At 63.8% G+C, this 55921-nt stretch carries 54 protein-coding genes and 3 pseudogenes (2 of these 57 only partly in view); 22 read left to right on the top strand and 35 right to left on the bottom strand.

Annotated elements, in window-relative coordinates:
• Nucleotides 1–331, bottom strand: partial view of a sensor domain-containing diguanylate cyclase gene (locus ACYQR9_RS01715; RefSeq protein WP_461229708.1) — the start only. Its footprint begins 1190 nt before the window's first position; the window shows 331 of its 1521 coding nt (coding positions 1–331); the start codon lies at nucleotides 329–331; its stop codon lies off the left edge, out of view.
• 295 nt (nucleotides 332–626) lie between these two features.
• On the opposite strand from ACYQR9_RS01715, the gene ACYQR9_RS01710 reads away from it, so the two are divergent.
• Nucleotides 627–785: a DUF4113 domain-containing protein gene (locus tag ACYQR9_RS01710; protein WP_461228483.1), complete on the top strand. Its 159-nt coding sequence runs from the start codon at nucleotides 627–629 to the stop codon at nucleotides 783–785.
• A 222-nt stretch (nucleotides 786–1007) separates the two neighbouring features.
• Here ACYQR9_RS01710 and ACYQR9_RS01705 read toward each other — a convergent pair whose 3' ends face one another.
• From ACYQR9_RS01705 to ACYQR9_RS01695, 3 genes are all read right to left on the bottom strand, one after another.
• Entirely contained in the window at nucleotides 1008–1604 is a 597-nt protein-coding gene (locus ACYQR9_RS01705; RefSeq protein ID WP_461228482.1) for a hypothetical protein, read from the bottom strand.
• A 374-nt stretch (nucleotides 1605–1978) separates the two neighbouring features.
• Nucleotides 1979–3091 carry an FAD-binding domain-containing protein gene (locus ACYQR9_RS01700; protein WP_461228481.1) on the bottom strand — a complete coding sequence of 371 codons (1113 nt, stop codon included), beginning with the start codon at nucleotides 3089–3091 and terminating at the stop codon, nucleotides 1979–1981.
• Between the two features lie 243 nt (nucleotides 3092–3334).
• On the bottom strand, nucleotides 3335–3559 hold the full coding sequence (locus ACYQR9_RS01695; protein ID WP_207412344.1) for a hypothetical protein: 225 nt from the start codon (nucleotides 3557–3559) through the stop codon (nucleotides 3335–3337).
• Nucleotides 3560–3782: 223 nt separating this feature from the next.
• Between ACYQR9_RS01695 and ACYQR9_RS01690 the strand changes: the two are divergent.
• The 3 genes and pseudogenes from ACYQR9_RS01690 to ACYQR9_RS01680 form a co-directional block, all read left to right on the top strand.
• Nucleotides 3783–3872 (top strand): annotated as a pseudogene (locus ACYQR9_RS01690) (thermonuclease family protein); the annotation flags it as partial.
• Nucleotides 3873–4424: 552 nt separating this feature from the next.
• Nucleotides 4425–4946, top strand: coding sequence for a phospholipase A2 family protein (locus ACYQR9_RS01685; protein ID WP_461225264.1), 522 nt, complete (start codon nucleotides 4425–4427; stop codon nucleotides 4944–4946).
• 1031 nt (nucleotides 4947–5977) lie between these two features.
• Entirely contained in the window at nucleotides 5978–6478 is a 501-nt protein-coding gene (locus tag ACYQR9_RS01680; RefSeq protein ID WP_207412345.1) for a hypothetical protein, read from the top strand.
• 184 nt (nucleotides 6479–6662) lie between these two features.
• On the opposite strand, the gene ACYQR9_RS01675 is transcribed toward ACYQR9_RS01680, so the two are convergent.
• Entirely contained in the window at nucleotides 6663–6836 is a 174-nt protein-coding gene (locus tag ACYQR9_RS01675; protein ID WP_200930133.1) for a hypothetical protein, read from the bottom strand.
• Nucleotides 6837–7390: 554 nt separating this feature from the next.
• Here ACYQR9_RS01675 and ACYQR9_RS01670 point away from each other — a divergent pair.
• Nucleotides 7391–7924: a Ros/MucR family transcriptional regulator gene (locus ACYQR9_RS01670; RefSeq protein ID WP_056434705.1), complete on the top strand. Its 534-nt coding sequence runs from the start codon at nucleotides 7391–7393 to the stop codon at nucleotides 7922–7924.
• A 259-nt stretch (nucleotides 7925–8183) separates the two neighbouring features.
• Here the strand turns inward: ACYQR9_RS01670 and ACYQR9_RS01665 are convergent, their stop codons facing one another.
• From ACYQR9_RS01665 to ACYQR9_RS01650, 4 genes are all read right to left on the bottom strand, one after another.
• Nucleotides 8184–8387 carry a hypothetical protein gene (locus ACYQR9_RS01665; RefSeq protein ID WP_461228480.1) on the bottom strand — a complete coding sequence of 68 codons (204 nt, stop codon included), beginning with the start codon at nucleotides 8385–8387 and terminating at the stop codon, nucleotides 8184–8186.
• Nucleotides 8388–8566: 179 nt separating this feature from the next.
• Nucleotides 8567–8887 (bottom strand): hypothetical protein, encoded by a 321-nt coding sequence (locus ACYQR9_RS01660; protein ID WP_461222219.1) that lies wholly within the window; start codon nucleotides 8885–8887, stop codon nucleotides 8567–8569.
• A 74-nt stretch (nucleotides 8888–8961) separates the two neighbouring features.
• A complete protein-coding gene (locus tag ACYQR9_RS01655; protein ID WP_461228479.1) occupies nucleotides 8962–9195 on the bottom strand; it encodes a hypothetical protein in 234 nt (77 codons plus the stop codon).
• A gap of 370 nt (nucleotides 9196–9565) precedes the next feature.
• Nucleotides 9566–9808, bottom strand: a complete 243-nt coding sequence (locus ACYQR9_RS01650; RefSeq protein WP_461228478.1) for a DUF6894 family protein — start codon at nucleotides 9806–9808, stop codon at nucleotides 9566–9568.
• 239 nt (nucleotides 9809–10047) lie between these two features.
• Between ACYQR9_RS01650 and ACYQR9_RS01645 the strand changes: the two genes are divergently transcribed.
• Entirely contained in the window at nucleotides 10048–10272 is a 225-nt protein-coding gene (locus tag ACYQR9_RS01645) for a hypothetical protein (RefSeq protein ID WP_461228477.1), read from the top strand.
• 409 nt (nucleotides 10273–10681) lie between these two features.
• Here the strand turns inward: ACYQR9_RS01645 and ACYQR9_RS01640 are convergent, their stop codons facing one another.
• Nucleotides 10682–10930 (bottom strand): DUF6894 family protein, encoded by a 249-nt coding sequence (locus tag ACYQR9_RS01640; protein ID WP_056434693.1) that lies wholly within the window; start codon nucleotides 10928–10930, stop codon nucleotides 10682–10684.
• A gap of 97 nt (nucleotides 10931–11027) precedes the next feature.
• Between ACYQR9_RS01640 and ACYQR9_RS01635 the strand changes: the two genes are divergently transcribed.
• Nucleotides 11028–11483, top strand: a complete 456-nt coding sequence (locus ACYQR9_RS01635; protein WP_461228476.1) for a LexA family protein — start codon at nucleotides 11028–11030, stop codon at nucleotides 11481–11483.
• On the top strand, nucleotides 11480–12772 hold the full coding sequence (locus ACYQR9_RS01630) for a Y-family DNA polymerase (RefSeq protein WP_461228475.1): 1293 nt from the start codon (nucleotides 11480–11482) through the stop codon (nucleotides 12770–12772). The genes ACYQR9_RS01635 and ACYQR9_RS01630 overlap by 4 nt, the downstream gene beginning before the upstream one ends.
• A gap of 157 nt (nucleotides 12773–12929) precedes the next feature.
• On the opposite strand, the gene ACYQR9_RS01625 is transcribed toward ACYQR9_RS01630, so the two are convergent.
• From ACYQR9_RS01625 to ACYQR9_RS01575, 11 genes are all read right to left on the bottom strand, one after another.
• Complete coding sequence (locus ACYQR9_RS01625; protein WP_461228474.1) at nucleotides 12930–13703, bottom strand: GGDEF domain-containing protein; 774 nt, start codon at nucleotides 13701–13703, stop codon at nucleotides 12930–12932.
• Nucleotides 13704–14028: 325 nt separating this feature from the next.
• Nucleotides 14029–14238: a hypothetical protein gene (locus ACYQR9_RS01620; RefSeq protein ID WP_461228473.1), complete on the bottom strand. Its 210-nt coding sequence runs from the start codon at nucleotides 14236–14238 to the stop codon at nucleotides 14029–14031.
• A gap of 1458 nt (nucleotides 14239–15696) precedes the next feature.
• Entirely contained in the window at nucleotides 15697–16251 is a 555-nt protein-coding gene (locus ACYQR9_RS01615; protein ID WP_244478073.1) for a DUF2059 domain-containing protein, read from the bottom strand.
• A gap of 434 nt (nucleotides 16252–16685) precedes the next feature.
• Nucleotides 16686–16871 (bottom strand): hypothetical protein, encoded by a 186-nt coding sequence (locus ACYQR9_RS01610; RefSeq protein WP_461228472.1) that lies wholly within the window; start codon nucleotides 16869–16871, stop codon nucleotides 16686–16688.
• Between the two features lie 973 nt (nucleotides 16872–17844).
• Entirely contained in the window at nucleotides 17845–18975 is a 1131-nt protein-coding gene (locus ACYQR9_RS01605; RefSeq protein WP_461228471.1) for a M20 family metallopeptidase, read from the bottom strand.
• 216 nt (nucleotides 18976–19191) lie between these two features.
• On the bottom strand, nucleotides 19192–19944 hold the full coding sequence (locus tag ACYQR9_RS01600; RefSeq protein ID WP_461228470.1) for an amino acid ABC transporter ATP-binding protein: 753 nt from the start codon (nucleotides 19942–19944) through the stop codon (nucleotides 19192–19194).
• Nucleotides 19945–19986: 42 nt separating this feature from the next.
• Complete coding sequence (locus ACYQR9_RS01595; protein ID WP_461228469.1) at nucleotides 19987–20838, bottom strand: amino acid ABC transporter permease; 852 nt, start codon at nucleotides 20836–20838, stop codon at nucleotides 19987–19989.
• Nucleotides 20835–21581 carry an amino acid ABC transporter permease gene (locus tag ACYQR9_RS01590; RefSeq protein ID WP_461228468.1) on the bottom strand — a complete coding sequence of 249 codons (747 nt, stop codon included), beginning with the start codon at nucleotides 21579–21581 and terminating at the stop codon, nucleotides 20835–20837. Before ACYQR9_RS01590 ends, ACYQR9_RS01595 begins: the two co-directional genes overlap by 4 nt.
• Before the next feature lie 40 nt (nucleotides 21582–21621).
• Nucleotides 21622–22452, bottom strand: a complete 831-nt coding sequence (locus tag ACYQR9_RS01585) for a transporter substrate-binding domain-containing protein (protein WP_461228467.1) — start codon at nucleotides 22450–22452, stop codon at nucleotides 21622–21624.
• A gap of 131 nt (nucleotides 22453–22583) precedes the next feature.
• On the bottom strand, nucleotides 22584–23753 hold the full coding sequence (gene solA, locus ACYQR9_RS01580; RefSeq protein WP_461228466.1) for an N-methyl-L-tryptophan oxidase: 1170 nt from the start codon (nucleotides 23751–23753) through the stop codon (nucleotides 22584–22586).
• 78 nt (nucleotides 23754–23831) lie between these two features.
• A complete protein-coding gene (locus ACYQR9_RS01575; protein WP_461228465.1) occupies nucleotides 23832–24440 on the bottom strand; it encodes a helix-turn-helix domain-containing protein in 609 nt (202 codons plus the stop codon).
• 265 nt (nucleotides 24441–24705) lie between these two features.
• On the opposite strand from ACYQR9_RS01575, the gene ACYQR9_RS01570 reads away from it, so the two are divergent.
• The 5 genes from ACYQR9_RS01570 to ACYQR9_RS01550 all read left to right on the top strand — a co-directional run bounded on the left by ACYQR9_RS01570 (nucleotide 24706) and on the right by ACYQR9_RS01550 (nucleotide 29301).
• Nucleotides 24706–26013, top strand: a complete 1308-nt coding sequence (locus ACYQR9_RS01570; protein ID WP_461229707.1) for an MFS transporter — start codon at nucleotides 24706–24708, stop codon at nucleotides 26011–26013.
• A 123-nt stretch (nucleotides 26014–26136) separates the two neighbouring features.
• Complete coding sequence (locus ACYQR9_RS01565; protein ID WP_461228464.1) at nucleotides 26137–26535, top strand: Rid family detoxifying hydrolase; 399 nt, start codon at nucleotides 26137–26139, stop codon at nucleotides 26533–26535.
• Nucleotides 26532–27101, top strand: coding sequence for an MOSC domain-containing protein (locus ACYQR9_RS01560; RefSeq protein WP_461228463.1), 570 nt, complete (start codon nucleotides 26532–26534; stop codon nucleotides 27099–27101). Before ACYQR9_RS01565 ends, ACYQR9_RS01560 begins: the two co-directional genes overlap by 4 nt.
• Nucleotides 27102–27257: 156 nt before the next feature.
• Nucleotides 27258–28052: a PDR/VanB family oxidoreductase gene (locus ACYQR9_RS01555; RefSeq protein WP_461228462.1), complete on the top strand. Its 795-nt coding sequence runs from the start codon at nucleotides 27258–27260 to the stop codon at nucleotides 28050–28052.
• A gap of 49 nt (nucleotides 28053–28101) precedes the next feature.
• Nucleotides 28102–29301 carry a hydantoinase/carbamoylase family amidase gene (locus ACYQR9_RS01550; RefSeq protein WP_461228461.1) on the top strand — a complete coding sequence of 400 codons (1200 nt, stop codon included), beginning with the start codon at nucleotides 28102–28104 and terminating at the stop codon, nucleotides 29299–29301.
• A gap of 622 nt (nucleotides 29302–29923) precedes the next feature.
• Here the strand turns inward: ACYQR9_RS01550 and ACYQR9_RS01545 are convergent.
• Nucleotides 29924–30122 (bottom strand): annotated as a pseudogene (locus tag ACYQR9_RS01545) (TetR/AcrR family transcriptional regulator); the annotation flags it as partial.
• Between ACYQR9_RS01545 and ACYQR9_RS01540 the strand changes: the two are divergent.
• Together ACYQR9_RS01540 and ACYQR9_RS01535 are read left to right on the top strand one after the other, a co-directional pair.
• Nucleotides 30116–30280: pseudogene (locus tag ACYQR9_RS01540) on the top strand (integrase); the annotation flags it as partial. The pseudogenes ACYQR9_RS01545 and ACYQR9_RS01540 overlap by 7 nt on opposite strands.
• 204 nt (nucleotides 30281–30484) lie before the next feature.
• Nucleotides 30485–31960, top strand: coding sequence for a protein adenylyltransferase SelO (locus tag ACYQR9_RS01535; protein ID WP_461228460.1), 1476 nt, complete (start codon nucleotides 30485–30487; stop codon nucleotides 31958–31960).
• Nucleotides 31961–32262: 302 nt separating this feature from the next.
• Here the strand turns inward: ACYQR9_RS01535 and ACYQR9_RS01530 are convergent, their stop codons facing one another.
• The 7 genes from ACYQR9_RS01530 to ACYQR9_RS01500 all read right to left on the bottom strand — a co-directional run bounded on the left by ACYQR9_RS01530 (nucleotide 32263) and on the right by ACYQR9_RS01500 (nucleotide 42495).
• A complete protein-coding gene (locus tag ACYQR9_RS01530) occupies nucleotides 32263–33894 on the bottom strand; it encodes a dipeptide ABC transporter ATP-binding protein (RefSeq protein ID WP_461228459.1) in 1632 nt (543 codons plus the stop codon).
• The gene (locus ACYQR9_RS01525; RefSeq protein WP_461222244.1) at nucleotides 33891–34769 is read right to left on the bottom strand and encodes an ABC transporter permease; all 879 of its coding nucleotides are present in this window, start codon (nucleotides 34767–34769) and stop codon (nucleotides 33891–33893) included. The genes ACYQR9_RS01530 and ACYQR9_RS01525 overlap by 4 nt, the downstream gene beginning before the upstream one ends.
• A gap of 17 nt (nucleotides 34770–34786) precedes the next feature.
• Nucleotides 34787–35728 (bottom strand): ABC transporter permease, encoded by a 942-nt coding sequence (locus ACYQR9_RS01520; RefSeq protein WP_461228458.1) that lies wholly within the window; start codon nucleotides 35726–35728, stop codon nucleotides 34787–34789.
• A 70-nt stretch (nucleotides 35729–35798) separates the two neighbouring features.
• Nucleotides 35799–37388: an ABC transporter substrate-binding protein gene (locus tag ACYQR9_RS01515; RefSeq protein ID WP_461228457.1), complete on the bottom strand. Its 1590-nt coding sequence runs from the start codon at nucleotides 37386–37388 to the stop codon at nucleotides 35799–35801.
• Between the two features lie 62 nt (nucleotides 37389–37450).
• Nucleotides 37451–38602, bottom strand: a complete 1152-nt coding sequence (locus ACYQR9_RS01510; RefSeq protein ID WP_461228456.1) for a M20/M25/M40 family metallo-hydrolase — start codon at nucleotides 38600–38602, stop codon at nucleotides 37451–37453.
• Between the two features lie 3 nt (nucleotides 38603–38605).
• Entirely contained in the window at nucleotides 38606–40069 is a 1464-nt protein-coding gene (locus ACYQR9_RS01505; protein WP_056453853.1) for a M81 family metallopeptidase, read from the bottom strand.
• Nucleotides 40066–42495 (bottom strand): penicillin acylase family protein, encoded by a 2430-nt coding sequence (locus ACYQR9_RS01500; RefSeq protein WP_461228455.1) that lies wholly within the window; start codon nucleotides 42493–42495, stop codon nucleotides 40066–40068. The genes ACYQR9_RS01505 and ACYQR9_RS01500 overlap by 4 nt, the downstream gene beginning before the upstream one ends.
• A 106-nt stretch (nucleotides 42496–42601) precedes the next feature.
• On the opposite strand from ACYQR9_RS01500, the gene ACYQR9_RS01495 reads away from it, so the two are divergent.
• A complete protein-coding gene (locus tag ACYQR9_RS01495) occupies nucleotides 42602–44059 on the top strand; it encodes an amidase (protein WP_461228454.1) in 1458 nt (485 codons plus the stop codon).
• Nucleotides 44056–44217 carry a hypothetical protein gene (locus ACYQR9_RS01490; protein ID WP_461222250.1) on the top strand — a complete coding sequence of 54 codons (162 nt, stop codon included), beginning with the start codon at nucleotides 44056–44058 and terminating at the stop codon, nucleotides 44215–44217. Before ACYQR9_RS01495 ends, ACYQR9_RS01490 begins: the two co-directional genes overlap by 4 nt.
• 484 nt (nucleotides 44218–44701) lie before the next feature.
• Here the strand turns inward: ACYQR9_RS01490 and ACYQR9_RS01485 are convergent, their stop codons facing one another.
• Nucleotides 44702–45601, bottom strand: coding sequence for a LysR substrate-binding domain-containing protein (locus ACYQR9_RS01485; protein WP_461228453.1), 900 nt, complete (start codon nucleotides 45599–45601; stop codon nucleotides 44702–44704).
• A gap of 127 nt (nucleotides 45602–45728) precedes the next feature.
• On the opposite strand from ACYQR9_RS01485, the gene ACYQR9_RS01480 reads away from it, so the two are divergent.
• On the top strand, nucleotides 45729–46961 hold the full coding sequence (locus ACYQR9_RS01480; protein ID WP_461228452.1) for an MFS transporter: 1233 nt from the start codon (nucleotides 45729–45731) through the stop codon (nucleotides 46959–46961).
• A gap of 83 nt (nucleotides 46962–47044) precedes the next feature.
• Nucleotides 47045–47779, top strand: coding sequence for an SDR family oxidoreductase (locus ACYQR9_RS01475; RefSeq protein ID WP_461229706.1), 735 nt, complete (start codon nucleotides 47045–47047; stop codon nucleotides 47777–47779).
• A 292-nt stretch (nucleotides 47780–48071) separates the two neighbouring features.
• On the opposite strand, the gene ACYQR9_RS01470 is transcribed toward ACYQR9_RS01475, so the two are convergent.
• Nucleotides 48072–48527 carry a hypothetical protein gene (locus tag ACYQR9_RS01470; RefSeq protein WP_461229895.1) on the bottom strand — a complete coding sequence of 152 codons (456 nt, stop codon included), beginning with the start codon at nucleotides 48525–48527 and terminating at the stop codon, nucleotides 48072–48074.
• Here ACYQR9_RS01470 and ACYQR9_RS01465 point away from each other — a divergent pair.
• Nucleotides 48432–48644, top strand: a complete 213-nt coding sequence (locus ACYQR9_RS01465) for a hypothetical protein (protein ID WP_461228451.1) — start codon at nucleotides 48432–48434, stop codon at nucleotides 48642–48644. The two genes, ACYQR9_RS01470 and ACYQR9_RS01465, sit on opposite strands and share 96 nt — an antisense overlap.
• Before the next feature lie 157 nt (nucleotides 48645–48801).
• Here the strand turns inward: ACYQR9_RS01465 and fdhF are convergent, their stop codons facing one another.
• Genes fdhF through ACYQR9_RS01450 form a run of 3 tightly spaced genes read right to left on the bottom strand, consistent with a single transcriptional unit; the run spans nucleotide 48802 to nucleotide 53909 of the window.
• Entirely contained in the window at nucleotides 48802–51774 is a 2973-nt protein-coding gene (fdhF, locus tag ACYQR9_RS01460) for a formate dehydrogenase subunit alpha (RefSeq protein WP_461222254.1), read from the bottom strand.
• A gap of 43 nt (nucleotides 51775–51817) precedes the next feature.
• Entirely contained in the window at nucleotides 51818–53536 is a 1719-nt protein-coding gene (locus ACYQR9_RS01455; RefSeq protein ID WP_461228450.1) for an NAD(P)H-dependent oxidoreductase subunit E, read from the bottom strand.
• Nucleotides 53537–53585: 49 nt separating this feature from the next.
• Entirely contained in the window at nucleotides 53586–53909 is a 324-nt protein-coding gene (locus tag ACYQR9_RS01450; protein WP_461228449.1) for a hypothetical protein, read from the bottom strand.
• A gap of 701 nt (nucleotides 53910–54610) precedes the next feature.
• Between ACYQR9_RS01450 and ACYQR9_RS01445 the strand changes: the two genes are divergently transcribed.
• The gene (locus ACYQR9_RS01445; RefSeq protein ID WP_461228448.1) at nucleotides 54611–54958 is read left to right on the top strand and encodes an avidin/streptavidin family protein; all 348 of its coding nucleotides are present in this window, start codon (nucleotides 54611–54613) and stop codon (nucleotides 54956–54958) included.
• A gap of 192 nt (nucleotides 54959–55150) precedes the next feature.
• Here the strand turns inward: ACYQR9_RS01445 and ACYQR9_RS01440 are convergent, their stop codons facing one another.
• The gene (locus tag ACYQR9_RS01440) at nucleotides 55151–55495 is read right to left on the bottom strand and encodes a helix-turn-helix domain-containing protein (protein WP_461222258.1); all 345 of its coding nucleotides are present in this window, start codon (nucleotides 55493–55495) and stop codon (nucleotides 55151–55153) included.
• A gap of 185 nt (nucleotides 55496–55680) precedes the next feature.
• Between ACYQR9_RS01440 and paoA the strand changes: the two genes are divergently transcribed.
• Nucleotides 55681–55921 carry the 5' end (the start) of an aldehyde dehydrogenase iron-sulfur subunit PaoA gene (gene paoA / locus ACYQR9_RS01435; RefSeq protein ID WP_461228447.1) on the top strand. The gene runs 353 nt beyond the window's last position, so the window shows 241 of its 594 coding nt (coding positions 1–241); its start codon is at nucleotides 55681–55683; its stop codon lies beyond the right edge, outside the window.

The raw sequence follows: 55921 nt of genomic DNA, 5'->3' as shown, positions 1-55921 counted from the left end.
CAAGCATCACGCCCATGTCGCGGGCCATCGACGCTCGATCAAACAGGATGAGTTGGCGCATCGCGGGGCTGACTGCGTCGATGCCCGGCGCGTGGAGGTTCTCGACAACTGCGCTGATCGAAAGGTCAAAGATCTCGACGTTACGGGCAATGTCGCGTTCGATGACCTGAAGCAGGTTGTGCGACGTCTGCTCAGCCTTGTCCCAGGCGTCGCGGCGTAGGTCGATCAGCATCAAACTCGAGACGACGAGCATACCGACTGGCGCCAGGACACTCAGTGCGGTCCAAGTCCGAGCGGACCGGAATACCATCGATAGCTTTTGAAGCCCCATCGTCGTCAAGCTATTCCAAGCGTGGGTTTTGTGCTCTGGTATCTAGGGCATCAAACCTGATCGGAGACTTACCGCAGGTCCCTTCCGCCATCATTCATCACATCGTACCTAACGCCGCGTTCAGGCGTGGGAATGCCCGGGTGCTGATCAAGGCAGCGACAGCGGGCGTGCGGCGGATCTGGAAGGCGGGCTATCGATATTCGAAGCAGGGGTCATCACCGTCGATCTTGTGCCCCTAGCAGCCTCACAGCGGGCACTGTTCGACGGTCTCGACCGCGAGCGAGGTGGGGCACTGATGGATGCTCTCGACGCCTGCAACCGCCGCTGGGGGCGCGGGGCGGCTGTGCCCGGCACGGCGGGCTTTGGGGCACAGCGAACGTGGTCTACGCGTTTCGACATGCGCTCGCCGCGCTACACCACCCAGATTGCCGACATCCCGCTCGTGGGGGCGTAGATGCCGGACCAGACGCATGAAGTGTTGTCAAAGAGGCGGTAGTACCGTGTGGATTATGCCGGTGCACTCTCAGTCTTTAGATCTAAAAATAAAGGCGGCTCGTGGGCCGCCTTATCGATCAAATGGCTCCATGACTTATTGAGCAGTACCTGTCCATTGAGGGTCAAAGACCGCGCCATATCTCTAACATTTTTAAGGCGAAATCAACTCTCAATAAAGCAACTACGCTTTACCAAACCGAGCAAAGACGAGTTCAAACGTATCACGCTCGTCAAACCCCGATACGATATCCTGATAGGAAAAGCAGGAGGGCTTCCCCAAGACCCGGCGACCGGAGGCATTAGTTATCAATGAAAACTTATCCTCCAGAAATCCGGGTTTAAACAGTTCCTCGCCTTTGGCGAAATCGTTCATCAGATACAGGGCCCACTTGGCTGAGATCGAATTACGCTTGGCGATGCGAATCGCATCGCTTAAATGGCAGAAGAACTTTAGCAGGGCCAAGTTGCAGCGGCCGGTTGCTCGAATGTCCTTTTTCCACGCTACTCCTTGCATGAGCAGACTGTTCCAGTTGATGTCGTATTCGTTGATGGCATCGCCCTTGATGATCGCGACTAACTGATTGGTCATCGCGTTCATTGCGCCTGGGTATATTTTCACTTGCCTACCAGCAGGCTTGAGATGGTGAAAAAGTGCCACCAGAGCGATAGCTGCCGGCGTATCCGTATCATCGTCGAGAACGCAGAACTCGCCTGTGGCCAGATAACTCAATGCCTTTTCTTCACTGGTAACAATAGTCAGCGGTCTAATGGTTTTCATTTTGTAGCCTCGGGTTTTGATGCTCTGCCCGTTTTTAACAAGCATCATGAGCAAGTGCGCGATTGCGAACCTGCTGTTGTTTACCTGAGGTCTTGGGGGCGAATTCGAAAGCAAAAGAGAGGCAGCATGGCGGGTCGGGGGGCGCTATTGGAATTTGCAGCCTAACTTCTCTTCAGCTGGTCGTCGGAGTAGTGCTGTTCAGCCTACTTCGAGGCATGCGACTTACATGAAGCGTGGCGCACAAGAGGTTTGTGGTCTCCGCCAGCGTTGAAGGTCAGCGGCAACGCCGTCACCATGTCGAATGGATTTGTGAGACGCCCCTTTCCCCAGCCAGAAAGGCGAGCGCCGCGGGATCTCGCCAAACGTTCTGCAAATCAGCTCGGTATGAGCTGAGGGATCGCCTTCCTCAGCCGGGAGTAGCCGCGGGTGGCCAACGGCCACGCCTTCTCATCCCAAGCCCGCCGCACGCGTAGGCAACCCTCTGGCAGCACCATCGCCGATGGTCCGACCGGGGCCCAAGCGGTCACAACCGGCAGGCTGGCGGCCCAGTCCTTTTCGATCAGGGATGCCGGGCATCCGAAATGGACCTCGGCTCGCGCCAGGGCATCCGCCATCGCGGCTTCATCCGCGGCCTTGACCCGGTCTGAGGCGCTCTCGGCATGGGCAACGAGCCCACCGATACGGACGACCCGCGCGGTGCCAAGGCAGAGGCTCTCCGGGTGCAGGTCGTCGAGGTGCAGGAGGAGCGCGACCTCGCTGTTGGGCATGGCATCGACCAGCGGCAACGGCATTTCTCGGGGCGGCATCGGCTCGTCGAGGGCGTCGGGGTACTCATCGAGGCCGACCGGGTCGAAGCGTCCATCAGTATAGCGACGGATATTCTCGGCGCGGGCAACGTAGTGCTTGCCCCGGGTGTGTAGGCCGGCGACCCAGCGCCAGGAGAGCGTATTGCTCGCCGGATCGCCATCGACGAGGTGGCGCATGAAGAATTCGGCACCGAGGGCCCAGGGCAGGCGCAGGGTGAAGATCCAGTTCGAGGCGAACCACATGCGCGCATGGTTGTGGAGCCACCCTGTCTCTACGAGTTCGAGGGCCCAGGCATCAAAGCAGTCGATGCTGCTCCGCCCCTCAATCGCAGCCTCATAGGTCCGCCGCAGGCCAGGCTCGACGGCGAGACGCTCATGACCCTCGGCGGCCAGCGCAAGGTACCCCGTCCAGGCGGCAAAATGGGTTTCCAAATGCCCCTTGAAGTAGGTCCGCCAGAATACCTCGCTGACGAACTTCTCGGCGCCCTCATCGCCGAAAGCAGCGACGGCCGCACCCACAACCTCGGCCTCGGTGATCAGGCGTCGGCGGAGATAGGGCGAAAGCGTCGAGGTGGTTGGCCGTGCTTCGGGACCCAGGTCGAAATTGCGAGCCCCGGCATACTCGGCTCCCTCATGTTCGAGAAAGGCAGCGAGACGGTCGAGCCCGGCGGCGCGGGTCATAGGGAAAATGCGATCCATGACCATGAGCTAGCGCGTGGCGAGGGAAAGCCGATGCGACCGATTTTTCGAGGGTTTGGGGGCACCCGTATCACCGCAGCGCCCCTGATAGCTTCACAGGCGGCTAAGGCCACCCCCGGGACGCCAAGATGAGGATAGTCGCGACCGGGGCGCGGAAGGACCCTGCAGAATCAGGATCGCATCGCGGCCGGCCTGGTGCTGGGACAGGCCGCCCGGGAAGCCGTCCTAACGGGCCGTGGCTTCAGCGTCGGCAACGAGGCGCCGGGTCGTGGGGGCACGCGGGGTCAGGGACGGCGTGGTCGTCAGCTCGGAAGCCGGACGAACCGATGCTGTGACGCGAGCCTGTTCACGGTAGAGGGTCGGCGTGAGGTTAACGCGATCCTCAGCCATTGCCGTACCGGTCAGGGTGATGGCGGCGAAAGCGGCAAGAACGATTTTATGGACGGTCATGGTACTAATCCCTCTGGTGTTTCGGGGCCTGCGCCCCGTCTGATGAGAGGGATATGCGCTGCAGTGCACCATCATTCAAACAGATTGGATCGATAGTCGATATTGATGAAATCGATGTACCTTCATGCCCTCTTCCTTGCCTTGTCACTGGCTCCCGCATTCGCAGCCGAGCCCATCGCCGGCCGGGCCTCGGTGATCGACGGCGACACCCTCGATATCGGCAGACCGGACCCGGATCAGCGAGAAGGACGGCGAGCGCATGTTCTGCTCTGAAGACGAAGCGAAAGCGGCTGGGTGGCGGGCGCCGCGGTAATACCAAAAGCACTGATTGAGGCCGGCATAGATCCGGAGAAGATTTCAGCCATAATGGATGAGATACGCCAGAAAATGTTTGCGGCGACTAATCGCCGTTTCTGAGAAGTTTTATGACTGAGTAGGTTACCGCCTCCCTTGGCCTCATCTCCGAAGGCCCGCTGTTTCCGATCCCCTGCTCCTGCTCGTCCTGGCGTCCGAGAGCGCCGAGGTCGTGCTGGGTATTCGTGTGCGCCTCCTGCAAAATACCTTCGCCCTACGAAGTTACGGGGAACGGTTTTACGGTCTCCACCGTACCTAGGCGGCTGAAGGTCAGGCCCAGACAACGAGACCTTCGCGTACTTCGAATGCCCCCACACTGAGGTGTGAGTGCGTCGTGGGTAACCCATGGCCGACGCGCGAGCGGCTTCGCCGATCATACGTGGGAAAGCGGTTGCAAGGGCTCGGTGAACGGGGGGGCGTCTCACCCTCCCGCGTCACCTCCTAGGAGGCATATTTGAGAACCATAGGCGCGATCATCCTGTCCCTCACCTTGCTCCTGGCACAAGACGCCATGGCGCAAACCCTGTCGCAGGATCAGGCCGTGGAGAGTATCGATGACGTAAGGCCGGGGCCGCCTCCGCCGCTCCCGGACCTGTCGGATCCGAACTCTCGCACCGGAGAGGCACTCGCCGAGCCAGATGCGCGCTCCGGCATCCCGAAGGTCCTGCGAGGATCGGCCAGCAAAGCCGGTGGACCCGCCAACGAACTCAACCCGAGCGGGACTCACGAGGATGAGACTCCCGCGAAGGGCGATCTTGCTAACGTCATCGCGGGTAAGGATCTGTTCCATGGCAATTATTGCGGCTCGGGCCAGCGTGGCGCGGATCTTCCGCCGACTGACGCCCTAGATGCCGCCTGTCAGCGCCATGACGCATGCTACGATATGGCCGGACATCGCTCGTGCGCTTGTGACAAGAAGCTGAGGCGCGAGGCGACTGCGGTTTCGGAAAGACCAGACGTCACGCTAGAAATACGTCGCCGAGCCTTGAGCGTTGTCGGGGCTGCGGATGCCATGAGCTGCCAGGCTCCCTGAGGGTAAGCTCCATTAGGGGAGGTCCAGCTGTCACATCCTGGTCTGGCATATCGACGTGATCGTCTGTTGCCGGAACACGGCACCCCGCATCACCAAGCTGAGGGTCGTGCGGCAAGCCTCGATCATCCCGCCGGTACGGGCGACCAGGTTAAGCCGGTTCGGCTGGGCTGCGCATCAGACCCCGGAGGGCTCTGAACGGAAGCATCAACATCGTCACACAGGCGCCCAGCGCCAGGACAACGAAGACCGACAGGATTGCCGTCAGGATTTTGATCATAGGCGTGCTCACTCCGGCGTACAGCGGCATAGGCTCCGCAGTGCGTTGTAGATACGATCGACCCAAAGGTCGGCGAGAGTGTGTGCAGTTCTACGTTCCCGTTAGGATTGATCGCTGCTCGCCATACCGTTTTCTCGGATGTCGCTACTAAATGACTTCAGCCGCCTCTACGGTCCGCTCTGCATCTCAAAACCTGACATCACAGGGCACACAGGCCATATGTTCGAGATGGTTAATTCAACGCTAACCCGCGTCGGCGACGCCCACGGCCTGCTCAATCCCTGGGAGGCCCGCCATTTCCGACGCTCTTCTTTTGCTCACCCTAGCGACCGAGAACGCCGAGCTACGCGCCCAGCTCGCGGAGGTTCAGGAGCAGTGCGTCGAGCTGGCAGTGGATGCGGGCGAGCTTCACGCCGAGGTGGAACGGCTACAGTGGCGGCTTGCCGTAGCCGAGCGCGACCGCGACAGGTGGCAGGCGCGGGCCGCGCCCTGCTGAGCCGTTTGGGAAAGGCCGGCTGTCCGACCTACGCTACTTGGGTTGAGCGGCACACGTGATCTGCGCAAGCAGCAGGATGGGGAAGTCGCGCATCTGATGCTGAGAGATATATGAGCAACACCGAGCAGTTGGTTCTTCCAAAGTATAATTAGACAATTTTATCGCGCTTGACGGTTATAAAAAATTTAGGGAGTGCTCCCGGCTCGGCATGCGAGAGGCCGAAACGATGTGCTTAGGTTGATTGTAAGGAATCATAAGGTGGATCAGATCGAAAAGATCATGCGTGATCTCACCAGGGATTTCGAAGTCGAGCGGCAGGCATCCGATACGAAGCAGATTTCTGCGCCTTCACTGGCCGGCATTCTGCGGGTCATTGGCTCGACGGACAGGCAAACCACTGACTCCCCCCCTAATCATCACGCCACCCCACAGGATTGGTCGGACCTGATTGATAGGGTCAGGGACGCTGCGCATCGGGTAAGGGAGGCTGAAGCCGAAACTCAGGAGCAGGAGATCCGCGTTCGTGAGCTTCTAGACCGGGTTCGTGAGGATATGACGGCCGCGCATGAGCGCATCAGAGCAGCCGAGAGCCATGCCAAGGATATTCAAACCCGGTCCGATGCGTTGCTGAAAGCCGCCGATGCGCGCGTTAGAGAAGCGGAAGAGCGGGCTCGCACAGCAGAAGCGTGGCTGTCGAAGATCTCAATGACGATCGCCGAGGAATTCTCTTCCAAAGACGAAAAGCGCCTCACGGCCTAAATTTTATTCGCGTGAGGAACGGATGGCTTTCCTCAGAAGCTGCCAATCAGCATATCCGGTGCATCGGTTCCAGCTTCAGGAACTGTCCGATTGGGACGCAGTAAGTCGGTGACCATGATCCGGAGGTTCGAAAGTTCGAGCCTCCCATGCTCATTGTCGCGGGTTCGTTCGTTGGTATCGGGACCTAGTTCCCATCTTCCTCCGCCATCACTGCCTCGACGGCAGCAATCGCATTCTCCAACTCGGCGACGCGCTTCAGCACACTATCGGCTGGCATAGTGTCGTGATCCGCAGCGGCGACGATCAGAACGTGCTGATGGGCCTTCAGACGGTCAAGGAGAGCGACAAGCTTGGACATGACGCTGGCCGTATCCTGCCCCGGCAATCACGGCAACAATTTCCACCAGATCGTTGAATTATTGCTCCTCCTCAAGGGGGCGGTCGCGTCTCCGTCTGATTCACACGCTCGCGTCGGCCATCGGCCCGCTTGATCCAAACCTCAGTAGCGTCGAGGGCGAGCTCTGGCCCATGGGCGTAATCCCACCTCCAGCTCGGGTCTGCGGTTGGCCCCATCTCAGATCGACACCCTCTCGAAGGACCAGGCGCAGGCGGAATTCCCCCTCATGCTTGCGAACCAATAGGACCCTGAGGGTTTCCGAAGAAGCGATCCAAGCTTCCGAAGCCCCCAGATCCGTGAAAAGGCAGGGTGCATAGTCATCCGTCATGATCTCGCGCCAGGGCGGGAGTTCGTGCGTCATCGATGGCCTATTGCTTCTCATTCCAGGTCGGCGCGGCTGGCTTCGAAGAGCGTTTATATCACCTATCTATTTCTCTATCCGATAATAATGCTATTGAGAACGCCTCGAAACATTGCTCTATGGGGGTTCCACGGCTCCTCTTGAGAACAGCGATATGACAGATCAGACTCCCGAACTGCCGACCAGCCATATCGAGCTTACGGCTGACATCGTCGCCGCCTACGTCTCCAACAACTCGGTTCCGGTAGGATCATTGGCCGACTTGCTGAGCAGCGTGCACGCCGCCATCAGCGGCCTTACCAGCGGTGGATCTAGCGCGCCGGAGGTGGACAAGATCGAGAAGGCGACGCCGGCACAGATCAAGAAGTCGATCACGCCAGACCACCTCATCAGCTTCGAGGATGGCAAGCCCTACAAGACGCTGCGCCGGCATCTAACGCTCCGCGGGCTGAGCCCTGAGGCTTACCGTGCGAAGCATGGCCTACACGCCGACTATCCCATGACCTCCGCAAGCTACTCGGCGCAGCGCTCGGAGCTTGCTCGGTCCCTTGGCCTTGGGCAGCAGCGCAAGGGTGCAGCCAACGCGAAGATAGCCGCTCCAGAAAAGGCCGTCGTTGAAGAGGCCGCTCCGGCCCCTGAGAAGCCCAAGAAGGCCGGGCGGCCACGCAAGGCTGCTGTCGCTGCCTGACGAGCCTTGAAGGGCGCCGGGCGCATGCTAGGCCCTACCCGCGGTTGGACAGAGGAAAGCGGGAGAAGGTCGAACTGCATCGAGAATAGCAGCTACCCGAAAAGCTAACGGCCACGGACACCGAGCCAAGGTGCGCGTACATCCGGCGTCACCCTGTCCCGGCATCGTGGCCGTCTCCGATCAAGCGACGTGGGTCGCGATCGGCCTAGCCCTCATGTGGGGATCATATGGTTAACGATCAATGAGCATGCCTAATCCGCTACTCCTTAGCTTCGGCCTTTGCGTCGCCCTCGGCAAGGATGCTTTGTAGATCGCCTTTGAGCGCGTCGAACTGCTCGGCGGTCGCCACGATCTTGAAGTTGGTCCCGTTCTCGGCTTCCACCGCGAGCTTGATGTGGTCGCCAACCTTCGCCGCGAAAGCGGGTTTCAGGGTGTAGCTAGTGGCATTGTCATTCGCTGCCACGAGGGTCGCCTTGTTCGGCAGCAGCCAACGCCGAGAACGGCGCGAGGGGGATGCGACAGAACCTCTCGCTAGCATCCATGAGAGGGCCTGCTGTTGGTGTGCTCGAGGCTACGCCCCTATTTGGGTCGCCGAGTATCCGAATTGGCTGCGGCAATGGGCCGGACAACGAATGCGATGCTCTACGTCAACGATTTGAGGGGCATCTGAACGGTCGCTGCCATGGTGCCTTCGGCTCCCTCGACATCCCGCAACCCGGCCCAGACCTTCCAATCCTCCCAAGCCTCACGCATCTTGAGTGCCGCCTCGTCGGCAGAGCCAGCGTTTCCGCCTCGCCGGAACGGTGCCACACCAATATCGAGGTGCATCGCCCATGCCCACTGCTGGTCCGCCACAGGTTCGGCTTGAATACAATCGATCCTTCCGACGATCAGGGCCGCGCTGGTGACAATGTATGTCTCACGCGGCTCCTCCAGCATCAAATTGAAAGCTAGCTTTGCCATGGACTGTCACTGTGCGAGAGTTCGATCTGATCCGTGAGGCAACTCGGCGGAGGCTCGCCGGGTGGTCGGGCTCGTCAATCGCCGCCTTTGCCACCCGCTTGTGCTGGATCAATACGCCGGGGCTTCACTGCCCGAGCCTTGCGTGGCTCCTTCTTCGCAGCGCGCCCAGACGGATCGAACGGCACGACGCCACCGCCGCATCCGATACAAACGGACTTCGATAGACGGTCGGTGCGGGCGTCGCGGTCCTTGTCCTTCTTTGCCTGGCTGGCCGAATTCTCCACTTGCTGTTGGTGCATGGCCTCCATCCGCTTCTCCCGATCAGCGTCTGACACGCTTGATGACGGTTGGGACGAAGCGGTGCCAGTGGGCAGCCACAAGCATCCCACGGCAAAGGCCAGGATCGCAGAGCGCTTTAGCAGGGTCGTTCCGCACGGCATGGAGTCTTCCTTCCTCGCCTACCCCTACACCTCAATTAGAAATGCACCGAATGATGCGTTGGCAGCGAGCCGCCTTTCCCCAGGTCGGCCAAGATTGCTGAGGAAAAGGCATGTAACAACGTGTCGACCGGAATCTCAAACTTCGAAAATTTGTCATTTGATTAGTTTTTTTGATCGGTGGTTCGTACGTCCTGTTGTAAAATCAGTCTTATTGAGCAAATGCACCAAGGGGAGCGTGCTACCTCAGCAGCGAAAACCCCGAATAACTTAACGTAGCGGAGTAGACAGGACGACTATCCATATCTGTCACAAAGACGACAATCGACATGCGATCTCCATCTGCGGGGATTTCCTCGTATCCGATCGCGGGCAGGAGCTTCTGTGCTGCCCTACGCACCTCCGCCATCGTCTCCAAAATCACCCCCGTATCATCACGCTGGGCTTTGCCGTCGATGTGGAGATCAAAGAAGTAGCGGGGCATAGGCTCTCCCTGTTCGGTTTGCTAGGCCAACCGCGCATCTCCAGCTAGGGTTTCTGTCTGGGTTCATACAGAACTGCTTAGACCAGAAAGGGCCAAATTATGAGAAGTTCCTAATCTTGCCACAATTTGACATATGTGGCTGCGACCGTATTGGGTCGTCGATATCGTTTCTAATCAGCTAGCGAATCAGGCGGCGACTGCTGAGATTAGAATGCTCCCGCCATAGAAGGAGCAAAGCCGTGTCGGGCTCAGCTCAACTCCATCTTAGCGGTTTAGGTGATCGGCAATCGGCGGTTTACCGTGCCATCGTGGTAGCCAAGAGCGGGACAGTCGTGAACGCGATGCGGCTCGCAGCCGACAAGGAGGAGCGCGCCGTTCAGCAAGCTAAAGCGATGGTGGGTGATGAGACCGTCGAGCTTTGGGACGGCTTGCGCTTTATCGAGAGATTTTCGCCGGTTGATTGAGGCTGGCGCTAGTCGAAGTTCGGCCTTAGATCCGGCATTTTGCGGAGGATTTCCTTCGTTTCGCTCAGAAGGGCACGGCTTCGGGCGATCTCGGCTTTCATCTCCTACACCAGTCGAACCGAATGGCGGACGCGCTCGGGATCTGACAGAGGGATATACCTACTGCTCAGGTTAATAATTTGCGCCATTAACTTCCCATAACAGATTAAGAGCGAGGGCATATCGTGCCGATCGCTGGATTGCTGGGGGAAAAGCTCAAGGCTGAATTGCTGCATTGGCCTTTGATGCCCTGCATTTACTTGTGTTGGGTCTGCAAAGATTATCCGTGGCCCAAACAGAAACAGCAGCACCTGAGATGCCGGCGAGCCTTCAGTTTTTAAACTGACCCACTACCCCATCTCGCCTATTCTCACGCCGCCATCGGGACGTTGAGCACGTCCATAAATCCAAGGGTCATCACGTGCCGGCCGGCGCCATCGTGAACGTCGACGACCCAATCCGACCAGTCGAGATTGCGCCCGGTCAGCTCCATCACCCGCCAAGCCGCGCGCTCCGCGTGGTGCCAGAGCAGGCCGGTGTTCGGCAGCTTCACACCCGTCTCGTCGATGATCGCGGTGTGTCCGTCGGTGCAGTGAAATCGATATGTCTGGCGCGCCATCCACAGCTCTCCACAGGCTCGAATAGGCCGCATACGGCTAAGATTGACCTGGAACCGCCAGCCTGTTTGTTCTCTTTTCGTTCTAACGGAGAGGGCCATGGGCGTCTATCGAATCGACGAGCTGACGCCGGGCGGTACCGACGTTGTCCACATCCCCATCATGGGGCTGACACTCTGCGCTGGCTTTCCCTCGCCTGCTGACGATTTCCTCGAGGGCTCGCTCGAACTGCCGCGGTGGCTCGCACCGAACCCGCCGGCTACGTTCGCCTGGAACATCCCCGGAGATTCCATGCGCGGCGCCGGCATCTTCGACCGCGATCTTGCCGTCGTGGATCGGAGCCTCAAAGCTGTGCACGATAGCGTCGTGGTCGCTGCCATCGATGGCCAGATGTCGATCAAGCGTTTCCTCGTGGACGGGAACGTGGCGCGGCTCTCGTTCGAGAACCCGGACCTGCCGGCCTTCGCGGTTGAGGAGAGCGGCGAGGCCGAGATCTGGGGCGTCGTACGGTTTTCGATTCGCTGGCACATCGCCCGGGCCGGCCTGGTTCGATGAGCCGTGCCATCGCGCTGATCGACGGCAATAGCTTCTATTGCTCCTGCGAGCGGGTGTTCGACCCGAAGCTCGCCCGCGTCCCGGTGATCGTGCTGTCCAACAACGATGGCTGCGCGGTGGCCCGCACCGCCGAGGCCAAAGCGCTCGGGATCAAGATGGGCGAGCCCTGGTTCAAGATCCGCGACCTGTGCAAGCGCGAGGGCGTGCGGGCGTTCTCGTCGAACTACACGCTCTATGGCGACATGAGCGCCAGGGCGAACGCGGTCTATCGCGACTTCTCGCCGGCTGTGGAGATCTATTCCATCGATGAGAGCTTCCTCGATCTGTCGGACGTGCGCGAGGATCGGCGCGTCGAGCTCGCGCGTGACCTGCGTGCGACGGTGCGCGCCTGGACCGGCATTCCGACATGCGTGGGGATTGGGTCAACGAAGACGCTGGCCAAGCTCGCCAACCACATCGCCAAGACGATTCCGGATCTCGGCGGGGTGTGTGACCTCTCGGACGAGGACGAGCGGGCGGCTTGGCTCTGTCGCATCCACGTCGGCGAGGTCTGGGGGATCGGCCGGGCCTCGCTGGCGAAGCTAGAAGCCATGGGCGTCGATTCCATCGCCGATCTGCGCGACCTCGACCCGCGTCCGGTCCGTAAGGCGATGACGGTGGTTGGCGAGCGCATCATCCATGAGCTGCGCGGCGTGTGCTGCCTGCCGCTCGAACTGATGCCGGCCCAACGGAAGGGGTGTGCCGTGACGCGCTCGTTCTCCAGCCGGATCGAGGACCGAGCCACGATGGAGCAGGCGGTGTCCGCTCACGCGACCCGATTGGGTGAGAAACTGCGCCGGGGTGGGCTCGGCACGAACCACGTCTCGGTTTTCTACCACACCTCCGAGCACGACCGCGGCGACCCGATGCGCTCGGTCTCGACGACTGTCACGTTACCGGAGGCGACGAACGACACATTGGCGCTGATCAAAGCGGCGCTCGAGGGTGTGACCCGCACTTGGCGCGAGGCACCAGGCGACCGGCCGTGGCGCTACAGCAAGGCTGGCGTCATCACCACCGACCTCAAGCTGTTGGAGGAATCCCAGCGCGCCCTGATCGGCCAGCTCGACCGTGAGCGCAGCGCTCCGTTGATGGCCGCGATGGACGAGTGCAATCGGCGCTTTGGGCGCGGTGCCGTCGTGCCGGCCCGGGCGGGCCTGGAAACGAAGCGGACCTGGTCGACGAAGTTCGAGATGCGGAGCCCGCGCTACACGACACAGATATCAGAGCTGCCAACGGCGCATGCGTGAGAAGAGGCGACAATACCGATGATGCACACGGCATTTGGCCCATGCCCTTCCGCCTGCAGAGCACCAAGCGCTGTTCATCGGTACCACGTAATCTTGGAGCGGAGGCGCGCAAAACGCGATCAGATTTGATCGGAAGATTTCCAATCTTCACTACCGGTCAGCGGATTGACGCCAACTGCTTTTGATGCCCGTCGTCACTTGTAAAGTTTCTAGTGGGCGCGACCACGATGCGGTTACGGCCCGCCGCCTTGGCACGATAGAGTGCCTGATCTGCTTCAATGAATAGCGCCTGAAAGGGCTGATCTGGCGTGCGGGTTGCAACACCTGCTGAGATGGTAACCGATACGACGGCCGAGCCAGCATGGACGAGTGTTCGAGCTATGGTTTCCCGGAATTCGTCAAGTCGCTGAAGCAGGCTTCGTTCGTAGCAACCGTCGGTGATCAGCGCGAACTCTTCGCCTCCAAGTCGCCCAATTCGTCCAATGGCGCCGAGCTCGCGCTGCATAATTTCGGCTACGACACGAAGAACTTGATCGCCAACCAAATGGCCGTGATTATCGTTCACTGATTTAAAATGATCTATATCGACGATCATAAGTGCCATCAGCGTCGAGCGCTCCTCAACATCTTCGAGAAGGGCCCGCCGATTCAGCAGCCCAGTTAACGGGTCAGTCTGGCTTGCCCTGAAAAGTGCTAAGTGCGCTTTGCCGATAGCTCTAGTGACGGGAGCGGCAACGACGATTACAACTAAAACGGTGATGACCCAAGACCGAACTGCGGATGTCCAGCTCTGAAAAAATACAAGCTGCTGAACCACATCGAAGAGAAGCGCGACGCCAATGCAGAAGGCTGTCGTTCGGATCATATAAAATTGAAGATCACGCTTCGACGCAATGCGTAGCTTTTTAAGAGGGTTGCGGATAAGCGGCATGACATACATACACTTTGAAGCGGTACGGCGCTTACGCCTAAGGCGACAGGCTGAATCAATACCTCAGATTTAGCGTCAACGTTCAATTAATGTCCTCCCCGCTTGTCTGGTTTCTGGCGCCTCTCTAAAGGCGGTTCAGAAGCTCGATGACTGGCCTCACGTGGGATGGGGGTAGACTTACCGTGTCCTTCGTTCCGGTTTGAGAACGCAAACGAGTGGCGTGCCGCAATCCGTCCGGGCCAAACTTCTTTGCTTCAACTATCAAATCTTGGACTTGTCCGCTCGCTCAGCAGCAAGCGTTTTCACCATCAGTTCCCGGATAACCTTAGACCGGCTCAGCCAGAGCGGGCAGGCCCAGCCATTCCAACGCCGCGTCGAACGATCTGAAAAGACGCTGCCGGATCGTCCCGGCGTCCTCAAGCGGCGACACCCGCCAACTCCACTTGCCTTCCTCTCGCGCCAGATTGCCGACGACCTCGCCAGCCTGGATTAGGTGATGCTCGTCAGGTCCAATGCGGTAGAGGCTCAGGGACATGGCTTCCTGACCGGCACCTCGATCGTCACCAGCTTGCCCGAGATCGGATCGAAAACGGTGAGCGTCATGGTGGCCTCCGGGCGTAGTCCGAAAGATGCCGGGGGAATGGTTAACGAGGGCTTAAGCGCGTTCCTGAACGACCGGCGGCCGGACGTAATGCTGAGACGCTGAGATTGGGAAGTCGATTGGTAAAGGGGCGTTCGTAACGCTACCTCAGACCTCGGACGCGCTGCCAATCACTCAGGGCACGGCTTCGGGCATCGTAAAGCGCGCGAAGTCTGGTTCCCTCTTCCCCACGGCCCTCTGGTTGGGCCGAGATTGCATTGACCATCTCGTCACCAAAACGTGCCGCTAGCTCTGTGGCCCAGGCTTCGTCAGCGGCATAAAGGCGACTAGCTGTAACCGATAAGAAAGGGACGGGCCTCGGGCGTGCTTTCGCATTCATCATGCGCGCTGGTACGGCAGGCGGATCATCTAGGTTTCAAAAATGAATACAATATTTCAATCTAGTTATGGCATCGCTTGTGCCAACCAATCAAATTTGCAGGAAGCCCCGCCCAGGCCGACCCTTAGGGCAGGCGTTCCAGGCGGCGAGAACAAAAAGCCCGGCGCGCCATGACAGCGGCGGGGCTTGAGGAGAAAAATTAAGAGCCGGCTGCTACTGCACTGAACGGATGGTGACCGGATACGACGAAGAGTTGAAACACGCCGCCTACATCGCGGCACTTCACGGCTTTAAGGCATTAGCCGAGAGCCTCGGTGTTTCGAGGGAGAGTTTCGAGGTGATCTTGCGAGAGGTCGCCGCTGAAGGGACGACCTCGACTACCGGCACGTCTGAATCGCAACTCACCGCAATTCGCCGCCTTACCGTCAAGAGAGCGGCACGACAGTTTAAGGCGCCCTAGTCAAAACCAAAAACCACCCGCGGCGTGAGCCGGGCGGGTCAATAACCGTTCTTGCAGAAATTCATCTGTACGCCCCGATCGGGCCGTAAATAGCTAAGTCCCGTCCGAGTTACACTCGTTCTGAGCTTCCTCGTCCGCGCGCTTCGCTTTACGCAATGCTGCGCGAATTTTGGCTCGTCCTTCCTTAATTGCCTGGACTCGCGCGCTTCGCTTCAGCATCAGGTGAACGGACCGGTGGGGTTTGCTCAGTCATCGGCCTAATGCTTCCCGAAAGCAGTCGCGGCGATTGTCAAATGCCAAGGCCGCGACCGAGGTGAATCTTGTGAATTCACGGTGCTTTTCTATCAAGAAGACCGACCGCCGGAAAGGCATGGACCGAATCGAAAGAAAATACCCCGCTCCGGCTTTCGCCGGGCGGAGTCATATTGTGCTCTCGGGACGACCGGCACACGGGGTAGCGCGTCGGGTGGACCAGTGCCGCATGAAAAGCCCCCGCGCGGCCTCAGCCGACGGGTCATGATTACTCAGAGCACTATAGCCCTAACGAGAGCCATTATTTGGGCTTGTCGCCAGGCCCCCATCCCTTCGCTTTGATGATCTGCACGATCTTCGTCTGCATCTCGGGCATCAGGCCCTGCATCCACTGTGTCGTGCCGGCCATCTGAGCCTGAACTAGCTGGGGTTGTGCTGCGGCAAGGCGGCGGCCAGCCGGAGAGGCATAGAACGTCCCCACCGCCTGCAGATCCTCTTTGCTGAGGACACCTGCGAAGCTGCGTGCCTGGATATCGAGGAGCTCGTCGTAATGGGCCGTCAACATTGGAAGTACGGCCTCTTGAACGATGACCTGAGCCCGATCAGCTTCCTTGATTCCCATCTGCTGCATCATGCCGGCCATGGGGGCGGCCATTGAGGATAGCGTAGTCGCGCGATCCCCCTGCATCTGGGTCACGACCTCACGTGCCACCTTTAGCGTCGCCGGATCTTGTGCCGCCGTTGCAGCAGGCTTGGCCGCTGGCGCTGCTGCTTGGGCAAGCGCTTCCGATGCGAGCGGAATGCACAGGGAAAGGCCTGCGATTAGGGGGCCCAAACGGCCGATACGATTCTGCAAGAGGTTTCCTCCAGTTGTGGAACTGCAGAGGTAGGGCAATCCAAACGAAAAACCCGCCGCGGCGTCAGCCGGGCGGGCAAGGTCGGTCTCCAAGGCCAGAGGCTTGAGGCCATCTAGCATTCGATGCATTGTCACATTGCGGGAACGCGATGGCGTCGCGTTTCAGCAGCCCTTTTTGACGTTTCCTCCCTAGACTCGGGTCGCTCTTCGGGGCGGCCCTTCTTTTTGGGAGCCCCTCCCTAGCAGCATACCCCCTATGCGAAAAGTGGAATCCAGTACTTAGGTATTTGGGTCGCGGACACCATACGAAAAAACCCGCCGCAGCGTGAGCCGGGCGGGTCAGTTGTTCAGAGGAGCATAAGGGAGGACAAGCTCTCTCAGCGCCGTGCACGGGGTGTGCCGGGCGTTGGCGGAGGTCGCTGGCAGGCCGCTTCTTAGCAAAGCACCGGTCGAAGTCCTTCAGCCACCCAATGTAGGTCGGGCGACAAAGCGACCAATCCCGCGACGACGCCGACCGCATTTGCCCAGGCCAGCCCGATCCGGAACCGTGTCCATTTCGGCACGCCGACGCCAATGATGTTCGGTACCGCGACCAGCATGAAGTTGCCGAGCGCGATCACCTTCCGATAGTCGCCCTGAAGCTGGACAAGCGAGGCATTGAGGCTGGTGAGCTGCGCCCGATAGGTTCCGCGGTCCGCGGTGGAGGCCAGGGCCGTGCCCAGTCGGGCAACCTCTTTTCGCAGGGAGGCGAATATAGAGGCATTGGCAGTTAGGGTGACAGGGTTAGTCGCCAGATTTCTGATGCCGCTGGCGGTGCCTCCAAGGTCATTTGCGGCCCCACTCGCTTCACGGAGCTTCGTGGCAGTGTTCGATGCCTCCTGCCCAAACTACGCAGAGGCGACACGTGCGGCCTGAAGCAAGCTCGCCATACGCGCGGCGTTCTGCTGGGTACCGGCGGTGAAGGTATCGTTCTGGGACGTAGGGGCCGGTGAGGGGGAAGACGCTGGCGGGAGGATCGTCGGAGCAACCTGGCTCGCGAGTAGAGGAGTCGTCGGCGGAGACGCATCGCCACCACCTCCGCCCGCCGGTGGGCACGGAGACCTGGTGCCGAAACATGCGGCAGCGGCAGCCGACGCGGCGGCTTCTGTAATGGCGCAGGTGAAGGAACTAACGTTCTTCGTCGTGTCGCCGAGCCGCTTCCCAGCCTAGAAAAGCCGCGAGGTGCCGCGCGCCGCCTGGGACATGGAAGTGCCCATCCGGTTCGCCTGCGTCTGAGCGTCGGCTATCTAGTGGTCAATGTCTGACGGATTGTATCCGCCCTGAACGCCCGAGATGGGTGGGGACCTGTCCGACCGTTCTACGACCGGGTCGGGTGGATTTTTGCCCATCCGCTTTTCGAGGCCGTAGCCACAAGACCGGACTTTCACCTAGGCCAAGCTGTTCGATGGAGTTGCACCCGACCCAGTTATTCGCTGGCTTGCAGCGGTATTTTCGGAACGGACCTGGGCTGGCTCTTAGGCGCAGTGTGAAGCAACCGCGCAAGCGCTGACGTCAGGCCTGCCGGACGGCGGCAGCGGCGTCGGCCAATGCGCCTCATCCCGCGCGGTCGCAGCACATGCGGAGCATCAAGGCCCTGTAGATGGCCTGCGCCTCCTCGATCCGGTCGACGAGGCAGTACTCGTCCGTCTTATGGCACTGCGCCGGCTCGCCGGGTCCTACGATCACCGTGGCGACTCCGTCGAAGGCCGGCACAAGAGCCGACGCATCGGTGAAGTAGGGTGCCCCAGCTGGTTCCGCCGACGCCCCAGTCCGCTCGCGCAGCAGCGTCAGGAGCAGGGCGGCGGACGGATCGTCCGGCTCGGTAGCGAACCCAGGGAAGCTCGTGACAACCCGGATCTCAGCCTCCGGTCCGAACAGGCGGCTGAGTTCGGCGATCAGCGTTTCGTGCTTCTGCTCCGGCAGGGTCCGGATATCCACGGTGAACTCGACGAAGTCAGGGACGGAGTTGATGTTTTCTCCGCCGCGGATGGTGGTGACGCAGGCCGTGGCGCTGCCGAGCAGTGGGTGGCGGGCGCCGAACTCGTGGCCCTCAAGTCTCCGGATCCACTCCGCCGCCTTGCTGATGGCGTTTTCGCCCTCATGCGGCATTGAGGAATGCGCTGTCCTCCCGCGCGCGGTTACGATGACGCGGAGAGAGCCCTTATGGGCGAATATGGGGGCATTAGACGTCGGCTCGGCCACTATCAGGAGTTCGGCTGGCCCGAGGACTTTCTCACGGCCGACATGGAATGCGCCTTCACTTCCCGTCTCTTCTCCGGCGGTGATCACGAGCGTGACACCGCGGTGGAAGCTAAGCCCGTCCCCGATCAGGTTGCATGCAGCCGCGATGAACGCCGCTACGCCGGCCTTCATGTCGCTGGAACCGCGGCCGTACAACCGGCCATCTTGCACGACCCCTTCGAAGGGTGGGAATTGCCACTCGTTCGACCCAAGTGGCACGACGTCGATGTGCCCAGTGAAGCAGAGCGGCTTGCCACCGGCCGTCCCAGGGATGCGCGCGACCAGTGTTGGTCGGTCCTTGGCAAATTCGTAGCTGGCAACGTCGAACCCGTGTTCGGTCAGCAGCCGGGCAATGAACTCGGAACATTCCTTCTCATCGCCTGGAGGATTGATCGATCGGAACCGGATGAGCTGCTTCGAGAGTTCGAGACCGTTCAGGGGCATTGGTGCTTCCACATGAAGTTTCGCGTCGTTGCCGGCCGCAAGTTCGATGTACCCAGGTTAGACGATGAAGATCCTGCGTCTTCATCAAGAATGACCGCTATCGGGTAGGACCCAAGGCCGGTCGGGCGACCAGCAAGAGTCGCAAGTAGCTGGCCCGTTTCCGAGCAGGTAATTGGGCGATACTCGCAGCTCGTCTGAATTGACTTGAATCGGTTCCTACAGAACCTGGGACAGAAACTGTCGCGTGCGCGGATCGACGGCGGACGAGAACAAAGTCTCGGGCGGCCCGTGCTCGACGATGACACCGCGATCGGTGAAGTAGACGTGGCCGGCGACCTCGCGCGCGAAGTTCATCTCGTGGGTGACGAGAAGGCAGGTCATGCCCTCCTCTGCCAATTCGCGAATGGTGACGAGAACCTCCTTGACCGTCTCGGGGTCGAGTGCAGCTGTGACCTCGTCGAACAGCATCACGTCCGGCCGCATCGCGAGCGAGCGGGCGATGGCCACGCGTTGCTGCTGCCCGCCGGACATCTCGCCGGGATAAGCCGCTTCCTTGCCGGCGAGACGCACCTTGGCAAGGAGAGCGCGTGCCCGGACCTCGACCTCGCGTCTGTCCTGGCCCAGCACGTGGATCGGCGCCATCATGACGTTCTCCAACGCCGTCTTGTGCGGGAACAGGTTGTACTGCTGGAACACCATGCCGACTTTGCGTCGCAAGGCCAGCTTGTCGAGCTTCGGGTCGACCACTTCGATCCCGTCGACCCGGATGGTGCCGGACGTGACCGGAACGAGGGCGTTGATGCAGCGGATCAGCGTCGACTTGCCCGATCCCGACGGGCCGATGATGCAGACGACCTCGCCCCGGCGCACGTCGAAGCTGATCCCCTTGAGGACCTCCACCTCACCGAAGGACTTGTGCACGTCGATCAGCTGCACGATCGGTGGGCCGGAGGACGAGACACCCACCATCAGAAAAGCACCATCAGAAACGTACCATCGGACACCCGGGCCTCACGCTGTTTCGAAGCGCCGCTCCAGGCGCGCGGTCAGCCGGTCGATCGGGTAGCAGTATAGGAAGAAGCACAGCAGGGCGAAGCCGTAGAGGGGGGCGAACAGCTCGGGCCGCCCGCCTTCGGCGGCGTGAACCTGCGCCGTCAATGTCAGCATCTCGGTGACACCGACGATGGAGGCCTGCACCGTTGCCATGGCGATCAGAGCGTAGACGTTCATCCACGGTGGCAGCATCCGCTTGAGGCATTGGGGCAGGATGATGCGGAACAGTGTCTGGCGCCGGGTGAAGGCCAGGGATTCGGCCGCCTCCCACTGGGTGGCCGGCACTGAGCTCACAGCGCCGCGTACGATCTCGGCGACGTTGGCCATAACCGGCAGCGCGAACCCCACCGTCGCCTTGACCCAGTCGGGCAGCGGCACGCGCAGGCCGAACACCGTGACCTGAAACGGCACGAGAAACATCACAAAGAACAGCAGCACCAGCCAGGGCACGTTGCGGAAGAACTGTGTCACGCCCCAGGCGATGCGGCGCAGGACCGGCCCCTCGCTCACTAGGGCGAGCCCCAGCCCAAGACCCGCCCCCGTGCCGAGGAGCATCGCCACAAGCGAGATCGCGACGTTGAAGGCAAAGCCCGTCAGCAGGAGCGGCGCCCAGCGCAGGACGACCTGGAGCGGCGACAGCACGGCGTCCGGCCCTTGCGCGAAGGCTGGTACCACGAGGACGAGGCCGGTGAGCCACGCCCCGAGAAGCCACCCTAGAGCCGGGCGGAGGGTGAACAGGGTCCGCGTACGCGACACCCGGAACGGCAGCAGGACCGGCAGGTCGCTTGCAGGCGGCTCAGGCGCCCTCACCGGCTGTAGCCCGGGATCCGCAAGGCCTGCTCCCAGCGATGCATGATCCAGACGAGGACGCCGACCAGGACCGCGTAAGTGACGAGCAGCACGATCATCATCTCGAGCACGTTCTGCGATTCCGACCAGATCTGCTTTACTGCATAGAGCGTCTCGGGCACCGCGATGGCGTAGGCCAGGGTGGTGGTCTTGAGCAGGTTGATGAGGTTGTTGTTGAGGGCCGGCAGGCAGACGCGGAGCGCGAGCGGCAGCACGATGTAGAGGTAGGCCTTCAGGCGGGTATAGCCGAGGGCCTCGGCCGCCTCGATGGTGGTGCGCGGCACCGCTTCGATTCCGGAGCGGAAGATTTCGACGTTGAAGGCGCCGGCGAACAGGGACAGCGAGACGATGGCCCATTGCACGTTGTCGAGGATCGGCACGCGCAACCCGTCTGCGGTCTGGGTGGCCGGCAGCAGGGTGCCCAGCCCAAAGTAGAAGAAGAAGATCTGCACCAGGGGCGGCGTGTTGCGGAACACCACGACGAAGCCGTTGAGGAATCCGCGCATGAGCCGCGACGGGCCTCCTTGGAGAAGTGCCCCGACTGCGCCGATGACGAGGCTCGCCAGGATCGTCGTCACCGCCAGCAGCAGCGTCGTCTTCAGGCCGTTGACGTAGCGGTCCCAATCATAGGGGTCGTAGAAGACCGTGAAGTTGAAGCCCGTCGTGTCGTAAAGGGTCCGGAACCAGTTTGGGACGGCGTCCATCGTGTTCCTCAAGACGGCGGGTCATTCGGCCCGGCGCGGCTCAGTTGGTGGCGTTCTTGTACTTCTCGTGCATCGCCTTCGAGTATTCCGTCGGCTCGATGCCCCACTTCTTCTCTGATTCGACGATGAAGCCGGACTTCATCCAGTCCTTGGTCGTAACTTCCATCATGGTTTGGAGGGAGCCGTTGCCGGGCGCCACCGCCATCATCCAGGGGGCGTCGAGGATACCCTTCAGCGGCAGGGCGTAATCCGCCTTCCAGTCGGCGTCGAGGAGCTTCCCCTGCAGCATGCTCTGATCGTAGACGTAGCCGAGGCAGTTGCCCTGCTTGAGGGCGAAGAGCGGCTTCTCCGAGCCGTCGAAGGCGACGATTTCGACACCGTAGGTGCGGGCCACGTCCTTGTTGTACCAGGCGCCGGAGGTGGCGCAGAGGGGCTTGCCCTTCAGCTGCGCCCAGTCGGTGATATTGGCCTTCTTGGGCAGCATCACGTTGACGAAGTCGGAATAATATTGCGGGTCGATAGCCTGGACCACGCGGCGGCGCTCCGGCTTGTCCGAAATCGTGGCGATGAGGAGGTCGACCTTGCCCTGCTGCAGGAACTCGATCCGGTTGGAGGAGACCACCGGCACCAGTTCGAGCTTCACGCCGAGGCGCTTGGCGACGTCGGCGGCGAGATCCGGTTCCATCCCGATGATCGCTCCGCTCGGATCGCGAAAGCCGAAGGGACGGTAATCCGCCTTCACGCCGACGATGAGCGTCCCGCGCTGTTTGATCGCCTCAATCCCATCCGCAGCCGAGGCCAAGGAGGCAGGGAGCAATGCGGTGGCGGCGAGCAGGCCGCAACCGAGGTACGCCCTAGTCAGCTTACGCATCGCACCACATCCCTGCTTGGTTCATGCCGATCGACCGGAAATCAAAACCGAGACCCGACGATCCCTCTTCGAGCAGATTGCCTTGTCCGGTCCGAACGGGTCAAGCAATCGGCAGGCCATCACTGGGGGGCTCAGCCGAACCGTCCGAGCGAATACGGTGCGAGATCGATCCGCCCGCTGGTCTGCACCATCTCGTTCGCCACGGCCTCGCCGATCCCGGCAGAGTGCTTGAAGCCGTGCCCCGAACAGGCCGAGACGACGAGAACCCGGTTCATCTGTGGATGGCGGTCGATGATGAAGCCGCGGTCGGGGGTCACGGTGTAGAGGCAGGCGGCGGCCTTGGTCGCTCGCCCCGTAACGCCGGCGAGCCGGCCCGCCACGTGGTGCCGGTACATGGCGGTGGATTCCTCGGGGCTTACGGCGCGGTCAAAGGCCTCGGCCCGCGTGGCGGTCTCGTATTGTTCGGTGGCGACCTTGACCTGGACCTCCCCCGGCAGGGGCGGGAAGCCGTAGAGGTAGTCCGTGTCGCCGGAACCGTGCATCCAGATGAAGACCGGCGACTCGGAGCCGTAGGCCGAGGCGTCGTCGAGGGCGTACCAGTGCAGGAGTTGGCGGCTGACCGTGAGCAGCTCCGTGAACGGCGCGCCGAGAAGAGGCGCGGTCCAGGCCCCGGCCGAGACCACCACCTGATCGGCCAGGACGACGCCGTTTTCGGTCTCGATGCGGACCCCGCCCGGCTCTTGGATAATCGACAGCACCGTCGTCCCGGTGCGGATGTCGGCGCCGAGCTCGCCGGCCCGTTGCAGCTGCGCAGCGATGCAGCGCTCGGGGCGCACGTAGCCGCCACCAGGCTCGTAATAGGCCCTCTCGTCGCCGCCGAGATTCAGGAATTGCGGGAAGCGGCGCGCGACCTCGCCTCCGTCGAGGACCTCGTGCCGGATCGCGAAGACCCGTGCGGCATCGATCGAACGCCCGACGAAATCCGGCTTGCCGTGATGGGAGGTGTCACCGCTGCCCGGCCCCATCACCAAGGCGCCGCATGCCGTCAGTAGCGTCTCGCCGGTCTCCGCCTCCAGGGTTCGCCAGATCCGGTGCGAAGCCAGGACGAAGGGGACGTAGTCGCGGCCCTCCCCGACGGCCTGCCGGGTGATGCGGCTCTCTCCGTGGCTCGACCCCAGAATGTGCGGCGGGGCAAAGCGATCGAGGCCAACCGCTTTCGCGCCCCGCAGCCCCAGTTGATAGAGGGCCGCGCTTCCCATGGCGCCAAGGCCGACGACGGCGATGTCAAAACGGTCTTCCATCGCAGGATGCGCTCCGGTTCGTTCTCAAGCCCATTCTCTGCAACGGATGCGAAACCCCGAGCTTCCGACGGAAGATCGCTACCGAGCGCGGGAGGGATCGATCACCAGGATATACTCGCACGGGTCCGTGCCGAGATTCGTGAACGCGTGCCCGGCATCGGCTTCGAAGTACAGGCTGTCCCCCGTCTCCGCGACGACGGTCCGGTCGCCGATCACGGCGCGCAGGCGGCCGCGCAGGATGTAGATGTATTCCGAGACGCCAGGGCGATGGGCCGTGAATTCGCCCGTGCTGCCACCGGGCGGCAAGGTGTTCAGCACCAGATCGATGCCTCGGCCCGGTAGGACCGGCGACAGGCAGCGACGCAGGAAGCCCGATTCTTCGTCCCGAAGGATGGGTTGGCGACGCGCCGGGATCAGCAGGACTTCGAGTTCGGTCGCCGGGGCCATCAAGCGCGAGAAGGTCACGCCGAGCGCCTCCGCCAGGCGGGAGAGTACAGCGGTCGAGGGCACCGCCTCGGCGCGCTCGATCTTCGAGATCATCGAGCGGCTCACGCCGGAGCGCGTCGCCAGCGCCTCTAGGGACAGGTGGAGTTCCCTGCGGCGGCGACGGATCTCCTCGGACACGTAGGCCTGGGAACTCGTTTCGACCGCTGTTTGCGCCGGGGCAACCATCTCCCTCACCGACATGCCGTCATCCACTCCCATCCTCCCGGTAGACCGGCAAGTAGGGCCGTGCGGGTCAGCTTCGCCCCTGAATAGGGGATCGTCCTGACGTTTGCACGCGCCCCATCCCGCGACGTCCCGGCTTTCGCCGCACGGCCGGGCGCCGTCGTGCGCGCCCGGGTGCGCCAAACGATCGCTGCCGCATCTGGCACGGCGATTGCCTCCACATCAGTGGAATTTTCTCCAGTTCGGTGGAGGGTCGAAGGCCATGGCGAGTACGGCGATTGTGATGGAGACCGAAGGCGGTCTCGACCGGCATGAGGTCTCGCTCGCGGACCGACGACAGATTGTCTGGTCGAGCGTGATCGGCACGACAGTCGAATGGTACGACTTCCTGATCTACGGCACCGCCAGTGCCCTGGTGTTCAACAAGCTCTTCTTTCCGAGCATCGACCCCGTCGTCGGGACGATAGCCGCCTTCGGTTCCTACGCTGTCGGATTCCTGGCACGCCCCCTAGGCGGCATCGTCTTCGGCCATTTCGGCGACAAGATCGGTCGAAAGGCCATGCTCTCCCTGACGATCATGATCATGGGCCTCGGCACCTTCCTGATCGGCTGCCTGCCGACCTATGCGCAGATCGGCGTCTGGGCACCGATCCTGCTCGTCACCCTGCGACTGGTCCAGGGCATCGGTATCGGTGGGGAGTGGGGCGGCGCGGTCCTGATGGTGGTCGAGAGCGTACCGGCCCATCGGCGGGGCTTCTTCGGAAGCATCGTCCAGCTCGGCTATCCTTTGGGCGTCATTCTCTCCATCGGAGCCTTCGCTTTGGCCGGGCTGATGCCCGAGGCCGAGTTTCTGGCTTGGGGCTGGCGCCTTCCATTCCTAGCGAGCGCCTTCCTCGTCGGTGTCGGGCTCTTCATCCGGCTTCGCCTGCACGAAACACCCTCCTTTCAGCGCGTGAAGCAGCGCGCTGCCGTGGCCAAGATCCCGGTCGTCGAGATCCTCACGGAGCATCCCCGCACTTTCCTGAAGGCTGTCGGCCTGAAGGTGTCGGAGATCGCCTATGTCAGTATCGTCACGGTGTTCTCGATCTCCTACGTGACGGGGCAGCTCGGTTTGCCGCGAAGCGTCATCCTCAACGGCATCCTGATTGCAGCAATCATCGAGCTCTTCACGATTCCCGTCTTCGGATGGCTGTCGGACCGCTATGGCCGACGCACCCTATTCGTCGTCGCCTGCCTGTTCTCCATCGTTTTTGCCTTCCCGCTGTTCCAGCTTCTCGACACCCGCGATCCGACCGTCATCACGCTGACCGTCGCGGTGGCCCTGAGCTTCGGCCAGGGCATCATGTTCGGGACGGGCGCGGCCTGGATGTCGGAGCTGTTCGATGCGCGCCTGCGCTACAGCGGCGCCTCGCTCGGATTCCAGGTCGGAGCAGCCCTGAGCGGAGGCTTCACGCCGCTCATCGCCGCCGCACTGTTGACCTGGAGCAGCGGCGCGACATGGCCGATCTCGGTCTACCTAATCGTGCTGGCCTGCGTGACGCTGGTCGCTGCGTTCCTGTCGCCCGAAACCGCTCGCCGGCAGATCGACTGAGCCGCTGGACCGCCCGAACTCGGTGCATGATTAGGAACTTCGATACCGCCGATCCTTCACAGTGGATATTTTTCTAGTATCGTAGATTGATCCCAACAGCCCCGTTCACCCCGAGGAACACGAATGAACCGAACCATCATCAAGACGGACAAGGCCGCACCGGCCGCCGGACCCTATGCGCAGGCAACCCGTGTCGGCGATCTCGTCTTCGCCTCGGGGCAACTCCCGATCGACCCGGAGACCGGCGCATTTCCCGACGGGATCGCTGCGCAGACCATGGCCTCGCTCGCCAATCTCGCGGCGGTCCTCGAGGCGGGTGGTGCGAGCCTGGCGACGGTCGCCAAGACGACCGTGTTCCTCAAGGACATGAACGACTTCGCCGCCATGAATGCCGTCTATGCGGAGCATTTCCCCGGTGATGCCCCGGCGCGCTCGACGATCGAGGTCGCCCGGTTGCCCCGCGACGCCATGGTCGAAATCGAAGCCATCGCCCTCGCGACACAGTCGGAGACCACGCGATGACGGACGCATCAGCACCCCGCATGGTCGAGGCGTTCGCACATCCGGCCGGTTCGATAGCGGTCGGCGTTCAGGGAGGCGCGGTGGGCTGGCGGGGCAGCCTGCTCAACATCCATACGGCCTCGGCGGCGAGCTACGAGATGGAGGAACGCACCGAGGCCAGGTGTGTCGCCGGGCGCGGCATCGAGGGCGACCGCTACTTTCTCGGTTTGGGCACTTATTCGCCCAAGCCCGACACCCGCGAGGTGACCCTGATCGAGCAGGAGGCGCTGGATGCGATCAACCGCAACGACCCGCCGCTCCAAAGCGGTCCTCTGCACATCGCGCCGATCGACCACCGCCGCAATCTCACGGTTCGGGGCGTCCCACTGAACCACCTCGTGGGGCGTCGATTTCGGGTGGGCGAGGTGATCCTGCGCGGTGGACGGCTCAACTTTCCTTGCAAGTACCTAGAGGAACTCCTGGGCCAGTCGGTCTACCTGCCTCTCTACAACCGCTCGGGCCTCAATTGCGGAATCGAGCGCGGCGGAATCATCCGGGTCGGCGATACGATCGAGATGGTGGACTAGGTCGTGAGCGCACGTCTGGTCATGAGGCTGCAGGTCTCGGCGGCTATGGCGACAACGTCCGAAGTACTGCATCTAACCCTGGTCCATCCGCGGCGGCCGGAGCTCCCATCTTGGACAGCCGGCGCCCACGTGGATCTCCGACTGCCGGATGGACGCGTGCGCCAGTACTCGCTTTGCGGCGACCCTGCAGATCGTACGCGATACGAGATCGCAATCAAGCGCGAGGAGGCGGGACGCGGGGGTTCGACTTGGGTGCACGGCAACCTCACCGTCGGCGCGGTCGTCGATGTCTCAGCGCCCCGCAACAACTTCCCCCTCGCACCCGCCGCACGTCGGCACATCCTTGTGGCGGGCGGCATCGGCGTGACGCCGCTCCTCGCTATGGCACGCACGCTTGCGGCGGAAGGAGCGGACTTCGTGCTCCATTTCTGTGCGTCGTCGGCCACCCACGCGCCTCTCCTCGCGGACGTCCGCGCGATCTGCGGTGACCGACTTCAGGGTTGGTTCGCCGCTGAAGGTCGACGCTTCGATCCGATGCGTCTCGGCGACGTCAAGGTGGACACGCATGTCTATGCCTGTGGCCCGCAGCGTCTCACCGACTCCGTCCAAGCTGCCCTCGACTCGCAGGGCTGGCCACCGGAGCAGGTCCATGTCGAGCATTTCGCCCCACTGTCGGACGAAACCTTCAAACCCGAGCCGTTCGAAGTTCGCATCGCATCCACAGGCGCCCAGCTCCACGTAGCTGCGAACCGTTCGCTCCTCGACGTCCTGCGGGAGCACGGCTTCTCCCAACCCTCCTCATGCGAACTCGGAGTCTGCGGCGCCTGCGAGTGCGGCTATCACGATGGCACAGTGATCCATCGCGATGCCGTGCTCTCGGTCGGGAAACGCCGGGACCGGATGACGCCATGCGTCTCGCGCGCTCAGGGCAGCGTGACCCTCGAACTCTGAAAGAGGGCGGGGGGTGACTACCGAACGCGATCAACCGCCTGGACCCAGCATGACCGAAATCGAGACCGACACCTTCCTCCACGACCTGTACGCCTTGCGCGAGATCGGGCGGTTCCGCACCGGCGTCCACCGGCCGACCTTTTCGCCTGAAGATATGCAGGCGCGTCGCTGGCTGATGGGCCGGATCGAGGCTTGCGGTCTCGAGGCGTCGATCGACGGCATCGGCAACGTGCTTGGGCGGCATCGTGGCCCGGGGCCCCACCTCCTGGTCGGCAGCCACATTGAGACCCAGAACGAGGCCGGCTGGCTCGACGGGGCGCTCGGCGTCGTCGCCGGACTGGCGCTGGCCCGGGCCGCGCTTCCCGTCGACGTCGTCGCCTTCGCAGATGAGGAGGGACACTTTTCCGGCGGCTTCCTGGGTAGCCGCTCGGCGATCGGTGACCTGACCGAGGCCGAGATCGACGCCGCCCGCAACCGCACCGACGGCACCCCCCTGCGCGTGGCGCTCGAATCGGCCGGACTGGCCGGAAAACCTCGGATGCAGTTGGATCCCGCGCGCTACCAGGGCTTTCTGGAACTGCATATCGAGCAGGGCACGCAACTCGAGTCCGCAGGTCTGCATCTCGGTGTCGTCAGCGGCATCGTGGCGATCTGGCAGTTTCAGATCGTCTTCGAAGGCAAGCAGGACCATGCCGGAGGCACCACCATGGCCGAGCGCAGGGATGCGGGACTCTCCGCGGTACGCCTGCTCGCGGCCATCGATCGGGAATTTCCGAAGGTCTGCGGCCCGCGTAGCACCTGGACGACAGGGCGGATCACGCTCGATCCCGGCGGCTACAGCATCATTCCGGGCCGCGCAGAGGTGGCCTTCCAGTTCCGCGACGTGTCGGTCCCAGTGCTGGAGCGAATGGAAGCTTGCCTCGAAGCACTGGTGCAAGAGTCGAACCGGCGTGAGCGCTGCACTGCCACGCTCATACCCTTGTCGAAGGCGATCCCCGCCCGGTGTGATCCGAACCTGATGCGGGCCCTCTCGGAGGCTGCCGAGCAGGTCTGCCCCGGCCGTTGGCAGGTGATGCCCTCAGGCGCCGGCCACGACGCCCAGAACATCGCCCGTATCCTGCCGGCCGCCATGCTGTTCGTCCCGTCGGTCGGCGGCATCAGCCATCACTGGACAGAGGATACCAGCGATACAGATCTCGCCTTTGGCGTGCGCGCGCTCGGAGTGGCGGCGCGGGTGTTGTCCAGATAGTTCGGGCACATGTTTCCGGAGCCCCTATCAACGCTTCAGCCGCGAATCCGTCGCGATTTGCAATGAACACGACCTAGGATGTCGGCGATGGGACCGACCCACACCAACGGAATGCCGCGGTAAGATTCCGCATTCGAGCGTCGGCCGAATCCCTCGCCACGTCATGTTTAGGTCGAGATCCGCCCGTCCACTCCACGACCGAACAGGGTGGTTTTCCGCCTGTCCGGTCTCGGAGAGCAAAACACAAGAAACAGACGGTGGCTCGGGCCACAAGGGGGGCGCAACGCTCCAATCGCAGCCACTCGACGGGGGCAGGTGAGTGCTCTCAGCGATGACGCATGCCCTTGCCAAGGAGCCAGACCCGAGGAGAGTCGCGGCCAACGCGACAGACCCGGGGCTGGAGGCGATCGAACTGTTCCTCAGCGGCGGACCAAGGAGCAGATTGTACAAGGGACGAGAATGATCCCGCTCGGTCGCCCGAGCGAACCCGGCGACATCGCCGCCGCTATCGCGTTTTTGGTCGGACCGGACGGCGGTTGGGTGAACGGCCCGATTCTACGGGCCAACGGCGGTTTGGTCTGAGCGCGACGGCGCCTGCCTGCAGCCCTGATTGTCCGAGCGTTCAGTCCCTACCGCTCCTGGCGAAGGGCCCGAGCGAGACGCGCGCCACCTCTCGCAGGGCCTCGCGATTAGCCTCGGACGACGCGATGACGCCCATGGCGGAGGCCACCGTCGACAGCAAATCGCGCCAGCGCCAGAGTATCCGCGACCTCTGGCAGATCGCCGTCGGCCTTTGCCTGGACGAAGCGCACGAGGAGTTCCCTTGCTACGCCGAACAGAGGCATCGTTGATCGACAAGGGAACTGGCAACCTGCGCGCGGTGCAGATTCTGCTCGGGCATTCGAAGATCGAAAGTACGGTACGCTACCTTGATATGGACGTCGAAGACGCGTTCGCTCTAGTAGAAGGAACCGAAATCAGAGAGCGAGCCACCTCGACGGCAATGCGGAGAGAGCCTCCGAAGCCGCGTGGCCGGATAAAGCCCATGACTGTCGCTCGACCATGCTGGCATTGGCCGTGAAGTAGAGGAGGCGACGCGGACACGCGCCTTCTCGCGCATACTGACCCACCGGGTTTCCGGAAGGCGCTTGTCCGCCGGCGCGATCGCTCATAGCTCTCGACTATGACCAAGATCCCTTTCGACAACAGCTACGTCCGCTTACCGGACCGCTTCTTCGTCCGCCACGCCCCGACACCTGTCGCAGCCCCGCGCCTGATCCGTTTGAACCGCGCGCTGGCGGCGAACCTCGGCATGGACCCGGATTGGCTCGCCGGACCCGCTGGGGTGGGGATGCTCGCGGGGAACAGCGTCCCTGAAGGCGCCGAGCCGATCGCGACGGCTTACGCCGGGCACCAGTTCGGCAACTTCGTGCCGCAGCTCGGTGACGGGCGCGCCGTTCTGCTCGGCGAGGTCGTCGACCGTGACGGGCAGCGCCGTGACATCCAGCTCAAGGGCGCGGGCCCGACCCCGTTCTCCCGCCGTGGCGACGGCCGGGCGGCGCTTGGGCCGGTGCTGCGCGAGTATCTCGTGAGCGAGGCCATGGCCGCGCTCGGCATCCCCACCACACGGGCGCTGGCGGCGGTTGCCACCGGCGAGTTGGTCATGCGTGAGACCCGGCTGCCCGGGGCGGTGCTCGCTCGCGTGGCGGCTAGCCACATCAGAGTTGGCACCTTCCAATACTTCGCCGCCCGGGGCGACGCGGAGGCGGTGCGGGCGCTCGCCGATCATGCTCTCGTCCGGCACTATCCCGAGGCATCCTCCGCGGAACATCCCTACCGAGCGCTGCTCGACGGCGTCGTGGCCCGCCAAGCCGAGCTCGTGGCGGGCTGGCTGCTGGTCGGCTTCGTCCACGGGGTGATGAACACCGACAACATGTCGGTGGCCGGCGAGACGATCGACTACGGTCCCTGCGCCTTCCTCGACGCCTACGATCCGCGCACGAGCTTCAGCTCGATCGACGCGCACGGGCGCTACGCCTACGGCCAGCAGCCCGGGATCGCCCTTTGGAACCTCACCCGTCTGGCCGAGGCCCTCTTGCCGCTGCTGGCCGAGGACGAGGCGGCGGCGGTCGAAGCGGCCGAGGCGGTGCTTGCCGGGTTCGGCCCGCGCTTCGAGAAAGCGTATCACGATGGCCTGGCGCACAAGCTCGGGCTGTCCGCGGATCGGGACGGAGCCGTCGCGCTCGCGGACGACTTGCTGGCGCGGATGGCGGAGAACCGAGCGGATTTTACTCTGACCTTCCGCCGCCTGTGCGACGCGGCCGAGCGGCCGGAGGCGGACGCCGGGGTGCGCGACCTGTTCGTCGACCCGACCGAGTACGACGCCTGGGCCGTACGCTGGCGGAAGCTGTTGGATGAAGAGGGACGGACCCCCGCGGCGACGGCGTCAGCGATGCGCACCATCAACCCGGCCTTCATCCCGCGCAACCACCACGTCGAAGCGATGATCGCGGTGGCGGTCGAGCAAGGCGACTTCGGCCCGTTCGAGGAGCTATTGGCGGTGCTGTCGCGGCCCTACGACGACCAGCCCGCCCACGCCCGCTATGCCGAGGCGCCCGAGGGCGGCGGGGCGGACTACCGGACATTCTGCGGCACGTGAACGCGCGCGTCGGCGTCCGCGTCACTGGAGATCGTCATTCGACCTCATGGTTCGGAAACCGGTTTCCGTGGCATCCTTGGCGGCATCCGGTGCCCCAGCTCGTCCATGGCGATGGGCGGCGCCTCAAACGTATACGTGGAGAACGGTCAAGTCCGTTGTGTCCCTCGCCGTGTCGACGACGAGCCACTCCTCTTGCTCTCCGGCACGAACTAGGCGCCGTAGCAAACTTCCTCTTTGTACCCTGGGGAATCTTCGTCTGAGCTGTGATGGCGCAGCTGAATTCTCAGGGAGGACATGTTCGATCACTCCTGGGCAAGACGAAGCTTGGGAGCCGCTGCGAACAGTGCCTGCGTATAGGCTTGGCGCGGGTTGGCGAAAAGTGCGGCGGTCGCCCCTTCCTCGACGATCCGTCCGCCGAGCATGACCACGAGGCGGTCGCAGAGGCGTGCAGCCACGCGCAGGTCGTGCGTGATGAAAAGGATCGAGAGGTTGAGACGCTCGCGGATATCCTCCAGCAATTCCAGTACTTGGCGCTGCACCGAGACGTCCAAGGCCGATACGGCCTCATCCGCGATGAGCACATCGGGTTCCATGGCCAACGCCCGCGCAATGGCGATGCGCTGGCGCTGGCCGCCGGAGAATTCGTGCGGATAGCGGTCGAGCGCGCCGGTATCGAGATGTACGAGATCGAGGAGGCGCGTCGCGCGCGCCCAAGCTGCCTCTTTCGACAGACCGTAGTTCATCGGCCCCTCAATGATCGACTGCCCCACCGTCCGGCGTGGATTGAGCGAGCGGTAGGGATCTTGGAACACCATCTGGACGCGACGCCGATAGGGGCGAAGTTCCCGCGTCGGCAACAGGGCGATGTCGTCGCCACCGATACGGATATGACCGGCGGACGGATCGACGAAGCGGGCGACGCATCGCGCCAAAGTTGATTTGCCCGAGCCCGACTCTCCCACGATGCCGAGGGTTTCCCCCGGTTGCAGCGCGAGGCTGACACCGTCCAGGGCCGTCACCGCGCGACCGCCACCGAAAAGACCGCGTCCGCCATAGGTCTTGGTGAGGTCACGCACGGCGAGGATCGGCGCCGAAGGCTGCCTGCGTGGCCGGGGAGGCGGCGGCTCGGCCCGAGGAACCGCCGCGATGAGCATGCGGGTATAGGGGTCGCGAGGCTTGGTCAGCACATCCTCGACGCTGCCCTCCTCCACGAGACGCCCCTTCTGCATCACCACCACCCGGTCGGCGATCTGGGAGACCACACCGAAATCGTGGGTGATGAACAGGATGCCGGCGTTGCGGCGGGCCTGGAGTTCCTTCAGCAGCTTAAGGATTTGCGCCTGGGTGGTGACGTCGAGCGCAGTGGTCGGCTCGTCGGCGATGATCAGGGCCGGGTCGTTGGCGAGCGCCATGGCGATCAACACCCGCTGGCGCTGGCCACCGGACAGCTGGTGCGGGTAGGCCTTCGCGAGGCTCGGTGGATCGGGCAGGTGGACATCACCGAGAAGGTCGAGGACGCGGCGACGCCGCGCTTCGCGGCCGCCCCGGCCGGAATGCGCTTCCAGCATCTCGGCGATCTGGTCGCCGACGTTCAGCACAGGGTTCAGTGCTGTCATCGGCTCCTGGAACACCATGGCCATGCGGCTGCCGCGCAGGGCGCGCAGGCGCGCGGGGCCGACCTTCAGCACATCCTCGCCCTGCAACAGGATCTGCCCGGCGGACGGCGACAGGTTCGGCGGCAGGAGCCCCATCACCGCGCTCGCGGTGACGGATTTGCCCGAGCCGGATTCGCCGACGACGCAGACGATCTCGTTCGTACCGACGCTGAGCGACAGGCCCTCGATGGCGTTGGTCCGGTCGGCGCCCCGCGGCAGCGGAACGGTGAGGCCGGTAATGCATAGGACAGGTTCCAGGCTCGCCGAGGCTCCCGTCATCGCAAGGCTCCGAAGCGGCGCGCGGTGCGCGGGTCGAGGGCGTCGCGTAGGCCGTCGCCGATGATGTTGACGGCGAGCACCGTGGCGGCAACGCAGAGGCCGGGGAACAGGATCACCCAGGGCGCGATCTGGAAGGATTGGCGCCCCTCAGCCATGATGTTGCCCCAGCTCGGGATCTCGGTGGGAATGCCGGCGCCGAGGAAACTGAGGATCGCCTCGGTCAGAATCGCCGAAGCGCAGACATAGGTGCCCTGGACGATCAGCGGCGCGATGGTGTTGGGCAGGACGTGGCGGATCAGTAGCATCGGCAGACGGGTGCCGGCACCGATGGCGGCCTCGACATAGGGCTCCGAGCGCACCGACAGGACGACGCTGCGCACGAGGCGCGCCACCCTCGGGATCTCGGGAATGGCGATGGCGACGATCACCGTGCTGATGCCGGCTCCCGACAGAGTCACCATGGCAATGGCCAGAAGGATCGACGGGATCGCCATGATGCCGTCCATGATCCGCATCACCACCGCGTCGAGGCGGCGCAGGTAGCCCGCCACGAGCCCGATGAACAGGCCGATGAGTACGGCGGCGGCGGCCACCGAGAAGCCGATGGTGAGCGACACCTGGGCGCCGTAAACGACACGGGTCCAGACGTCGCGCCCGAATGCGTCGGTGCCGAGCCAGGCCACGCTCGAAGGTGGTTTTAGGCGCAGGCGGGGCCGCAGCAGGATCGGGTCGCCGGTCCAGAGGATGGGTGCTGCTAGGGCCGCGAGCCCGACGACCAGCAGGACGGCGAGCCCGAAAAGCACGCCCGGATGGCGCAGGGCCGGTGGCAGCGATGCGAACCGCGCGGCAAGGGGGGAGGGGATGGGGGAGGGCATTGTCCGATCCTCGCCGCTCAATAGCGTATCCTCGGATCGAACAGCAGGTAGGACAGGTCGATGGCGAGATTGACCACCACGTAGAGGGCGGAGAACAGCAGGATCACGCCCTGGATGACCGGATAGTCGCGGGCAAGCACCGAATCGACGGTGAGGCGGCCGAGGCCGGGCAGGTTGAAGACGCTTTCGGTGACGACGACGCCGCTGATGAGGAGCGCGATGCCCAACCCGATCACCGAGATCACCGGCACCGCCGCGTTGCGCAGGGCATGGCGCCACAGCACCTGCGTCTCCCCGATGCCCTTGGCGCGGGCGGTGCGGATGTAGTCCTCGCCCAGAACCTCCAGCACGCTGGAGCGCGTGGTCCTGGCGATGAGGGCAATGTAGATCACCGAGAGCGTGAGCGTCGGCAGGATCAGCCGCGACAGGAACGGCCAGACGCCTTCGGTGATGCTGACATAGCCCTGCACCGGCAGGAGCCGCAGCTGCATGGCGAAGCCGAAGATGAGGAGATAGCCGAGGACGAAGACCGGCACCGAGAAGCCGAGCACCGAGGCCGCCATCACCGCCCGGTCGACCCAGGTGCCGTGCCACCACGCCGCCAGCACCCCGAGGGGGACTGCCACGAGGACGGCGAAGACGATGGTGGTGGTGGCCAGCGCCAGCGTCGGCTCGATCCGCTCCAGAATGAGCTTTGCGACGGGCTGGTTTGATATGATCGACGCGCCGAGATCGCCGTGAAGCAGACGGCCGATCCAGGACAGGAACTGGGTCAGGATCGGCTGGTCCAGGCCGAGCCGCGCCCGGATCGCAGCGATCTGGTCGGGGCTCGCGGCATCCCCCGCGAGGATAGCGGCGGGATCACCCGGCGCCAGCCGCAGCAGTAGGAAAACGATGACCGCCACCACGCCCATGACGGGAAGCGTGGCGGCGAGGCGTCCGGCGAGAAAGCGACCCATTCAGATCTCCGGGTTCTCGGATCGAGGTGCGGTTCCCCCCACCCGCGGGGGAGGGGAGGCCGTGCGAACGTCACTTCTTCTCGATGTTCCAGAACACCGGCGCGGGGGCTTCGAGGATGCCCTTGAGCTTGGGGCCGGCTGCCAGCGGGCTGATGAACTGGCCGGTCGGGTAGTACATCCCGACCGCGTAGGCCCGCTCCTGCACCATCTTGGCAATGGCGACCTGCTTGGCCGGATCGATCTCCAAAGCGTAGGCGTCGCGCATCTTCTCGATCTCGGCATCCTCCGCCCAGCCGAAGAAGCCGCCGTTGCGGCCGCGCGCGTTGACGCCGACATTGCTCACCGGGTTCAGCATGTCGGCGTTGACCCAGGTCGTGTGAAAGATGTTCCAGCCGCCCTGGTCCACCGGATCCTGCTTGGCACGGCGTCCCACAAGGGTCTGCCAATCCATCGATTGCAGATCGACGTTCATGCCGATCTTGCGCAGCGCCTGGGCGGTCACCGGCCCCAGCGGCGCGGCGATGGCGAGGTCCGTCGGCTGCATCACGACAATGGGCTTCCCGTCATAGCCGCCCTCCTTCAGCAGTTGCTTGGCGCGGGCGAGATCAGTCTTGGGCGCACCGGCATCGGTGGCGTTGGGCGTGTTGCAGACGAACATTGCGAGACACGGCACCATGTAGTCCGGGTCGCCGATCTGGGCGTCGAGGTAATCCTGCTGGTTGACGGCTAGCAGCACGGCCTGGCGCATCTTCTCGTTGTCGAAGGGCGGGTTGACCCAGTTCATCCGGAGCATTCCAGAGACACCGAGCGTATTGTAGTTGATGATCTGCACACCCGCCCCTGCCTTCAGGATAGGCAGGAAGTCATGTGGCGGCTGCTCGATGTAATCGATCTCGCCGTTGATGAGGGCGTTCACGGCAGTCTGATAATCGGGGATGTTGAGCCACTCGACCCGGTCGACTTTCACCACCTTCGCGCCGGAGGTCCAGCTCGGCGCCTCGCTGCGCGGCACGTAATCCGGGTTCTTTTCGTAGACCACCTTCAGACCGGGCTGGAACTCGGCCTTGACGAAGCGAAACGGGCCGGAGCCGATCTCCTCCGGCACGTTCTTGTCCGCCGGTGTTTCGGCGATGCGCTTGGGCATGATGAACGGCACGTTCGAGGACGGCTTGCCCAGGGAGGTGAGAACGAGGCCGTAGGGCTGTTTCAGCTTGAGGGTGAAGGTCTTGTCGTCGACCACGTCGAGGGAGGCGGTGTAGGCCATGAGTTTCTGGCCCATGCTGTCGCGCTTGCCCCAGCGTTGCAGCGAGGCGATGCAATCGGCCGACGTCACCGGAGTGCCGTCGTGGAACTTCAGCCCGTCGCGCAAGGTGAAGGTGTAGGTCAGCGTGTCGTCGCTGACGCTGTAATCCTTCACCATCTGCGGCTGGACCTTGAAGGTCGCATCGGTGGCGAACAACGTGTCGTAGATCATGTAGCCGTGATTACGGGCGATGTAGGCGGTGGTGATGATCGGGTCGGTGATCCGCAGGCCCGAATGCATCACGGCGCGGATGGTGACGGGCTTGGCCTGCGCCATCACCTCGGTCGTGACCGCTCCGGCCGCCATCGCAGCGAGGGCCAGCGCCGCCCGGAAACCCGTCCTGAACGCCTTGTCCATGGAATTCCTCCCCAACGCCGCGATGCGGCTCTCGTGACGAAGTGCATGCAGGATGCAGGCCGTTACCGTCCGTCGAGCCTCGCCATCAGGCCGGCCAGTAGCCTGGCGCGATGCGGCAGTGAGGCGGTCAACACGTGTTCGTCGAGGGTATGGTAGCCGGCGCCGCAGGGGCCGAGACCGTCGAGGGTCGGGATGCCGAGATTGCCGGTGAAATTGCCGTCGGAGCCGCCGCCGAAGCTCTCGTACGGGAGGGCCGAGCCGAGGTCGCCGGCGATCATCCGGGCGGTCTCGTAGAGCGCCATCGTCCCGGCATCGGGCTCCCAGACCGGGCGGGTGACACCGCGCGTCACCGTAAAGGCGACGCCGTCCGCCTCTCCAGACAGGGCGAGCATCCGCTCGACGCCGCGGTCGAGATCGCCCTGGCGCTTGGCCATGCTCAGCACCTCGGCCCGGCAGGTGGTGGCGACGCAATTCACCCATTGCCCGCCCTGGACGATGCCGACGCTGAAGGTGCAATCGGCATCCGACATCGCCTCGATGGCGATGATCTGCTGCGCCATGGCCCGGATGGCCGAGCGTCCGTCACCCAGTCGCGCTCCCGCATGGCTCGGACGGCCGGTGGCGGTGAGATCGAAGCGGGCGATGGCGTAGCGGCCCGTGAGCACCGCGTTCCCCGGCTGGCCGGGCTCCGGCACCAGGACGTAGCGATGGCGCTGGGCCTCCGCCTCGATCAAGTCGCGGGTCGAAGGGCTGCCGACCTCTTCGTCGCTCGTGAGCAGGAAAGTGACCGGGAGCGGTGTCTCGACGGCGGCTTTTCGCAGCGCCTTGACGGCTTCGAGGGCAATGAAGTTGCCCCCCTTCATATCGAGGATGCCCGGGCCGTAGCAGCGATCGCCTTCCACCCGCCAGGGGAGGGCGGCCAGGGTGCCGAGGGGATGGACCGTGTCGAGATGGCCGAGGACGAGGATGCCCGGCTCGTCCCGGCGCGGATGCGGTAACCGGGCGCGGACGCAATCGCCGAAATCCATGCGTCCGGGGATCGACTCCACCGACGCACCGGCCATGGCGAGGTCGCGCGCGGCAAGGCTCATCATCCGGTTCACCGCCGCCCTGTCATGGGTCGGGCTCTCGCACTCGATCCAGGGGCGAAGGCCGGCGAGCAGGTCGCCGAGTTCGAACGGAAGGTCGGTCAGAGCGAGATCCTCAAGAGCCATCGATCAATCCTGTGCGAACGGGTCGGCGATGCGGGGCCAATAGGCCGGGTCGCGTTTGGTGTAGGGGATCGCTCCGTAATCCGGTGGAACCGCGCCGGGGGCGGCGACGTAGCGAATCTCGCTGGCGATGGGCGCGAAGGCCGCGTGGAAGTGCTGCATCGATTTCACCACGACGATGCGCTTGTCGTCGAGGGTGAGGCCGAGGCCAGTATAGGCATCCGGGGCGAAGGGCTGCTGGCGCTGCGAGGCCAGAACGATATGGATGCCGTCCGCCTCGATCCAGGCGCAGGGACCGAGTTGCGCGCGGCCGCCGCTGAGGCCGCCCTGGCTATGAGCCTCGGAGAGTCCGCGCACGGTGATGCGCAGGTCGAGGGGATCGCCGGAGGTGACACCGCACTTGCCGGCGATGCGCAGATCGAACGTGGCGCCGATTCCGGCCTCGTGACAGATGCCAACCGCGCCCGGATCCCAGTACAGGCCGGTGACGGCGTCGCGGATGCCGCGCTCGACCATCCGGGCGAGGAGAGCGGTGTTGTCGGAGGGAGCGCCCGCCCCGGCATTGTCCGCGATGTCCGCGAGCACCATCGGGCGCGGATCGGTGGAGGCCAGCGCCGCGTCGAGCGCGGCATCGACCGTATCGACCCGTGTCGCGGCCTCCCCGCGCATCGCCCAGATCTCGGCGGCGAGAATTCGGGCGAGGGACGCGGCCTTGGCCGTATCGCCGTTGGCCACCACGAGCATCCGGGCGCCGACCTCGGCGACGTCCCCCCATGGAAAACCGTGTCCGAACGAGACGGACAGGATGCCATCCCTGCCCTCCAGCGCCTCCATCCGCCGCACGAACCCAGCGACCGGCTCCGCCGTGGTGCGCCACATATTGACCATGCGGCAATCCTGGATCGCCATGACCGGGCGGATCGTCCCCTCGGCCGTGCCGATGACAAGCGGATAGAGGTCGCGCGCCCGCGCCACGATGTCCGTATGCGGGTATTCCTTATAGATCACGACGACGTCGGCCGCCCGACGTATAGTCTCGGTCAGATGGCAATGAAGGTCGAGTTCGACGCCGACCGCCACTTTCGGCCCGACCAGGGCGCGGACTCGCTCCAGCGTGTCGCCCTCGCAATCGTCATAGCCCTGCGCGACCATGGCGCCGTGCATGAACAGCAGCACCGCATCGACGGGTAGCGCCGCTTCGAGATCGGACAACAGAGTATCGCGTAAGTCTTCGTAGACCGCGCGCAGGGTGATGCCACCGGGCTGGGCGAAGGTGGACAGGCTTTCGACCACGATGTGCCCGTCGCTCTCGGCCATCTCCCGCCAGGCCTTGAGGCCGATATTGCTGAGGCTCGGCGGTCCGAGGCTCCCATTGCGGCGGGCGTAATCGGCGAGGAAGGCGGCCCTGCCCGTGGGCAGGGGAGCGAAGGTGTTCGTCTCGGTGGCGAGGCCGGCGATGAAGATCTTCACGTGCTCGGCAACTCCTGGCTAGGTCGAAGGGGCTGGCTGGGTCGAAGGGTGATGATGCTCTCGGTGGCCGCGTCCACGGCCTCGCGGGAATAGAGCAGGGGCACCGTTGCGCTCGCCGCCCAGGATACGGCATGGTCGGCGTAATGGCGGCTGTCGGTGCGGCCCGACTGGCCCGGCGCGTTCACGAACACGCTGGCGTCCCAATCGCCTACATCGACGATCATGCGGAACGAAGCGCCCGTGGTGAGGGCACCGTCATGGGGGTGGTAATCCGCATGCATCACGGAGGCGGCCGAACCGCCGACAGGCAGCGGACCGACATTCTCGCTGACCGCGCCGCCGATGCCGGAGAGGGGATGCCGGAAGAATCCATGATGGAAACGGCCCCATTCCCATCCGGCGGGATCCGTACCGAACCGCGCCTCGCAATCGAGCCAGGCCGAGGCGAGGGCGCGGGTGACGAGCGCCGTGCGCGTCGCTTCGTCGAGGTGCGGGTGACCATGGTCGAGCGCGTCGAGCAGTGTCTCTGTGTCACCGGGCCGGAACAGGTCTGCATCGGCCGGCTCGGGCGCCAGGGCGGTGACGAGGGCCGGCCGCAGGTGACGGAGCCAGAGCGTCTCGATGAGGCAGGCGGCGGCGCTCTCCGCATGCAGGTATCCGTCGAAACCGAGGAGCAGGTGGATGGCGGCGCGGGACGCAGCATCGTCGGCCGGGGGCAGGGCGGCCACGAGTCGGCCGAGGCGGAGGGCGGGTTCCGAGAACACGTCGGCCTGAAGGCGGGTCGAGGCGTCGAGCGTATGCCCGGCATCGTCCTCGAGGACGGAGCGGATGCGCCGGGCCCTCCAGGGTTCAAGCCACTCGAAGCTCAGCTTGCGCGTCTCAGCCGGATAATCCGCGGGCAGGTTCATCTCGTTCGCGCTGAAGACGAAGCCGCATTCGGGGTCTACATGGTGCGGCAGCACGAACGGATCGTGGAAATCCGCCCATTCGTAACGCCCGTCACCGGGCACCGGGAGCAGCCCGTCCCAGTTCGGGCGCACGGGCGCCTTGCCCGCCATGAACCATGCGATGGTGCCACCGGTATCCGCATAGACCTGGTTGGTGGAGGGTGCCGACCAATCGCGCAACGCCTCACGAAATTCCGTCACCGTGGTGGCGCCGAGATAGGCGAGGCTGCCGAGATAGGCGGCTGTCCCCGGCTCGGACCAGACCGTCCGCACGGCGAAGGCCTGGCGCCCGGACACCTCCTCACAGATCACCGGCCCGTGACGGGTGAAAGCGAGGGTGACCTCTTCGTCGGAGCCGTCGCGCACGGGAATGCGCTCGACGACCCGCGCCATCGCCTCCCAGCCCGTTCCATAGCGGTAGAGGCCGGGATCATCCGGATGGGTCTCGTAGACGAACAGGTCTTCCTGATCGATCGGCGCGATGGTGAGGCTGAAGGCGGCGGTGCCGTTATGGCCGATGGAGATGCCCGGCAGCGCCGGTTCTCCGGCTCCGATCACGTCGAGCCCCGGCGCGGTGAGATGAACGACGTAGCGCAGGGAGGGGAGCTGGTAGGCGCGATGCGGGTCGCTCGCCAGGATCGGACGGCCGGTGGCGGTCCGTGCCCCCGAGACCGCCCAGTTGTTCGAGCCTTCGCTGGCCTCCGCCGGCGCCACGACAGGTTGGCGATCCGAGCGATGGACGGCGCCGGACGCATCGACCTCGCTCCATACCCAGGCATCGGCGCGTTGGGCGGCGAGGCGGGCCGGATCGAAGCTCACCGGCGCAGTGGCGAGACGGAAGACCGTGAGGAGGTCTTGGGGCAATCGCTCGGGCGCCAACCCTTCGGGAATCACGGGATGGTGGTCCGGGCTCAACGACTTGCGCAGGACATCCGTCGCAAGGCCGCAACGCGCCAGGACACGGGCGCGGGCGACCTCCGAGGCGACGTTGCGCACGAGGGCATGGCTGCGGATCCGCACCACGTCCTCCGCATCCCAAAAGGCGGGCCGCGTGCCCATGGATGCGAATTCCGGCGGCAGTAGATCGTCCCTGTCACGCGTCAGGACGATGAACGCGTTGAGCCCACGGACGAAGGCCTCGACGATGCCCTTTGCGCGGGGATGGCCATAGGCCGCCCATTCGGCATCCATGTCTCCGCGATACAGGAACAGCCGCGCGGCCCGATCCTGGGCGAGGTAGCCCGGACCGAAATCTGCGGCGAGCAGGCCCAATCCGCGCTTGCGCCACAGGTCGAGCTGCCAGAGTCGGTCACGACCCGCATTGAACCCCTGCACGAGGAACGCATCGTACTGCGATTCCGCCCGGATATGGGCGACGCCCCATCTGTCAAGACGGATCTCGGCGGGCGCAGCCAATCCTTCGATGGAGAAGGCAGGGCCGTCCAAGCTCGGTGGCGTCACCATCAGCACGGATTCCATCGGCGCGGCTTCGTACAGTGTTGTCGGCCTGCGGCACGCATCATGTATGCAATTCCATCCTGTATTCGGCGTTCTGGCAAGCCGTGCGCCAACCTGGAGTGATGGGATGAGCGGGACTTCTACGATGCCAAGTCTGCCGCAGGGCGGGATCGTCGGCCTCGACGCGACACAGATGATGGCGGCGATCCGCGACCGGCACATCTCCTGCCGGGAGGTGATGGAGGCTCATCTCGATCGCATCGCGCTGGTGAACGGGCGAGTGAACGCTATCGTGTCCCTGCGTGACCGGGGGAGGCTTTTAACCGAGGCCCACGCGGCCGATGCCGACCTTCGGCGCGGGCTGTGGCGCGGGCCGATGCATGGATTGCCCCACGCGGTGAAGGACTTGGCGCCGACGCGCGGACTTCGCACCACTTTCGGCTCACCGATCTTCGCGGATCATGTTCCGAAGGAAGATGCTTTATTCGTCGAACGCCTGCGCGCGGCAGGGGCGATCCTCATCGGCAAGACGAACGTCTCCGAGTTCGGCCTTGGCTCGCATAGCTACAACCCCGTCTGGGGCACCACGCTCAACGCCTATGATCCCGCTCTAAGTGCTGGCGGAAGCTCGGGCGGCGCCGCTGTCGCAACGGCCCTCCACATGGTGCCCATGGCCGATGGCAGCGACTTCGCCGGCTCCCTCCGTAACCCTGCCGGCTGGAACGGTATCTTCGGGTTCCGGCCTTCTCAGGGCAGGGTCCCATCGCTGCCGGGCCCGGAGGGCTATATCCAGCAACTTGCCACTGATGGTCCCATGGCGCGGAACGTCACCGATCTCGCGCTCCTCTTATCGGTGATGAGTGGGCCCGATCCCCGTGCACCCCTCTCCCTGGCAGAGCCGGGCCTCACTGCCGAGTTGCTGCCGGGCAGAGTGGAGGGTGCCCGCATCGGCTGGCTCGGCGATTTCGTCGGTGCTCTTCCCCTGGAAGACGGCATCCTGCCGCTGTCCCAGACGGGCCTCTCCGCCCTCGAAGCCGCGGGATGCCGCATCGAGGAGACCGGTCTCGGGATCAGCCGGGACGAGATCTGGGCATCCTGGCTGGTCTGGCGCCACGTCCTGGTCGGCAGCCGCTACCGACCGCTCTATGACGATCTAATCAAACGCGAGCAGATGAAGCCGGAACTGATCTGGGAGATCGAAGGCAGCCTCGGTCTTTCCGCCGACGATCTCTATCGAGCGTCGGTGGCGCGGACGCGCCTCTACCAGCGCTTCCTTGCGCTCTTCGCCGATTTCGACGCGCTGGCCCTGCCGAGCGCTCAGGTCTTTCCGTTTGCTCAGGCCGAGCCCTGGCCCACGATCATCGCCGGCACGTCCATGGATACGTATCATCGTTGGATGGAAGTGGTGGTGCCAGCGACCTTGTCCGGATGCCCCACAATCTGCCTGCCGTTAGGTCCATGGGCACCGGACGGACGATCATCGGGGTTGCAGCTCATCGGAAGGCCGGGACAGGACAGGGCGCTGCTTTGCATAGCCCATGCATTCGAGGAAGTGAGTCAGCCATCACAGCGACTTCCTTTATGAAGAGATGGGCATACACGGCAGCGCTGTTTGCCGCCTTCAACGTCCTGGACGGTACCTTGCTCGGCCACTGCACGCAGCATCATCGCCACGGCACGCTCAACCGCCTCCTTAACAATATCCAGGGCTCCTTCTGGGGCCTGACCCGTCGGCGCCTGTAGCGATATACCTTCACTGGCTTCGTCGACTCGCAGTCGATCATCAACTGAGGCACCGTTCACTACAACAAAAAGCCAGTACTGGGTTATGAGGACACGAACTCATTTTACCGTGCGTTCCAGTCCTGGGAAGGAACCACTCAAGCGCGCGGGATAGAGCTTACCGCGTCATGTTTTGGAAACAGCTCAATGGCTCCAGATCAGGTGTAGTCCTGCCCAAGGAGCCGCTTGGCCTAGGTCCATTTTCGAGAACGCAAAAATGTCCGTTGAACGCCCGGGTTGGGTCGGGACCGGTCTTACAGCTCTACGACCGCGTCGGGTGGATTTTTGTCGGTCCGCTTCCGAGAGGCTGGGTCGCCGGAACGGACGTTTGCTCGGGGAACACGAGGGGGCCACTTCACGCACAGATCGGTCATTATGCCGAACGCAGTCGCCCTTCTCGCAAGGAGAGAAGCCGTCTCCGGCTCGACCTGATGGTCGTCTAATCTCATTGCGCGCCCGTGGCGACGAGCCAGTCGACGAATGCCGTAAGGGTCGACGTCTTGTCCGCGTCGTTCGGAACGAGGGCCACGTAGCCGGGGCGTGGGACGACGATTTCCGGGAACGGGGCGACGAGCCGTCGAGACGCCAGGTCGCCGGACAGGACGGGCAAAGGCCCCAGGCCGTAGCCAAGCCCGTCCGCCGTCGCCTGCAGTGCCACAAAGTAGTGGTCGAACGTCCGGCGGCTGCCCGTATCAGGGGGGAGACCTGCGGCGCTCAGCCAGTCGCTCCAGTCGCCCGGGCGCGTCTCGCTCGTCAGCAGCGTGGCGCCTTCGAGGTCGTTCGGGGTGCGCAGGGGGCGGGCCGCGAGGAGGGATGGGCTTGCAACCAGCGTGTTGGCCTCCCGCAGGAAGGGGACCGCGCGGTAGGCGCCCCAGGGATGATGCACCCCCGTTCCGATACGCGGCTCGCGCCGGACCGCGAGGTCGAAGCCGCCGCGCAAGGCATTGTGCAGGGTCGTGGTCGTCGTGACGACCACCTCGGCCTCCGGCCGCGCTGCATGGAAACTGTTTAAGCGAGGGATCAGCCAGCGCATCGCGAAGGTCGTGGGCGTGCTCAACCGCAGGGTCCGTGGCGCAAGCGGCCGGCCGCAGATCTCGGCCGCCGCGTCGAGCCTGTCGAACGTGAGGCTGACCGCCTCCGCGAATGCCCGGGCCGCGGGCGTCGGGACGACGCTCCGACCGACCCGTACGAACAGGCGCTGGCCGAACCACGCCTCCAGCACGGCGACCTGACGGCTGACGGCCCCGTGGGTCAGCCCGAGTTCGGCGGCCGCGGCGGCATGGCTGCCGGCCCGGGCGGCGACCTCGAAAATGCGTAGCGCGTGGAGGGGTGGAAGACGGCGCATCGGACCTCTGGGCTCGCATCCGTGAGTTTAGCGCACGGGTAGCGTGAGTCGAACACCTCTCATCGCCGAAGGCTCACGGGTATAGCCGTCACGGCGTTGGCTGCTGGCGGCCGTGGAAGGGTGATCGATGCCGACGACCATCGCGGAAACGGACGGGCGGGCCGCGAGCGCGACGGATGGGGCGGGTGACATCCACGCGCCTCGGCGGACGCGCACCCTCGCCACGATCGGCGTCAACCACGCCCTGCACGACGGCTACACTGACCTGATCTACGTACTGCTGCCGGTCTGGCAGGCGGAGTTCGGCCTCGGCTACGTCGCGCTCGCGCTGGTGCGCTCTCTCTATGTCGGCGCGCTGGCCGGCCTGCAGATGCCTGCCACCACCCTGGCCAGGACGCTCGGTGCACGCGTCGTTCTGATCCTCGGCACGTCGCTCGGTGCGGGCGGCTACGCGCTGGCTGGTGCCTCGGGCGGTCTCGTCGGCCTCTGCGTCGCCCTGGCGCTCTCCGGCGCGGGCAGCAGTACCCAACATCCCCTCGCCTCGGCGATGATCGCCCGGGTCTACGGGAAAGGGGCAAGGGGGCCGCTCGGCACCTACAACTTCGCCGGTGATCTCGGAAAGGCAGCGCTGCCCGCACTCGCCGGTTTCCTTCTCGGCCACGCCGACTGGCGCTTCGCGCTCTGGCTCGTTGCCGGCCTTGGGGTTGTCGTCGCATTCGGGGTCGCCATCTTGCTGCCCCGTGAGCCCGTCCCGCGCGAGGAACCATCGGCACGCACCCAAGCGGCCGTGCCCAGCGACCCGTCGACGGGCCGGACCGACTTCGGACTCCTCGTGGCAGTCGGCATGCTCGACAACGCCGCACGGCCGGCCTTTCTCGTCTACCTCCCGTTCCTGCTGCAGGAGAAGGGAGCGGTCCTCGCGACGGTGGGTGTCGCGTTCGGCCTAACGGCCGTCGGCGGTGCATTGGGCAAGGCGATCTTTGGCCGGCTCGGGGAACGCTTCGGGGTGACGCGGTGCGTGATCCTCTCGGAAGCAGGCACGGCGGTCGCGATCCTGCTGGTTATTGCGCTCCCGCTCACCCCCGCGCTCGCGGTGCTGCCGGTCCTCGGCCTGATGCTGAACGGCACGTCCTCCGTGCTCTACGGAACCGTGCCGGAACTCGCCCCGCACGGTCGTGTCGAGCACGCCTTTGCGGTCTTCTACACTTGGACGCTCGGAGGCAGCGCGCTTGCGACGCCCCTACTCTACGGCCCGCTTGGCGATGCGGTCGGACCACGTTGGGCCGCGGCCGCGGCCACGGCCTTCGCTGTCGTCCCGATCATGCTCGTTCTGTCACCGCACCTCGCGAGGAAACCATGAACTCTGTCCAAAACCCCGATGCCACCGATGGCGACCGCCCGGATGCCCCTGCCGCACCTGACGCCGCGCGAACTGCACCAGTGATGCTGATCACCGGCGGCAGCCGTGGCATCGGCGCCGCGACCGTGCGTCTTGCGGCACGGCGGGGCTACGACGTCGTGTTCAGCTACCTGTCGAACGAGGCGGCGGCCCAGGACCTGGTCGCTGCGATCGAGATGGAGGGCCGAAGCGCGATCGCCGTACGAGCCGACAGCGCCGATCCCGCCGAGGTCTCGCGGATGTTCGATCGCGTCGACCGCCGGTTCGGTCGGCTCGATGTCCTTGTCAACAATGCTGCTATGATCGCACGACAGGCTCGTCTCGAAGACTTGGACTATGAGCGCGTGCGGCGCGTCTTCGCAGTGAATGCAATCGGCCCGATCCTCTGCGCGCAGCATGCCGTGAAGCGCATGTCGCATCGCCATGGCGGGCGTGGGGGCGCGGTGGTCAACGTCTCCTCGGCCTCCGCCCGCCTCGGCAGTCCCAATGAGTACGTGGACTACGCGTCCTCGAAGGGCGCGGTCGAGACCATGACGATCGGCTTCGCGAAGGAGGTCGCACGTCAGGGCATTCGGGTGAACTGCGTGCGGCCCGGCCACATCTTCACTGAGATGCACGCGAGCGGTGGCGAACCCGGGCGCGTGGATCGCGTGAAGGACAGCATTCCGATGGGACGGGGTGGCGAGCCCGAGGAGGTCGCGCGAGCGATCCTATGGCTGGCCGGCTCAGAAGCCTCGTTCGTCACCGGTACCTTCCTCGACGTCACGGGCGGCAAGTAAGCGCGACCGCTTGCGGAGCGCCGCGGTCCATTGCGGACAGGCTATGTCTCGCTCAACGTCCGTTCTCGGGCGTCGCGTCAGAGAATCCGAACGACTGGGTCGGGTCGGATGCGGAACGTTCGTTTACGGTCAGGCAGACGAGTTCCGCTGTTGGTGCAAAGCGAACGCCAGCTTAGCTAGTGACATCGGGGTACACCCTAGCATGACTTAACGTAACTGGCATAAAACGTCGCAACATCTGGTTTGACACGGGTTATTTGTGACAAGGTAGCCTCGGACCTAAAGCTTGAGGTTACAAACCATAGCCCGCATCGGTTACGCCCACTTCAGCACACTCGATCAGGGCCTTGATGGGTAGGTCGCCCGGCTGAAGGCTGAAGGCTGCGGCGTAATCCGTTCGGAGAAGGTCTCTGGTGACAACCGCGATGGCCGGTCCGAGTTGGCGACCGTATTGGAGTTCCTTCGACTCGGTAACGAACCCATGGTCACGTGCCTCCACCGCCTTGGGCGCGACACCCGTAACGTCCTCAACCTCATTCACGAGGCCGAGCAGCGCGGGGCCTTTGTCATCATGCTTGCCCCCTATCTCAACGCGGGGCGAAATGAGCCACAATAAGCCACAATAAGCCACGTCGTCCTGACGGTACTCGGCATGGTCGCGCGAATGGAACGGTGGTTCATCAAGGAGCGCCAGCGCGAGGGCATTGAGCGCGCGAAAATCAACGGTGCTTATGCCGGCGGCAGGCACTGCCTCGACAGCGACCGGATCAAGGCCCTGTGTGAGGCAGGCAATAGTGTTGCGGCGATTGCAACTGAGTTGGCCAACTTCCGCATGCAGGTGTACCGTTTTCTACGGGAACCGTAGCAGTCCAACCATCAAAAGTTTGATAGACCAGTGCACTTGCGGCTTTGTTTGGCTGGATGCGGCGCTGGCTCGCCGGGCTCTCATTGTGTCATCGGTGAGTGCCGGCTCGACCGTGACCGGATCATGTCGTTGCCCCGCATGCAGGTTTGCCCAGCAGCTATTCCGCCGCCATATGCGCTACACCGACGGCAGATACTCGAGCCGCACAGAACTTGAACTCCGGAATCTTGCCCATCGGATCAAGTGCCGGATTGGTCAGAAGATTTGCCGCGGCCTCGGCGTAACAGAACGGCATGAAGATCATGCCGACTGGTACGTCTCGGTCGGATCGAACCTTCAAGTGGACAGCGCCCCGTCGCGTTTCCAGTCTCATCGTATCGCCGGGTTCGAGGCCGAGTCGGTAAAGCTCCTTTGGTGCCAGAAAGGCGACCGCCTCCGGTTCGAGTGCGTCGAGGACGCCCGCACGCCGCGTCATCGATCCGGTATGCCAATGCTCCAGCACCCGGCCGGTCGAGAGCACCATCGGGTATTCTGCGTCCGGCACCTCGTCAGGCGGTACGATGGCCGCCGGTACGATCTTGGCCCGGCCACTCTCGGTCGGGAAGCCGGCGTAGAAGATGATCTCGTTTCCGGGCTTGTCTGGCGCGTCGACCGGGTAGGTCACGGCGCCCTCTCGCTCCAGGCGCTCCCAGGTGATGTTGTTGAACGATGGCATCACCTGCGCCATCTCGGCGAAGATGTCGGCGGGCCCGCCATAATTCCACACAAGCCCCATCCGATTGGCGAGTTCCTGAATGATCCACCAATCCTGGCGAGCGTCACCCGGCGGCGAGACCACGGGTTTGGCGATCTGAACGCGACGGTCGGTGTTCGTGAAAGTGCCGGCCTTCTCGGCGAAGGCCGAAGCCGGCAGAACAACGTCGGCGTGGAACGCGGTTTCGGTCAGGAACAGGTCCTGCACGACGAGGTGGTCGAGCATCGCCAGCGCGTGACGGGCGTGGTTGAGGTCAGGGTCCGACATAGCCGGATTCTCACCCTCAACGAACATGCCCTTGATTTCGCCCGCATGGATCGCGCGCATGATCTCGACAACGGTCAGGCCATTGTTCGGATCGAGGGACTGCCCCCAGAACTCCTCGAAGAGCTTGCGTACCGCCTCTTTCTCGACGGACTGGTAGTCCGGGTAGACCATCGGGATCAGGCCTGCGTCAGACGCGCCCTGGACGTTGTTCTGGCCTCGGAGCGGGTGTAGCCCCGTACCTGGGCGCCCGATCTGCCCGGTAATGAGCGCGAGCGCTATGAGACAGCGTGCGTTGTCGGTACCGTGGACGTGCTGGCTGACGCCCATGCCCCAGAAGATGATCGAGGACTTAGCCCTTGCGTAGAGGCGGGCGACCTCGCGCAGGGTCTCGGCGTCGATGCCACAGACCGGAGCCATCTTCTCTGGCGTAAAGTCGACGATCTTCTCCTTCAGCGCCTCGAAGTTTTCGGTGTAACCCGCGATGTATTGCTCGTCGTAGAGCCGCTCCGTGACGATCACGTTGAGCATCGCATTCAGCATCGCGACGTCAGAGCCCGGCTTAAAGGCGAGGTGTTTAAAGGCATGCCGCGACAAAACCTGACGACGCGGGTCCATGACGATCAGCTTGGCGCCGTGCTGCTTCACGGCGTTCTTCAGGAAGGTCGCCGCGACCGGGTGGTTCACGGTCGGGTTGGCACCGATCACGATGATGACCTCGGCGTCCAGCGCCGCCGAGAATGGTGCAGTAACGGCACCGGAGTTCAGGCCTTCCATCAGTGCGGCAACTGAGGACGCGTGGCACAGGCGTGTGCAATGGTCGACGTTGTTCGAGCCGAAGCCGAGCCGGACTAATTTCTGGAAGAGATACGCTTCCTCGTTCGAACCCTTGGCGGAGCCGAATCCGGCGAGCGATTTGCGCCCGTGCGTGTCGCGGACCTTGGTCAGCCCACCGGCTGCCCGGTCGAGCGCCTCCTCCCAAGTTGCCTCGCGAAAATGCGTCCATGGATTGGCGGGATCGACCTGGTCGTTGGCGTCCTTCGGGACATTGTCGAGTCGGATCAGCGGTGCCGTTAGGCGATGGGGGTGGTGGATGTAGTCGAAGCCGAAGCGCCCCTTCACGCAGAGCCGGTTATGGTTCGCCGGCCCGTCCACACCCTCGGCGTAGACGATCCGCTCGTCCTTGACCTTGTAGGAGACTTGGCAGCCGACGCCACAATACGGGCACAGCGAGGTGACCTCCCGGTCGGGATAGACCGTTCGGGTATTGTGTTCGGCATCGAGGTAGGCCGAGGGCATCAGCGCGCCGGTCGGGCAGGCCTGGACGCACTCGCCGCAGGCGACGCAGGTCGAGCCGCCCATGGGGTCATCGAAGTCGAACACGACCTTGGCGTCGGCGGAGCGGTAGGCCATGCCGATAACGTCGTTGACCTGCACCTCGCGGCAGGCCCGGACACAGAGATTGCACTGGATGCACGCGTCGAGGTTGACGCTCATGGCAGGGTGGCTGAAGTCTCCGGTCCAGCGCTCGGCCGCCGGGAAACGGCTTTCCGTGACGTCGAGGAAGTCGGCCTGCACCCAGAAATGCGACGTTGGATCGTGCGAGGTCTCGCGCTCCGGCTGGTCGGCGACGAGCAGTTCGAGCACCATCGCTCGGGCCTTGGTCGCCCGCTCGGATGCCGACTTCACCTTCATGCCGATGGCGGGGGTACGCTTACACGAGGCGGCGAGCACGCGCTCGCCCTCAATCTCGACCATGCAAGCACGGCAGTTGCCGTCCGGGCGGTAGCCTGGGTCGGGCTTGTGGCAAAGGTGCGGGATGTGCGTCCCGATCCGCTTGGCCACCGCCCAGATGGTTTCGCCGGGCTGAGCCTCGACCTGCCGACCATCGAGCTCGAACGCAATCGACGACGGGGCGACCGGGCCGTCCCTCAAGCCGAACGTCCCGGTCGGATCAGGGGCGGCCTGCCCCCCCGATTTCGCCCCTTGCGAATAGGCGCCGCCCGCCTCGGGTTTCGACCCCTGCGCAGGGCCGCCGGCATCCTGCGCGCCGTCGGCCCGGATTTTGTGCCTTACGGACGTATCGTCGTGCGTTTCGGGGGCGTTGCTCATGCGTCCGCTCCTGGCTTGCGCGTGGAAAGGGTAATCGTGACCATCATTCGGCAGCCAGCGCCTTGGGAGCAGGAAAAAGATCGGGGAAGAACCGAATGACGCTGCTTAGGGGGTTCGAGGCCGCCTGGCCCAACCCGCAGATCGAGGCGTCGCGCATGCATTGGGCAAGTTCCCCCAGAAGCTCGGTGTCCCAGACGCCATCCTCCATCAGGATACGGGCCTTCTGGGTGCCGGAGCGACAGGGCGTGCATTGCCCGCAACTCTCGTCCTCGAAGAATCGCATTAGGTTCAGGGCGGCCCCCCGAACGTCGTCCCGGTCGGACATGACAACGACGGCCGCCGATCCGATGAAGCAGCCGTATTTTTCAAGTGTGCCGAAATCGAGCGGGATGTCGTTCATCGACGCCGGCAGGATACCGCCGGACGCGCCGCCCGGCAGGTAGGCCGAGAACGTATGGCCCTCCAGCATGCCGCCGCAATGCTCATCGATGAGTTCCTGGATGGTGAGGCCGGCGGGCGCCAGCTTCACACCGGGTTCCCTCACGCGCCCGGACACCGAATAGGAGCGCAGGCCGAGACGGTCGTTACGGCCATGGCTCTTCCACCAGCCAGCGCCGCGTTCGATCAGGTCGCGCACCCAGAACAACGTCTCGATGTTGTTGATGAGGGTCGGACGATTGAACAGACCGACCTGGAACGGGAAGGGCGGTTTATGCCGTGGCAGCCCTCGCTTGCCTTCGAGCGACTCGATCAGTGAGGATTCCTCGCCGCAGATATAGGCCCCGGCCCCGCGGCGCAGATGGATGCGCGGTCCGCCGGTAGGAATCCGGGCGATTTCTTGGGTCAGGATCTCACGGGAGATCGGATACTCGTCGCGAAGGTAGATATAGACGTCCGTGGCCTCGACCACGTGGGCGCCGATCAGCATGCCTTCGAGGAAGCGGTGTGGGTCGGTGTTGAGGTAGAGCTGATCCTTGAAGGTGCCAGGCTCACCCTCGTCGCCGTTGACCGCCATCAGCCGCGGCCCAGGTTCGCCGCGCACCGATCTCCACTTGCGCCCCGTCGGGAAACCCGCGCCGCCGAGGCCACGCAAGCCGCCGTCGTCGAGCACTTGGAATATGTCGTCTATGGAAAGGTCGCCGCCTCGGAGACGGTCCAGCGTCGCGTATCCGCCGGTCGCCCGGTACGCGTCGTAGTCGATGTATTGGGGCAGATGGGCGTGGGTGTCACCGGCCTCGACGGCCGCCCGCACGGATGCAAAGTCGGCCTTGTGGAGGAAGTTATGCCCGACCTCGACGGCGGGCGCGTGGTCGCAGAGGCCGACGCATGGGGCACGCACGACACGGACCCGGTCCGACGCAAGCTCCCGCTGGAGCGTTGTCAGCAAGTCGTCGGCGCCGAACATCGCGCAGGTGATGCTGTCGCAGACGCGGACAGTCAGTTGCGGAATGTCGGCGTCGCCCTCCTTCACCACGTCGAAATGGGCGTAGAACGTCGCCGTCTCGAAAACCTCGGCGAAGGCGAGGTCCATCTCGTCCGCCAACGCCGCGAGATGGTGTGCCCCGATCTGGCCGTAGGTATCCTGGATCAGATGGAGATGCTCGATCAGCAGGTCGCGTTGGCGCGAGCGCGTCCCAAGGAGTTGCTCAATCTCGACTTTGGCATTCGGCTCGACCTGACGGCCCTTTGGCACGGCTCGGACCTTGTTGCGTCCCGTGCCAGGATGAGAAAAATTCCTGACTGTCCCTGGTGCCTCACTCATGGGCGATCCGGTTTCCATTCGTTCTTGCGGTGATTGGTACGAGCGCTGCCTATTGGCCACCAAAGGCACGTAGCGGCTGACCGGCTTCGGAGCGATGTTCCATCGTCACAGCACCGGTGGACGTCTCCAGCGACGCGACCCGTGGGCCGACGATGGACCGAAGTTCCGACTCGAAAGCGTCCAGGGCGGCGTTGAGACGGTCCGTCGGGCTTTCGTCCGATCCCGACTTGCCTTTTGAATCGAGGGCCTCGGTCAGTACGCTTTGAAGCCGCTCAATCAACTCTTGCGTGAGTGGCGGCTTGGCCTGCTCAACATAGGCTTGCGTCACAGCATGCGCCTGATCGGTCGCCGGGAGGATGGGAAGCTCGGTCATGGTTGGGCTCGCAAGGGTGCAAAAAGGCGGTGCATGGCGTGCCCGTTGTTTCGGTAACTCGGCATTCTGCCTCTGGCTACCCGTTAATACGCGATATATTTCATATGGTATATCGCTTTTGCAATGGTTTCGAACTGGCGCTGCGTTGCGGGGGCAAGCCCTGGGAGCATGGCTCGGGACCGACCGGGAAGTGACGAGCTTGAGCTTTGCAGGGCGGTGGTGAGCCAGATGCTCGTTATCATGGGGCATCACTGGACCCCGGTTCACGAGTTCGACGACGAGCCGCAGACGGCTCGGTGCAAGCGATTTGGCGGGCAGGCTCATACAACCTCGCGGTGGTCGAGTGGGCTAGCGTTGGACCAGCCTAGAAATTGGAATCTACTCGCATACGAACGAACGAGGACCGCTGCGTTCCAGCCTTGTACGGAACGTATTGGTCGGTCGTGACGGCCCCTTCGAGCGTGCTTATACGCCGGTGGTATAATCCGCCGAGCAGATGTTTGCAGGGTGGATGAGTTACTTAGCAAATTCCGATGGGGCGATATTCCATGAAATCGCCCAAGCTGCGCGTTAGAGACGGTCGCAGATCGGAGGAGTTCTTCTCGGCTTCTTGGGAAACATAGCCGACATCGATATACCGATGCACATATCTCGTGTGCCGCGAATCTGCGTCGGCTGAGCGAGCAGGTGTGGACGCATCGATGTTTGAAGGGACGTGGCGCAGCGCGGCCGGTGCCGAGCTCCGACTATGGCAATTCGGGGAGGCGGTATCCGGCACGTATGCTGCTGGCCAAGCGGAGGCGATGCCGCCGCATCGTGGTCGCATACTGGTCGGTATGGCGGAAGGCAACGTGATTGGTTTCGTGACGGCATCAGGAGCATCGCACACAATCAGGAGCTGGGCGGGTCGCATCTATCCGTCTGAAGGAGGAATGGGTTTCGAGCTTCACCTAGTGAGCCAAACTGTCGGACAGCAGACGTCGCGGGTTAAGTTTTCGCGGTCGGTCAAGCTTGAGACCGTCGTGTTCACCCAGGTGACCGTCGATTAATTAGCGCCTACCCGAAGCTAGAGGCTGTTATGAACCGTGCCAGTTGAGCGACCTGTTTAAGCATGAGGCAGACGAAGGCGACGATGTTGATGCTGGGTTAGTACGACAAGAGCGGATGCAGGACTGGCCACAGGAACGTCTTGGACGCGTGCTCGGGCGCTGGGACTCTCATGTTTCCCGCGGGCTTGTCCTTCATCTCGGCCAGGGCAGTGAGCTCGACCTCGACCTGCGCGAACTGGGAACCGACGACGTCCAGCGGACGCTTGCTCGCCTCGGTCGGGAAGACACCGCGCGTGGATCGGTCAGCAGCCGCATCCCGAGCTGTTCATCAAGATCCGTCATGGCGCGACTCAGGGCCGATTGGGGCACGCCCAGTCGTGCCGCGGCAAGGGCGAAGCTGTCCTGCGGCGATACCGTCGCAAAGGACCGGAGGTCGGTCAGGTTCTCACGCGCAATCGACGGTCCCCGGCGCGCGCATCCGAAGGGGTTGATCCTGCACCTGCGGCGTGCCGATCCGGCCCCATAGTCCACGCGCATGACCCTATGTGGGTTTGCAGGGCAAATCGACGAGATCGTGCGCCGTACATTGGAGCCTATCCAAGGTGTGAGTGTTTCCTCCGCACAACCCGCTCGCGCCGGACGGTTCGAAGCGCCGCCCCCGCATCCCTACGGAGGCCGAGATGGGACGATCTGGAGATCATGAATTGAATCGGAGAGACTTGATGGTGGGAGCATCCGCCACGGCAGCCCTCGCGGCCGTACCCTCGGCGGCGGGCGCCGCCCCCGTGAGCATCGACAAGCCGGTGCTGACGAAGGTGTCGTTGACGGTGAACGGCCAGCGCCGCGACCTTGAGCTCGACACCCGCACGAGCCTGCTCGATGCCGCCCGTGAGCACCTGCATCTGACCGGTTCCAAGAAGGGCTGCGACCACGGCCAGTGCGGCGCCTGTACGATGATCGTCG

It is taken from the genome of Methylobacterium sp. CM6241 (genome assembly GCF_054817845.1).
The sequence above is the reverse complement of the archived record's forward strand: the minus strand, read 5'-3'. Positions and strand labels throughout refer to the sequence as shown.

Coding starts and splice junctions, on each gene's coding strand:
- ACYQR9_RS01520 (WP_461228458.1), bottom strand. CDS start 35,728: ATGGGTCGCTTTCTCGCCGGACGCCTCGCCGCCACGCTTCCCGTCATG.
- ACYQR9_RS01650 (WP_461228478.1), bottom strand. CDS start 9,808: ATGCCCCGCTACTTCTTTGATCTCCACATCGACGGCAAAGCCCAGCGT.
- ACYQR9_RS01585 (WP_461228467.1), bottom strand. CDS start 22,452: ATGCGTAAGCTGACTAGGGCGTACCTCGGTTGCGGCCTGCTCGCCGCC.
- ACYQR9_RS01570 (WP_461229707.1), top strand. CDS start 24,706: ATGGAGACCGAAGGCGGTCTCGACCGGCATGAGGTCTCGCTCGCGGAC.
- ACYQR9_RS01590 (WP_461228468.1), bottom strand. CDS start 21,581: ATGGACGCCGTCCCAAACTGGTTCCGGACCCTTTACGACACGACGGGC.
- ACYQR9_RS01560 (WP_461228463.1), top strand. CDS start 26,532: ATGACGGACGCATCAGCACCCCGCATGGTCGAGGCGTTCGCACATCCG.
- ACYQR9_RS01660 (WP_461222219.1), bottom strand. CDS start 8,887: ATGGCAAAGCTAGCTTTCAATTTGATGCTGGAGGAGCCGCGTGAGACA.
- solA (WP_461228466.1), bottom strand. CDS start 23,753: ATGGAAGACCGTTTTGACATCGCCGTCGTCGGCCTTGGCGCCATGGGA.
- ACYQR9_RS01620 (WP_461228473.1), bottom strand. CDS start 14,238: ATGTCCCTGAGCCTCTACCGCATTGGACCTGACGAGCATCACCTAATC.
- ACYQR9_RS01445 (WP_461228448.1), top strand. CDS start 54,611: ATGTTTGAAGGGACGTGGCGCAGCGCGGCCGGTGCCGAGCTCCGACTA.
- ACYQR9_RS01490 (WP_461222250.1), top strand. CDS start 44,056: ATGAAGAGATGGGCATACACGGCAGCGCTGTTTGCCGCCTTCAACGTC.
- ACYQR9_RS01710 (WP_461228483.1), top strand. CDS start 627: ATGGATGCTCTCGACGCCTGCAACCGCCGCTGGGGGCGCGGGGCGGCT.
- ACYQR9_RS01510 (WP_461228456.1), bottom strand. CDS start 38,602: ATGGCTCTTGAGGATCTCGCTCTGACCGACCTTCCGTTCGAACTCGGC.
- ACYQR9_RS01630 (WP_461228475.1), top strand. CDS start 11,480: ATGAGCCGTGCCATCGCGCTGATCGACGGCAATAGCTTCTATTGCTCC.
- ACYQR9_RS01450 (WP_461228449.1), bottom strand. CDS start 53,909: ATGACCGAGCTTCCCATCCTCCCGGCGACCGATCAGGCGCATGCTGTG.
- ACYQR9_RS01455 (WP_461228450.1), bottom strand. CDS start 53,536: ATGAGTGAGGCACCAGGGACAGTCAGGAATTTTTCTCATCCTGGCACG.
- ACYQR9_RS01655 (WP_461228479.1), bottom strand. CDS start 9,195: ATGGAGGCCATGCACCAACAGCAAGTGGAGAATTCGGCCAGCCAGGCA.
- ACYQR9_RS01600 (WP_461228470.1), bottom strand. CDS start 19,944: ATGGTGGGTGTCTCGTCCTCCGGCCCACCGATCGTGCAGCTGATCGAC.
- ACYQR9_RS01685 (WP_461225264.1), top strand. CDS start 4,425: ATGGCGCAAACCCTGTCGCAGGATCAGGCCGTGGAGAGTATCGATGAC.
- ACYQR9_RS01565 (WP_461228464.1), top strand. CDS start 26,137: ATGAACCGAACCATCATCAAGACGGACAAGGCCGCACCGGCCGCCGGA.
- ACYQR9_RS01525 (WP_461222244.1), bottom strand. CDS start 34,769: ATGCCCTCCCCCATCCCCTCCCCCCTTGCCGCGCGGTTCGCATCGCTG.
- ACYQR9_RS01495 (WP_461228454.1), top strand. CDS start 42,602: ATGAGCGGGACTTCTACGATGCCAAGTCTGCCGCAGGGCGGGATCGTC.
- ACYQR9_RS01535 (WP_461228460.1), top strand. CDS start 30,485: ATGACCAAGATCCCTTTCGACAACAGCTACGTCCGCTTACCGGACCGC.
- ACYQR9_RS01705 (WP_461228482.1), bottom strand. CDS start 1,604: ATGAAAACCATTAGACCGCTGACTATTGTTACCAGTGAAGAAAAGGCA.
- ACYQR9_RS01675 (WP_200930133.1), bottom strand. CDS start 6,836: ATGTCCAAGCTTGTCGCTCTCCTTGACCGTCTGAAGGCCCATCAGCAC.
- ACYQR9_RS01640 (WP_056434693.1), bottom strand. CDS start 10,930: ATGGCGCGCCAGACATATCGATTTCACTGCACCGACGGACACACCGCG.
- ACYQR9_RS01440 (WP_461222258.1), bottom strand. CDS start 55,495: ATGCGCGTGGACTATGGGGCCGGATCGGCACGCCGCAGGTGCAGGATC.
- ACYQR9_RS01480 (WP_461228452.1), top strand. CDS start 45,729: ATGCCGACGACCATCGCGGAAACGGACGGGCGGGCCGCGAGCGCGACG.
- ACYQR9_RS01465 (WP_461228451.1), top strand. CDS start 48,432: ATGGTCGCGCGAATGGAACGGTGGTTCATCAAGGAGCGCCAGCGCGAG.
- ACYQR9_RS01500 (WP_461228455.1), bottom strand. CDS start 42,495: ATGGAATCCGTGCTGATGGTGACGCCACCGAGCTTGGACGGCCCTGCC.
- ACYQR9_RS01515 (WP_461228457.1), bottom strand. CDS start 37,388: ATGGACAAGGCGTTCAGGACGGGTTTCCGGGCGGCGCTGGCCCTCGCT.
- ACYQR9_RS01635 (WP_461228476.1), top strand. CDS start 11,028: ATGGGCGTCTATCGAATCGACGAGCTGACGCCGGGCGGTACCGACGTT.
- ACYQR9_RS01475 (WP_461229706.1), top strand. CDS start 47,045: ATGCTGATCACCGGCGGCAGCCGTGGCATCGGCGCCGCGACCGTGCGT.
- ACYQR9_RS01695 (WP_207412344.1), bottom strand. CDS start 3,559: ATGACCGTCCATAAAATCGTTCTTGCCGCTTTCGCCGCCATCACCCTG.
- ACYQR9_RS01670 (WP_056434705.1), top strand. CDS start 7,391: ATGACAGATCAGACTCCCGAACTGCCGACCAGCCATATCGAGCTTACG.
- fdhF (WP_461222254.1), bottom strand. CDS start 51,774: ATGAGCAACGCCCCCGAAACGCACGACGATACGTCCGTAAGGCACAAA.
- ACYQR9_RS01575 (WP_461228465.1), bottom strand. CDS start 24,440: ATGTCGGTGAGGGAGATGGTTGCCCCGGCGCAAACAGCGGTCGAAACG.
- ACYQR9_RS01700 (WP_461228481.1), bottom strand. CDS start 3,091: ATGACCCGCGCCGCCGGGCTCGACCGTCTCGCTGCCTTTCTCGAACAT.
- ACYQR9_RS01485 (WP_461228453.1), bottom strand. CDS start 45,601: ATGCGCCGTCTTCCACCCCTCCACGCGCTACGCATTTTCGAGGTCGCC.
- ACYQR9_RS01550 (WP_461228461.1), top strand. CDS start 28,102: ATGACCGAAATCGAGACCGACACCTTCCTCCACGACCTGTACGCCTTG.
- ACYQR9_RS01605 (WP_461228471.1), bottom strand. CDS start 18,975: ATGCCCCTGAACGGTCTCGAACTCTCGAAGCAGCTCATCCGGTTCCGA.
- ACYQR9_RS01530 (WP_461228459.1), bottom strand. CDS start 33,894: ATGACGGGAGCCTCGGCGAGCCTGGAACCTGTCCTATGCATTACCGGC.
- ACYQR9_RS01625 (WP_461228474.1), bottom strand. CDS start 13,703: ATGCCGCTTATCCGCAACCCTCTTAAAAAGCTACGCATTGCGTCGAAG.